Source organism: Pseudomonas sp. FW306-02-D09B, assembly GCF_058782685.1.
In genome coordinates this window covers 113,011-165,664 of the sequence record NZ_JBYSXY010000001.1, presented here as the reverse complement: position 1 = coordinate 165,664, position 52,654 = coordinate 113,011, and the positions used below count along the sequence as shown (strand labels likewise).

Genomic DNA, 52,654 nt, shown 5'->3' with positions numbered 1-52,654 from the left:
CCGCCGCCATACAACGCCGCCAGCGCCGCGTAGTAGACAAAGATGTTGTGGTCTTTGGAGCCGTATCCAACGGTGTAGCCTGGATGCATGTTCAGCGTGCTCAAGCCGAAACGCGACGGCGCAATCATCTTCGCGGTTTCAGTCGCAGCCTCCAGCGGGCACTGGGTCGCGACGACAAAATGCAGGGTCTTGGTCGTCGGGTCGTACCAGCCATTGCCGTTGTCGGGTTCCATTGCAGCCGGTTCAATCGACGGCGTCTTGTAGCGCTCGTCGAAAACCATCCAGCCTTCTGGCGGGGTTTCCAATTGCTGTTTCATGCGATCGGCATAAAACAGACCGCGCTCGGTCAGGTTGCCATGCAGGTTCGGCTGGGCGTTCCACACCGGACGCCGTTCGCGAATCATCGGGAACAGGATCGAGTCCTTCAGGCTGGCGAATTCATCTTCATCCGCCGAGGTCGCCCCACCGACCCGCACGTAACGAAAACTGCCATAAGGATCGCGCGTGTAAAACGGCGCCTTGGCGCCATAGCGGATCGCTTTATCGTTGAACTTGAGCGTGTTCTTGGCCTGGCGGAAACGCTCGAAGTCGTTCCAGATCAGGATCGCTACCGGGTGGCCGATGAACATCGGTACCTTGCCGGCTGGCAGCAGCGGATCGGGCGCATGGTCTTCAGGGAAAACGATGCCGTCCTTGTCCAGGTCTTCAGCAGTGACGATGCGATCCGGCTGCAGTTCGGCCCCCAGCAACGATAGGTCGAAACCGTCATAAATGCGGTCGGCGCGAATGGTTTTGAGCAGCATCGCGTGGCCTTGTTGTTGCGGCCAGCCCGGCATGTCCTTGGCGCGGATGTCGCGGGCAAATACCTTGCTGCCGCAGACCTTGGACAATGAGTCGTTGCGCATGCGTGCCTTGCCGTTGTTGCCGAGCCATTGCTCGGACGGGACGGTCACGCTGTTTTCCATCAAGGCAGCCAATGCCTGGGAGCTGAGCGGGGTCAGCGTCACGCTGACGCCAGCGATCAACCCGCCCTGCAGGAAGGAGCGCCGGGATATATCACGGTTGGACATGGATCATCCTCTGGACGGTTATGAATTCCGCCCATGTCGTTATGGTGTACAGGGAAAACCTCAGGAGCCCTTCCTCGCAATGCGAAGGGCTGAAAAGCCGAAAAGCTGACCTATTGGTTAACTTTATAGAATTTGTCAGGCCTCGGCAAAAGTAATCTATGCAGACTCATTGGAGAGCCTGTCGACGAATGGACAATATTGAGGACGAAAAAAAGCCCGCATGCGGGCGGGCTTGAAGGGGATATCACAAAGGAGTCAGGTCAATTTAGGCCGGTCGGGGTGAAGACTTCGTGAAAGGGTTGTCATGGTTACGGAAATATCACCGCCCCCCACGCAAGCCAGCGCCTTATCAACGCCCCTCACACTCCCTCACTGTGTCTTTTTCGTCTCGCCCCTTTACTCCATTTTTTACTGACCGACTTGCGAATGGGTTCAAGAAGAAAGAACAGTACATAGCCCGAGAGGACGAGCGCGAGATCGATCCATGATTCAGCAATGGGGCCTACGAAGTATTCAATGCAGTATTTAGCAACGAACAGCAACGCAATGCCGCCAAGCACCATCAATATGAGCACTGCAAAATCTGAAAGCCTTTCCTTCAACTGGGTATATCTCCTGACTCTGTGCGGCAACCTCATGTGAGACGCCTGGAAATCTCCATTGCTCCGGGAAATCTGCAATGACGCCGCAGAGCCATACTGGCAGTCCTGAGCAAGCTGTAATGGCGACCCGCACTTATTCAAGGTGAATTCGATGAGACTTCACTTCACTTGCGTAGAGGGCCAGCCGTTCTTCGGCGGTCTCCAACACCTGACACGTCTTCAGCAATGACTGGGCATCGACCTCATTACCGGTCTGTCTCAGCCGCTCGGCAATGGCTTTGAGCTCCACCGCCGACCATCGCAAATCAGACGCAAGGTTCTGGAAGTCGCTGCGCAGTTCGTGCTCGGGTTTGTTGAGTAACATGGCAATTCCCTCCGCGTCACGGCATCTCTCGATGCGACGCTCTGAAAATCGTTTCCACTGCAAAAGACTTGATAACCCTCTTGTGCACTGGATGCAACTCCCAGATTTGGCACCTCGCTTGCGCGGCGAATCAAGCCTGCCGCCAGAGCATTCGGTACAAGTCCAATCGTCGGACTGCGGCTTGACCTGATCGTTGTCTCAGCCTGCGAACGCTCTACGCCCGGCTTTCAACTCAGTACGCAGCTCACCGATAAAATTGGCGATCTCACGGACGCTGGACAGCGTCGATGTCGACACGCCAGTGATCAGCAGTTCAACACGTCCGGATTCGGGATCGACAATCGTGACCCTCAACGATCCGTCGGGATTCACCGTGCAGGTGCACGAGAGTGGATAGAAACCGGACTCCACAATCTGGCAAAGCTGAAGAAGAGGAAACATGGCATTCCGTCCATGGGGAGATAGTGTGCGGGAGTGTTACCTAACCTTTACAGGTTAGCCGACCCCGGCAAAAGCGAACGGATTAAGCTCAAAGTGTTAGGTATTTCGCACTTTGTAATCGTGCGCCCCCCCTGAAACGAGCCCCGGCAAACCATCTAGACTCCAACGCAGAAGTGCTGAAGTTTCCCGCAAGTATTAGCCCTTGATAGCGAGCCACTCCCATCCAAATACCGAGTACACAAATCATGTGTGAATCCTGTGATTCAAGCTCCGCGCCGGAGGCAGACGGACGGCGTCGTTTTCTCCGGCTTGCAGGACTAGGCGCCAGCGCCCTGCTGCTTGCCGGTGTGCTGCCTGACAGCATCGCCCAGGCCGCCGAGAAAAAGGCCTCGCCTCCAAAACCACAAAATGCGATCAGCCCCGACAAGGCCCTTCAACGACTGATCAACGGTAACAAGCGATATATCAACGGCACCTCGAAGACGCACGACTTCAAGGCCGAGCGTGAAGCCTTGGTCACCGGCCAGAACCCGTTCGTAGCAGTATTGAGTTGTGCTGATTCGCGCATTGCCCCCGAGTACGCGTTCGACACGGCCCGTGGCGACCTTTTTGCGGTGCGTGTCGCGGGCAACTTCGTCACGGAGGAAGGCATGGCAAGCCTGGAATATTCGGTCCTGGTACTCGGCGCACCGCTGATTCTGGTACTGGGGCATGAAGACTGCGGCGCACTCAATGCCGGCATCAAGGCCACAAAGGACAATGCGGTTTTCCCCGGTCAAATCCAGAAACTGACTGACGCACTGAGGCCCTCTATCGAGAAGGTACTCAAGGATCCCGGGAATCTTCTCGAGAACGCGACCGTGCAAAACGTCAAAGACACGGTAAACAACCTCAAGAAAGCCTCACCTGTGCTGACTGAAGCGCTGAGCAAGGGCACATTGAAAGTTGTCGGGGGCATCTATCGCCTGGCCAGCGGCAAAGTGGATCTGATTGCCTGATGGCGCACGATGCATCTCACCCGACGGTGAGATGCATCGTTTGTACTCGCTGGCGAGCGCTGCTTAGAGGGGCCTGGCTTTATCGTGCAGTGTTTCCAGCTCGCTCTCGACCGCGCTTTGAACATCCTTCCACTTTTTCGGATTATCTGGCTGGAGCTCGTCGCGGTCCTTCCGAGCTTCACCTGAGCGGCTTGGCTCAGCTGGTTTTTTAATACGTGGTGCTTGCGGATCGGTCCTCATGGCTCACCTCTCGTACGCCCTGCAGTCGATACGTATTAGAAGTTTAGAAACGCCCCATGTTCAAAACCAGTACCAGCCAGCGGCAAATTTCAGGCAAAAAAAAGCCCAAGCAGCTGATGGACGCTTGGGGCTTAAAAATGCGTAAACCGTGGTAGGTGAACACGGGCGCGATAATAGCTCACCACTCGAGATGTAACAAGATATTTACATCTTATTTCCACACAAAAAAATCACCTAAGTCCTTAAATAACCACACTTTTTTAAAGGTCGAAGCTCGTACATCGCTACTTCAGCGAGAGCTTGGCGCTATTGAAATGCCCTCGCTCGCATCACCGTAAATTCGAAAATGCCTGACCTCTCCTGCATCCATGGTCGTTACCACCTCGCGCAAGGAAATGCCTAACGAACACAGGCCGTTACCCTTCAGGTCTTCTCCTGCGCCGACAAAGACTTCCCCGGGCTTGGTGAAAAATCTTGCTCCTTCACCAGGTCCCACTCGCGCAACAAAATCACCGTTCACATAAACACCGATGTAGCAGGCCGAACCCAGCAATCCGCCATCACGCGTCACAAAAATCGTTCCGCTGTTTCCCTCGATGGGTTGCTGAAACGCAAAAACCCGATCACTTGGAACCCGAGCGGCTTTTTCTGCTGGAACTGGAGAAGTCATGCACCCTGAAATGAATAAAAAGGCTGCAACCCCTATCAAAATCCGCATGTTGAGCCCTCGTAAATCCAGGCCAAGGCTTTATCACCAGCGAGTGAACAGGATAGGTCCCGGGATCGGGATCCCATGGCTGAATGCATGACAATGAGTATAGATGTCAGGGATGAGAACCTGATCGACGGCCGTGGCTGGCCAGGGTTATTTCTACGCCGTTTATCGCCCGCTCGGGCTGCTCAGCATCCATTGCATGAACGCCCCGGAAGACAATGGGACAGAGAAGAAATATCCCTGCCCGACCTCATAACCTTGCGCTCTGAGAATGTCACGCTGGGCAGCGTGCTCAATGCCTTCAGCGACAACATGCAAGGAAAGCCCCTTGCCAATACCGATGACAGACTCGCTTAGTGCACGGCAGGAAGCATCATGCTCCAGGTCATCAACAAAACTCTTGTCCAGTTTCAGCTCACTGATCGGCAACCGCCGCAAGTACCCCAGGCTGGAATAACCCGTGCCAAAGTCATCGATCGCCAGACGCACACCCAAGGCATGCAGGTCCTGGATGGTTTGCTCTGAACCAGGACTGTTGCAAAGCAATACGCCTTCCGTCACCTCCACGCACAAATCGGCGGGCTGCAATTTACATCGGCGCAATTGCTCGGCGATCAGCCCCACCAGATTCAGATTGTGAAAGTTGATCGGTGACAGATTGATCGACATGGACGGGACCACGAGTCCTTGCTGGCGCCACTGCGCCAATTGCCCGCAGGCCTCTTGCAATACCCATTGGCTCAACTCATTGATTAACCCGCACTCCTCGGCCAAGGGGATGAATCGCATTGGCGAGATACTGCCCAGTGTTGGGTGTTCCCAGCGTGCCAGCGCCTCTACGCCAACAAGACGCCCGTTCCTCAGATCGACTTGTGGTTGATAAACCAGGTGAAGAGCATTGTCAGCCAGGGTCACACGCAGCGCCGTCTCAAGTATCAAACGTTCCTGAGCGATCTTGTTCATCTCTTCGAGAAAAAAACTGAAGCTGCCACGGCCGGTACGTTTGGCCTGGTACATCGCAATATCGGCGCAATGCAGCAGGCTTTCCATATCCTGCCCGTCAACTGGAAACATGCTTATACCGATACTGGCCGACAGGACCACGGAGGTGCCGGCTATATTGGCCGCAATACTCAGGATCATCTTCAACCGCTCGAGAAAAGTCGTGACCTGCGTGGCATTCATCCTTGGAAGCACCAGAACGAACTCATCGCCGGATAACCGCCCGACAATGTCCGACTCCCGGAGCACACTGCGTAGCCGTTGCGCCACGACTTGCAGCAACTCGTCGCCCGAAGCATGCCCCAGCGCATCGTTGACCTGCTTGAAGCGGTCCAGGTCGACAAACAGTACCGCCAGTTCAGCCTGTTCCTGAGCAACTTCGGCAATGGCGCGGTCCGCTTGTGCCAGCAAAAAACTGCGATTGGGCAAGCCGGTCAACGCATCATAAAACGCCATTTTTCGAATGGATTCACGCGCCTCTTCCCGCTCGAGTGCCAACATGCACAGGTGCGTTCCCGCCGTCACCAGGTGAGCATGCAAGGTATCGGGACCGCGACATTCCCTGAAATAGAGTGCAAAGGTGGCAGCGATCCGCCCTGCTCCGTTGCGTACAGGAATAGACCAGCACGCTCGCAAACCCGACTTTTCGGCCAGAGACTTGTAATCCGCCCAGAGCGGATCGTGGATGATATCCGTCACCAGAACCGGTTCGCCCCTGTAGGCCGCTGTCCCGCAAGACCCGGCAACAGGACCTATCGGTAACCCCTCGATCGCTCTCGAGTAATCGGTCGGCAAACCAGGACTGGCCAGCGGGTGCAGAAATCCTTCCGGGTCCACGCTCAGGATCGAAACGATGACTTCTGGCGCGATGCGTTCGATCTCCTGACACATCAGGGTCAATACGTTTTCCAAAGACTGCTCTTTCAAAAGAGCCCCTATCACCTTGTCCTGTAACACCTCGTGCAGCTTTGACCGGGTGATGTCAGTCAGCACTATGACAATGTTGTCGACCTTCCCTTGAGCATCGAACACGGGGGTCGACGAAATATGCACCCACAACCGTTGACCATTACGCTTGCTGATCAGTGCACTGGCTTCACTGGGCTCACCACGCAGGACTCTTTCCAGCACCGCTTGCGCACGCGTTTCTGCCTGAAGATCGGAGACAAAGAACATCAAAGGCGACCGCCCGATGACCTCCTCACGGGAATACCCGAGCAGTCGAATGAGCCCGTCATTGACATAGATGAGACGCGCATCGGCGTCGACAATACAGGTGGCAGAACTGGTGATATTGACCGACATCGACAGCAATCGGTGTTCGATATCTTTCATGCGCGTCTGCGTCACATCCTTGAGGAAGGCCGCATAAAGGATTCGGCCCTGCAAGGTGATTTTCGAGATCGACATCGCGCCCCAACGCGCCTCACCATCCTTGCGCGTGATATGGATATCCCGGCTAGCGCCCACGATCTTGTTGACCCCGGTCTCCCGGTTTGCGCCGACATAACCGTCATGGTGGGGACGTATGGCGTGAGGAACCAATCTATTGACATTGCTTCCCAGTATTTCTACACGGGAACACCCCCAAAACTGTTCGGCAGCCGCATTGAAAAACACCACGTTGTTCTGGTCATCAATGACCACCACGGCATCGACAGCCTGCTCCAGTGTTTGCACGAAAAAGTCTTCTGCCTCTTCGCCGCTCGCCAGTCTGACTCTCGTGTCCATAATCGCCACTTTGCCAATGCCACCACGGCCCGCCATCCCTGGCTGCGTGTGAGGCGTCATAAGAACCTTCAGACCAGGAAGGGGCCTACCATCGGAGCAACGCGCACTACTGCTTCTAAATCGAAGGGCAGGATTTATTCACTCTAGTCGCACCCATACGTCACTGCGCCCGTGGCTTGAAATCACAGGATAGCCTCGAAGTGACTGACCGACCGATCCAGTCCACCCGTACGACGCCCGAAAACGAGAAAGCCCAGCATCAGGCTGGGCTTTCTCGACTTCAGATCGACTCAATGAAGCTGACGCTGCCTCTGTAGCTCAGTCTTCAGCCAGAGACTTGCAGGTTGTACGCCTGCTGGGCATCGCACTTCATAGAGGCTGCCACTCATGCTGCTTTTAGTGGCCGCCAGATCGATGAAGTCTTCTGTACTGCTGATCATGTTCTTGCCTTCGAGATAGTTCAGCTTTTTCTCCAGATGCGCCCGAGCCTGGGAGCCCGGATATTCGCTTCCGTTACGCACGAACCGACACTCACTGTGTTCGACAAAATCCAGCAGGCTCTTTATCTCTTGAGCGGCTTGCGGTGTGGTTTGAGCCTGGGCATTGGTCATCATTGCAATCAGACCGATACCCGCCGCCATCAGCCATTGGCTGACGGGGCGAACCGTCCTTGCTGTCAGAGTCCGCATGACCTTTCCTCGTCCCGACCAGACCTCAAGCATCAGTCTTCTCTGTTGTCATGATCACGATTGCGGTAACGACCTTCGCCCTGATCATTGTCACGACGCTCGTATCCACGGTCATCATGGCGATCATAACGACGGTGATACTCTCGACCACGGTCGTGATCGCGACCGTACCCGTCTCCATCTTCCCAGTAAGGCCAGCAGCCTCCCAGCAGGAGAGAGCTAGAAATGGCCAGGATCATTATCGCTGTGCGCTTCATATGAACATCCTAAAAGCAAGGGTCAGTGCTACGGAGAAGGAATGTCGCTATCCGCAAGATTAGTCTGGAGAGCGTTCAACCATAGTTACGACCATGAAGCGGATCAATGATTCATTAGTGAGAGACGACACATTCAAAAACCAGATCCGGTGATCATCAAGTCTTATTGATTTCAGGGTCGTTACCGGTGCGCCTCGCGATTTCGATCCCCCAGTCCAGCGCGTCCTCCATGTCCAGCAGATGCGGTTTTGGGTCGTGGTCCTCAAAGAGGACTGTGCCGTCAGGCTGGTAAACACCGATGAACATCTGCAACGAGCCGTCCCTCAGAATCTTGGCCTTGACCTCGATCTTGCGTCCGTTCGAAAGCGTTTCCGAGTGGATCATATGGCGCTCAGTCATTGCTGCATCCCTCTGGTAGTTGATAGTCGAGTAACCCGCACTAAAAAGCCGCCCTGTGCGGTTTTTTTGTTGCTCCTGTGTAAACCCTCGACGACGTGCCATTATCGCAGGTCGAACTTTGGCCTTGCCGCGTCCTCTACAGTTGTAGTGCTCCATCTTGAATGAAGTGACGAGAGCAGCTTGGCGACCGGGAGCAACAACGCACGTTTCAAAATGCTCAATAGTCAAAATAGCAGTCTGAACACAAAAACTACTTATTGAGGTGCACAGCATGCGAATCACACTGCTTACCCTTGCTCTAGGTGCCCTGATCACACAAGGAGCAATGGCCGCTGGAGATGGCACCACAGCCGTTGGCGGAGGCCTTGGCGGCGCACTGGGCAACATAGTCGGTCAGCAAATGGGTGGAAGCACCGGTGCAGCGATCGGCGCGGGTGTAGGAGGAGCTGCAGGCAGCGCTGTCGCTGCGCCGAGGGGCAACAAAACCAACGCAGCGATCGGCGGTGGGCTCGGCTCGGCGGGTGGTTCGGTCATTGGTCATCAGTTGGGTGGCTCAACCGGCTCCACCATTGGCGCAGGCCTCGGCGGTGCCGCGGGCGGCGCACTCGGCAATAACCTGTCCGACGATAATCGCAATCGTGGCTCAGAGGGCAGAGGTTACAACGGTAAACACCATCATAAATACAAGAATAAGTACAAACACGATTAAACGGTTGAGTTGACGTGCACGTTCAAGCCCGATCTCGTGTCGGGCTTTTCCCTTCGATCCCGTCATACCTTTGTCACACCTGGCAAGCATACTGGGACCAGCCAAAAGGATTTGGCCCCATCTCCAGAAAATACGCCAACCTCGTAGAGACTCCTTTCTTTGCCGGGATCGCTCCAGCCGCGGCTATTTGCTATACGACGCCCTCCAGCCGGCAGTCCATGAGACTGCCGGGCTCGACACGAATCTATCCTGGCTCTGCTACTTCGAACTCATGCACGGCGATACTCTTGTGCCTGATGATAGTCACCGTAGTAACGCCCACGATCATGTCCGCGACGGTCATGGTCATGCCAATACGGCCAGCAACCACCCAATAACAACGCCGCTGACACCACAAAAATCAAAGCAGTTGTGCGTTTCATTTGATCTTCTCCGGGCAGGCCCGTGCCTGACGTTATAGTCGTTTGATGTCCTCACATTGAGGAGGTTCAAAACACCCGGTTGCTGAAGACCCCAGCCCACTGAATTGAAACCGGTCACTCATCCGCCTTGAAGTCCCCGAACTCGTGGGGCAGCTCCATCCAGGCATCAAGAGATGCGATCTGCCGCGCTACAGCCGCATCCCATTCCGCACCTATAGCCCTGTTCTCACGCATCATTTTGTGAACGGCGACCGTAGCTTCTTCATATTCATGATGAACCTCTAACGCTTTCGCCAAAAACTCTTCTTGCCGGTTCATAGGGGGGGTGCTCCAAGGACAGGTAAGAAGTATTGACCTGCAACCACTGGTGCGCCAATCGGCAAGGAGTCGTACATCGGATGTGTCTGTCGGCCCCGGCGAGCCGGCGAAAAGTTTTTTTGGGTGAGAGGGTCAAGCGGCCGAAAAGAAGAGGGATCAATGAGCCCAATGCACTAGTGCGCGAGCAGTTGGCCAAAGTCGCAGCTACTTTTCCCTGTATCGGCAATCAGACTCATTGATCATTGCCCAACTCAATGTTGGGCGATTTCCATTTAGCCAAATGGAGATGCATGAGCACGCCGACAGCGTGCTATGCACTATTTTTTTAACAAAGCAGCTTCGGCACGTCTAATAACCTTTTGCCCCGTCCTTATAGGCTCAGGAAATATCCCCACGCCAGCCGGTTGTCACCGAATCTAAAGCTGACTTTTACTTAGGCCCATCCGGACCGGACTCGACACTGCCAGCCACCGGCTCCCGGTACATGGGTTATAAGAACGCAGATGGAAGTCTCAACGCTCATGCGCAGAAGACCATCGACACCCAGGAAGCCCTGGTTTTGATAAGTTCGATACTGGATACGCTGCGACAGAAGCTTTTCAGGTTCGAGCGCCTAAACACGTTACTGCAGCCGATCCGACTCCAGCGTGGAGTGATGGCCGTCTGCGCTTGAAGTTCGACACGTTGCAGCTCTACAAGGACCGAACGCCGAACGTTACTGTTCCGCACGAGTTAGGTGGCACCAGCCCGAATTTGGAGCCCTTCACCAAGGCCTACCCCGAGTACGGTACCGGTGGTTCAAGGCAACTTATTCCAAAACCGGGCGATTCCACTCACATTAAAGTGGATGAAGTCACTATTTTTCCGGAGAAATAAAAGTGCTGACCGACCAGCAGGCCCGCTTATCGCTCAAGGAATTGATTCATAAATACCTGAAAGGCAAAGATCCTGAGCACGATCGCCTGATCGAGATAGTTGAGGATCCTTCGCGCCAAGTGCCCATCAGAGGAGTACTTGAGCACATTAGAAAATTCAACAATGTGCAATTTACGCAACCAGAACTGGACCTGATCGACGAGCTTTTATACGCGTATGGGTAAGTCGATCTGTCATTAATAATCCTCCTGCGCGCACAATTCACATGGCCTCTTTGAGTGTTTTCCACCTCCTAGGGCTCTTCCTGGCCAGTCCCCCGTGGAAAGGGCAAATTCGCGAGCCGAGCGGCAATATGAGGATGTATCAAAACCAACTCGCTTTAGAGTCGGCCCTCATGGAGCTGACGCTTCAATCCGAGGAGCAAAGGCTAAGCGAGATCGGCGAAAATATTCGTGGCCTCGTAAGACGAAGTACCTGGATGACTAATCCAAATCCTGTTTCGCTCGACATTTCGGGTAGGCGCTGCAGCCCCAGAATCGCTCTCCTGCTCTATCGCCTGTCTTACGGATACGAATTTCGAAAGCGCTTCCACACCGCGGGCAACTGCGTTTCGCGAAAGGGTCGTTTCGCTGTTTCAGGCGCTGTACATGCTCGTAGTGGGTAGTGAGCGTACTGTCCCTCTTCCGGCTCTCCAGCGCCTTCACCATTGCACTCACCTGCGCTTCGTTAAACACAGGCCGCTGAAAGGACTTGATATAGCGGATACAGCTGACACCTTGGGTGACATTGTCCGGCATGACGGTCTTGAAGCTACTGCCGCCGACGAAGGCGACTACAGAATGGATGTGCTCGGGCCGAACGCTGAGCAGCGCTTCCAGTGCCTTCAAGTGCTTGTAATTCTGCCGTAGCGGGTTCTGGAACCTGAAGCGATGCCGGAAGATCTGCTGTGTCCACTGGGCCTGGCTCTCACCTCCGAAGATCCAGCCGCCCATGTTTTTAGTCTCCAGCACGAAAATACCAAAAGGTGACAGGAACACATGATCGATCTGGGTAGTGCCATTGGGCGTATCCAGTGTGACGTTGTGCAACCGGCGGTAGACCTGACCATCCAAGCCATAGTGGGCGAATGTCCGCACCAGCCGCTCACCAAACCAGCCCTTGAACCAGGGTGTCTTGATGATAATGACCAGGAGCAACAATGGCAGCAGCCACTTCAGCATGTCGAATAGCGGCTGGAGCATCACAAAAATATTCATCGCGTCCTTTGCGTATCGAAGGTGTGTGAGTACGCCAGATGAGGCTACGCCTTCACCCTTTTGATCCTTTCTAGCTTAGGCGAAGTAACTGACGCTGCTTTCGGCCCTGGCGGTGTAAAAACGTTTTAACGCAGGTTTTGACAATCCGAACTGGAACGAAAATCGCGCTTCTACACAATCTTTTGCGTCTGCTGAATTAACCAAGCGCTGGCAGATTTTACGTAGCGACGCAGACTTCAAAACGGTGCCTGCGTATTTACACAACCAGAGGAAAACGGCCTGTCACGACGGGCGAAAAACGGCCAGAAGTAGCCATTCATAGCCTCCCGACCTATGCAGAGATTCGATTTACCGGGGAGTTCCCGTTAAGCAAACGCCCCCACCTTATCCAAAATCGAATGTCCGGCTTCATTAGACCACTACAGTGCACTAGGATCTGCAGAAACTGCTCCAGGTTAAGACGGTGCGAGTCGTCATTCGGATTGCTACGGTTCAGCAGCGCGGTGTGGCTCATGCCCATCAGATGAGCCAATTTCTTCGGCCCCGCCTCCAGCACTGCCTCATGAATTGCGCGATGTACCTGTTCCATTCGGGAAACCTCTTTGCGGTTGTCGTAGCGGCGCGTCCGAACGATGAGCAACACTTTGCTCATCGAATCAGGCAGCGGATTGCTCGGAACTAACGGATGAGTTATGCAGGTATGCCCAATCGATATCGGGCCTGAGTTCTTCACAGGTCACCGCCCTCTCCGACTCGCGCTCGAGCTTGATGGCGAGAGTTGGGTTGGCACGACGGAAGCCGTGAGCAATCTGTTTGAGTTGGCCCACACTGGTGTCGCAACGCTTAGCCAGAGCATCCAGCAAAACGGCGTCCAGGGAGCGCATGAGTTCAATTAGCTTCATGGTTATCCTCCAAAGAGGTCTGAAATTACTCTTTGCTAAATCTCATCGAAATAGCAACTTGTAACTTACTGTTTGCTAACGCAAGGACACTATTCACCTATGGATATGAAAACTCTTCGAGTCGAAGCGCTGCGGCGCGTCATCGGCTCACTCAGCCAGAAAGACTTCGCCGACCAGCACGATCTGGATGCGTCCTATTTGTCCCAGATCCTCAATGGGTATCGAGGCCTGGGCGAAAAAGCAGCACTCAACCTCGAGCAGAAGATCGGCTTGGCGCCTGGTGTTCTGGTCAACCCGGGCAGCTATGGAGCGAACGTCATTGAGGGCGAGTTCACCCATCACGAGGTCGTGCGTGATCAGTCCCCTGCCTACCAAGCGACGTTAGGGACCGCCTCACCCAAGGCGATTGCCATCATTGAGAAACTGGCCAGAGCCACGGCAAAGGGCAAGCTGAAGGAGTCTGACCTGATACTCTTGGAAGGCATCGCGGGACTGCTTGAGAAGGCCAACGCCGAAAAGCCCTGACCCAAGATAGCAAAAGCCTGGCGCTAGGCCGGGCTCTCTTCACTACCCCTCCAGTAAGTCAGACTCCCTGCTCTGCCACATAGCCTGCAGCTTCGTCAGCCCCTTGCCGGTGATCAGCTTCGATATCAAGAGTTTCTTCGTGAATTTCTTTAAAGTCCTGAACCGTTGGATTTCGTCCCAACTTTTTTGCAACCACGACGTATGCTTCGCGGCCAAGCCTCCAAACGAAAGGAAGCGACTGGCACCCGAGCATGGAAGACGACACGCTCCTACTGCTTGGACGATAGAGGCCGAAACCCCGTACGGCGAGCAGCCCTATAGCCATCGCATCAAAGCCCTTGGACCATGCCAAGGTGCTTAGCTTATGCCTTTCAAATGTGCTATACGTTCAGTTGACACCAGCGCCACCTCAGTGCGGCCTTGATTCGGAGCTAGCCATGTCACGCAAAGTAGACAAACGTCCTATGACGGATGATCAGATCACAGTACAGGAATCTCGGATTCCAGATATTGCCCTGAAAGCGTTTAACAACGCATATAAAATGGCAATCGCTAATGGTGCTTCTGTACTTGTCGCTAAAGATGGCCAACTATTTGAGGTGACGGAAAAAACTTCAGTAGCTCTGCGCTCGATAGGCACTTACGGCAATCTAAAAAGTGGTACACGCCTGCACATCAACAAACAATCAAGCAAGGTCGTTTCTTGAGCACACCAAGAATACGCATATTTGCAGGACCAAATGGATCAGGAAAAAGCACCTTCAATCGGCTAGTTCCCGCCCACTTATTGGGAAACTACATCAATCCCGACGATATAGAGCGTGCAATTAGCGATACCGGATATTTCGACTTTACCTCATACCACATTGAGTCTCACAAAGAGGGGGTTTTTGCTTTTTTTCGTGAGCACGCCCTACTCAAGAAATCCCCTAAATCCTTAGCGAAACTCGACTCTCTTTCAATTGAAGGGGAAAGACTCAGCTTCTCAAGCACTGAAATCGATTCGTATGTTGCATCAGCGCTTTCTGACTTCATACGTAGGTCATTGATCAAAGAAGGTATCAGCTTTACCTTTGAAACAGTCATGTCCTCTCCGGACAAAGTTGAACTACTGACCGAAGCTCGAGATGCGGGATACAGAGTATATGTTTACTACGTAGCTACAGCCGACCCTGAGATCAACGTCGCCCGGGTTGCGTATCGCGTATCTCAGGGTGGACACAATGTCCCACCTGAAAAAATAAGAGAGCGTTACTGGAGATCTCTGGGACTCCTATCTGACGCTATCCTCGTCTCAAATAGAGCATATATCTTCGATAACTCAGACGAAGGTAGCGAGGGGCTGACACAGATAGCTGAAATCACGGATGGAGAACTGATTGAAATTAAATCAGATACACAACCACCTTGGTTTCAAGAGTTTGTGATTGACAAACTAACGTAGACAGTCTTCCCTCCCTCAACACGAGACACACGCTCCCGAGCCGGAAACTTCGGCCTCGCTAACGATGCCCGACTCAAACTGCGACAGCCACTTCTCTAGGCGCTCCATGACCTCAGGAGAATCGGTGCACTTATGACCAGGCCCCGCCTTAATGATCAGCTGAAGATTTTCAGGCAGATCACGGGCCTTACTACCGAAGTACCAGAACGACTTCGCTATCAGGACGTTCTTGCCACTCAAATCACGGTCCATGTGATAGCAATCATGGTGATCGCTTTCGCATTGAAACCAGTCGCCCTCCTCGTCCTTGAAGTAAAGGTTATCACCTTGGCAATCAGCATCATTTCCAGTCTTCGAGGGCCGCTTCGATACGTACTTCGGATTTCGCCCGTAATCCTCAAGCGAAAGCACTTCATCGATCTTGGCTGCGTATATGACCTTCCCCCGTAGACCGAGCACAGCAGATCCTGTGCCCACCAACCAGCTGCCCTTCTCCGCTGTGCGCCGAATCACAGGCTTGCAGGTTGCCAGCGTTAAGACCCCGCCATGAGGATTTGGAGCAAAGCCATGGTCATGAGTGATCACGTATGAATAGATGCGCGACATGCCAATTGCTCCCTGTAGAAAGCAGCAACAAAAGAACACAGCTTAAGCTATCGGGGGTGGACTGTACCGGTTGCTAATGGTGATCCAACCACCTGAAATGGTACGGTCAATCTACTGGCCCTCCGCGGCACCCATCAGTAGAGATGAGAGCATGGCAGCACTCGAAAAGCGCTATCCCCGCGAATCCTTCACCAAGAAGCTGGAACGGATCTGCCAGAGGCTTGATGAAGCCTGTGAACGCAGCATTACCTACAGGCACATCTACAGCGACGAGACGTGTCAGGTCGAGATCACATCAATCTGGGTTGTTGGCTCCTATGCTCGTGGAGCGATAACTTGTGGCGATTTAGACTTGGTGATGGGGTACAACCGCATCAAGGGTGGACTGCCCTCATCACGGGTCTTAGCAAAAGCTTTCTTTGGCTCACTCCCCCTTGTGCGTTATTACCCTGGCAGCCCGGCCGAAAACACCTCAGGAGTAGCCTTTCCCGAAGCCATCCAAATATGGTCCAGGCCTGGGTGCGATTGGAAGGCATCGATCAAATCAATTACACCGAATCCGAATGCAGGAAGAGCCGCGCGCAAGACCGATTCGATCCCTTTACGCGACGAACAACTGCGCACTTATGGCGATGAGTATCAAGATGCTGCCGACCTAGAGCGCGACGGTCTGTGGGGGTGGGAGTTTGTCGAGATTGGCGCCCCAATGCTTGCCCCTTTTCCAACAGAAGAGCTAACCGATGATGAGCAACATCTCTTGCATGGCGCTACCTTTATGGGGCGCAAGTCCCAGCAACTCATTCCAGCGCTCATCAGGCTAATGAGAAAGCTGGAACCATACGGCTCGTGGACTTCGGTAGGTGGAGTCCAATCACGACTACGGTGCGGAGGGACAGAAATTGATCTCGGACGCCCAGGGCTCCCTCTGCGCTTCTTTGATCACAATCCTTGGGTGCACCAACTGGTATTGATCCCTCACATTAGCGCTAGGGGGCCAAACGGTGCTTGGATTATTCGGCGAGGCCCCAATCACCCTGATCTACAGGCAATTGCTGGAAGGTATGCTTACTTCCTCGCTAGCTCAGGCGGCCCAAACAAAATTATCTACTGCGACAAGTCTCAGTACATGGCACCTGCCGCATTAGAACTCCTCCATTCCCGCGAGGAGGCGCAAGTACTAGCCAAGCTTTGGAGTGAAGGTGACGAAACTATAGAAACAGACATCGGTAGAGCCGAAGGGGTCGAGTTGCTCTCACTTTTTGGTCTAGTAGACATCGTAGAGATTGGAGACCACCAGCTTGCAATGACACATTCTGGGTCAAGCTATCTGGAGCGAGATGAAGCAACAATGGACGACATTGTCGCCACCCTTCCCCTGACGACTAAGATCAATTCTGAAGCTTGAGCTTGGCTAGGCCCTGCTTGATATGCCCGGCGTTCTTACCAATTGCCTGTAGAGCTCCGCGGACGTTGTCGCCAGTCCCTACATGGCCCTGGCTCTCAACCAGTAGCGTCAGCTCCATCAGAGCAGCCTCAAAGGCAAGCTGGTTCTCGTACATTCTTTCGAGGATGTCGGTAAGCGTCTGCCGAACCCACCTTCCTGATGCCTACGCTTAGGGCGATGGAGTCCATCTATTGAGATGCCCTCTCCCGTCGGGCAAACTCCGGTTGCTTCATTGACCGATAACAGGAGTTTACGGATGCCATTTCCACTGACGGAACATAATGCCTTGTTGGCCCTGAAGGGCGTAGGGCCAGCTGTTATCGCTCGCCTTGAGCAGATGGGCATTGACTCGCTAGCGGTGCTCAGCAAAGCGAATGCTTGTGACATCCTGGCTCAGGCATCGGCAGCCGTGGGATCGACTTGCTGGAAGAATAGCCCCCAAGCTCGGGCCGCCATTAACGCGGCCATTGAGCTTGCAAAGGACTCTCAGTTGAGCACACCGGGTGCGTAAAGCTGATCGCTTATTTCAATTGGTAAATCTGATTCGTGTCCATCAGCCAATCTCTGCTGAACGACTGGCTAGCCGAGTCGGAGTTTCCGTTCGCTCAATCTATCGATACATCGACGACCTTTCCTTCAGTGGAATCCCAATCTATGGTACCGCTGGCGTGGGGTACGCCTTGGATGCCGATTTTGAGATGCCGCCTTTAACGTTGAACAGGCTCGAACTGGATGCATTGATGCTTGGGATGGAAATGCTTTCAGCTTCTGCCGATAACGATCTAAGTGCTGCTGCAAGGATGTTGTTGAGCAAAATCTCAGCATCCATAGTCCATCACAAGGTTGACCCCGGCTCAGCAAAAATCAGGGCACTTGGAACAACACCGTCCTCGACGCGTGGCCATCTGGCAACCCTTCGAAATGCCATCGAAAATACTCAGGCGCTGAAGATAACTTATACCAGCCTGGACGGTGCGGTTTCGCAACGCGTCATTTCCCCCCTTGGCCTTTTCTACTGGGGAGGGAAGTGGACAGTTGGCAGCTGGTGTAGTGCCAGGGCGGCTTACCGCGATTTTCGGGTCGACCGCATAGCCTCCATCGCTATTGCCCAACAACCCTCGCCCGACAATCCTGCCCTTGATCTCCAAGCGTATATGAAGCATCAGGCAAGCCAGTGGAAGGCGATCACCACTACTGACACTACGCTGTCAGTATGAGCCACTCATAATTGGGACTCCCTAACACACAGAAGGTCATCCCTATGCAGCGCTCATCTCATGTACTCGAATTAGCCATTTTCAAGGTCAAACAGGAATGCGTTGCGCAGGTGCCTGTGCTCCGCGCAGGGCTTCGTGAAACGTTAAAGACCTTTCCTGGTTTGATCGAGTACCGCGCCTACTGCCCTATGAGCGACGACCGAATCTTCGCGGACTTAGCAATGTGGGACAGTCTTGAGAACGCACAAAAAGTGGCAAAGGCGTTCAATGATGGAGATCCGAGATTCTCTGAGTATATGTACGCTATTGAAAACCTGACGTTCATGAGTCACCTCGTTCCAGAGATGAGTTGACCCCGACGGACTGCCAGAGCAGGCAAGAAAGACCGATGCCTTTGCTGTCAGGCATCGGTGTCGTCACTTCCAGTGTAAGTGTCCTCAGATCACCTATTGCTATGTTCCGGGCTACTAGGCGAGCGGACAACCCCATGCACAAAGCTTGGCGCGTGGTGCTGTGATGGGAGCGGGCTGCTCGATCTTTATAGATGTCGTTCTAGGCGGATTTCAGTAAGGCTGAACACTGGGCGTCATGCCGTGCTCTGAACGGTGCAATATTCTTCGGAGTCATTTTTCCCGGGATTTCCTTGGCCAGCTCTACCATTTTTTGCGCGACGTCATCCTGCGCCACTGGAGTGTCTCCAGCGCGTTTCAAAAATACGTAAAAGGCTTTCGAGGACTGTTTTCGGCTCATATCTGGCTGGTCGCCTGCCACTGACAGTATTTCGTAGTAAGCCGCGCAGCGGATATTTTCATCATTTTCACTGCTGGCTTGGGTAGTAAAGGGGGTGGCGCAGAGTAGGGTTAGGAGCAGAGGAGACAAGCGCATGCGAGTGAGTCCATTCATCAAGGGGGAAGCATTTTATCAGCTCGAGGGGCTGATGCAAAAAGCCCCGGCGCTTGGCGTAATGCTGTTCACTTAATTACCCCGCACAATCCTTCCTGCCTTCACCTCATCCGCATGAACCACTAGCAGATCTTCCCGATCAGCGCGGGCGAGGCGACACTGGCGGGCTTGACCAGCGCCCCATATCCGGCGCGTCCATCTCTGCCTGAGTGCAGCCCAAGTGCTTGGCCCTTTCTAGGGTCGACCAGATTTCGCCGCCCGAATCTACTGGTCTGCCCTGCAATTTGAGAACGAACTTTTGGCCTTCGATTACGTTGCTCGTTCCCGCGCACTCCCAAACGCGCTGCTTTTCAGATGTGGGCATGGGCGCATCTAGTCGCGCCTGAGCCCCCTCGGAAAGCTGGGGAGGCTTGCCGGCGCAACCTGCAAGGGCAAGCGCTAGTAGAACTTGGGTGAATCGCATGTAAATTCCTTTTAATTTGTTTGTATGCTTTCGAAGCCGTACAACCTCGGTGTTCGGTAACTCGTTGCTCTGCCTCAGCGCTTTCAATGGCATCCGGTGATCGACGGGCAGCTGATCATTTGGCGGGTTGAGATCTGAGCTGCTTCATCGACCATTGCACCACATCCCTGCCAGCATCGTTACCAGAGGCCCAAACCGAGGCGGTAATGAACTCCATGACCAGCTCGTCGCCGTTAAAGCGCCCGTTAAAGGTCTGAGTGGTCGTGGCTTGAAGAATGCCTTCACTGCTTCTATTGACAGTGCGCCGCTCGCCCTTTAATTGGTCCCTCTGGCGCGTGTAAATGGTCGGATTATCCACCCCAGGATGATCGTGGGTGTAGTACGCCCATCGCTTCATGACAACGTCCTGAGTTTCCTTGGTCCGCCACCAGATGAAGTGACTATCATCCTTAAAGTAAACATAAACGTGATATCGATAGTGATCAGGATCTTCTTTTTCAGCGTACCAAAGCCCATCGGGTACCTGGTAGCTTGGGGCTGTAGCGCAACCTGAAAGAAGCAAGCCCATAACGAGCGAGAAAAGCAGCTTTTTCATAAATTCCATTTCAATTTATAAATCGACGATCAGGTAACTAGAATTCAGCCGCGCGCGCCATAGAACTGGTTCAGCGCTATCAGCTCAAAAATAGCCACCAGCACGCAGAATGCAACAAAACCGCGCGTGAAGGCCCTGCGAGGCTTTTCGTAAGGCTGGAGATTAGCGAGACCACCGAGAAGGTCGGATAAAAATTCGAGTAACCCCATCAGCAATCTGCCTCGCTGTTAATACATCCAGCCTTCAGCTGGGACGTTTACGTTTCAATGAAGAACCCTATCAGTCGCTGCTTTGCTTTCCGTTTGCTTCTTCAGCATTGAGTAACCCTTCTGCAGGGCAATACTTGCTCTGTCTTTCAATTGTTAACGCGAATACATCGCCACTTCCGGTCGGTCCCGTGCTAGAGGCAGGGGTTGAAGAATTCAAGAATGGGTGTTCTGGAGATGATGGGGATGGTAGTGCCGGGAACCGTCCCAGCACCGTAAGCCACACGGTCTGTACCCTTGATGAAACCACCCTCAATGCCGGTGAATGATTTCCGATCGGACGCTACCATCTGATCCAGGATCAGTTTCTTTTTCGCGAAATCGGTTTTTACGTCGGGCCATTGGAGCCAGAATTCGTACGCCTTCTCTCGGGTGAACAGAAGGAAATTCGGCGCTTTTTCTATGCCTTCACTTAAGTGAGCGCACATTACTTCCGTCGGTTTGATACGCATGAGGGGGCGATATTTTTTCCCTGCGTACTCGGTAACCAAGAGGTCAGTTTGTGTTAGCACCACCAAAGCATCCGAGCGGCGGCAAGGCACAGAATCTCCGTAGAGGTGCTCGCACCATGCCATTTCAACGATCGTAACGATATCGCTTGGATTGAGACGAAGGTCGCGCTCAAGGTTGGCTCGGTCTGCTGGTTGTTCGTAAGGGATATGGCCGCAGCCAGTGAGAGCCAAGCAGATCATGGCGATTGTTATTGCGAACCGCATCTGTGCGTCCTTGCCTTAAGAAAAAATTGGTTTCGCGCCCGATCAGCGCGAATACATCACCCGCCAGAACAAGTGCTGGTCTGAGGTTCGGTGAAGTTGTTGCTGCCGTCCGAGCCTAGGACTAGGCACGCCCTGATCGCCCGTACAGCTTGCTAACGGCGCGAAATTTATCACTATTAAATCGCCACTACGAGCAGGAATAAGTGCTACTCGGCGTCCTCACTAGAAATTAGCAAACGGTATTTTGGCAATTTGAACTGACTGAATATTTAGCTTTTGATAATTTTGCACCACTTCTCCTTTACCTCATGGCAAACCCAGAGCCTTCACCATTTTTGCGAAAGCCGACAACGCGGTGGGCCTTTGTTCGCCCTGGAGAAACCACTTTGTTGGCAGCCCTTAGCCGCAGCATCGTGTCGATGATGCAGGAAGACGGCGAGCAAATCGGGCGATTCAAGGTGCGTGCCTGATGCGGGAACTGGCGTTAGTCAGCAAACAACCGGGATCGCATGCCTACAAACGAGCGACAGTCGAGCGACCTGATATTCCGAACATCTTGAATCGAGAGTTTGAAGTGCCGGCACCCAATCAGGTCTGGTGTGGCGATATCACCTACATCTGGGCTCAAGGGAAATGGCATTACCTGGCGGTCGTCCTGGATCTCTACGCGCGCCGAATTGTAGGTTGGGCGCTGTCGAACAAACCGGATACGGATCTGGTGATCAAGGCGCTGGATATGGCTACTGTTGTTATGACTGAAAACTACATCCGTAAACGCATAGGCAAAAAGGTCACGCCAACCAAGTGAATTGCGGAGCGGGTTATTATTTTGCGGAGTGGAATTGATAAGGGCCTGCATGAGGTATCTCACGCAAGCCCTTGATATTCATGGTGCCCGAAGCCGGAATCGAACCGGCACGCCCTTACGAGCGGGGGATTTTAAGTCCCATGCGTCTACCAGTTTCGCCATTCGGGCGGTAGCGCGGTGAAGCCTTCAAGAACAATCGAATGAACGATCAATCTTTTTGGTGCGGTGCAGCAGGGGAAGAAATATATACACCCCTTCCCCTCTAAGCAAGTTCGCTGACGTCAAACTCAAGACAAAATCTTGCTGTCTACTACAAATAAAAAAGCTCCGTAAATCAGTGATCTACGGAGCTATTTATAGTGGAGGCCGAGGTCGGAATCGAACCGGCGTAGGCGGATTTGCAATCCGCTGCATAACCATTTTGCTACTCGGCCCCAAACGTCCGATGCCTTAAAAACAACATCAAACGCATACAAACTGAAGAGGGAAACTGGATTGTTATCTGTTTCCAACCCTTTGATATCTAAAGGGTTTTTCTCGTTCCTGAATCAGGAATGGACGCAATTCTGGACGTGTTCGCCGGGCATGTCAAGGACAGGAAGAAAAAAATTCTATAGCTCCCTACCGGATACACTCCACAGCCGGGCAGACGATATCACGGGGCAATGCGTCCACGAACATAACAACTGGATATTTCGCCATTCGTACCTACGCTAGTTCGCCAGGGATCCAGGTTTCTGGCGGGCCGTGGTTGAGTGAGGTGCGAAATCGATACGGATGATGCCAGCCTCACCACTAGGGCGACCTGAATAAAACGTTTCAACCCATGGAGTAAAAACATGAACCTGTCCAGAAACCTGCTTGTCGGTGTTGCCTTGAGCGGCCTGCTGCTCGGCGGCTGCACCTCAAAAGTTACACAGAAGGAACAATACTCGGGGTTTCTTTCCAACTACAGTAACCTGCAAGAAGTCACAACGCCCAGTGGCGAGAAAGCCATGCGTTGGGTGACGCCTTCCTGGAACCCGAACGCTTACAACACGGTGGCCTTCAAGCGACTGGAACTGTACCCGGCCCCCAAGCCCAATGAGCGAGTCAACCGTCAGACGCTGGATCAGTTGCAAACCTACTTGACGGACACTGCCAAGAGCACACTGAGCCAGAAGTACCGTGTGGTGCCTGATGTTCAGTCGGCCCCTGCCGGTTCGCGAGTCCTGATCGTACGTGCCGCGATCACCGGAGTCACGGCCTCTAACGAGGGCATGAAATGGTATGAAGTGGTTCCGGTCGCGGCCGCGATAGGTGCGACTCAGGCGGCCACCGGTCACCGCGACCAAGACACCGAGTTGTACATCGAAGCCGAGATGATCGATGCGAGCAACGGCCAAACCGTGGCTAAAGTCGCTCGCAAAGTCTTCGGCCAACAGTTGAAGAATACAAGCCAGCAGGTTACCGCCAATGACTTCAAAGTAGCACTCAGGAAAGTGACCAGCGACATGCAGGCATTTCTCAAATAACAACAGGGTGCAGCGCCGACTCAGCCAGCAAGGCTGAGCCGGTGGTGACTACAGATACCAGCGGTATTCGCGCGCGCTGATCTCTTGCAAAAAGGCCAAATGGTCCTGGCGCTTGTTCTCGCAGTACACATCAACAAACTCCGCCCCCAAACCCTCGCGCAGTTGTGGCTGATGCTGCATGGCGCGCACGGCTTCGAGCATTTCCAGCGGGAAATCGATCCCGCTGTTGCGGTCTTCATTGAGCGCTGCGATCGGCTCGCGACCGGCTTCCAGCCCCTGCTCCAGTCCCACCAGAATCGCTGCCAGCACGAGATAAGGGTTGGCGTCCGCGCCCGCCAGGCGATGCTCGATACGCAAATTTTTCGAATCCGAATCGGGAATCCGCACGCACGCATCGCGATCCTCGAAACCCCAGCTGGCACGTGTCGCTGCGTTCACCGTACCGCCCAAACGCCGGAAGGCGTTCTGGTTCGGCGCGAAGATCGGCATGCAATGCGGCAACAGTTCCAGGCAGCCGGCCACCGCATGCCGCAGTGCTTGCTGCTGGTTGGCGGCCAGCAGGTTTTTACCCTCGGCATCATAGAGGCTGACATGCACATGCATGCCGCTGCCCGGATGCTGCAAGTAAGGCTTGGCCATGAAGCTGGCGCGGTAACCGTGCTTGAGCGCGACGCCGCGGGTGCTACGACAAAACAGCGCCGCCCAGTCGGCAGCACGCAGGCCGTCATCAAGGTGGCCGAAGTTGATCTCGAACTGGCCCGGCCCAAGTTCGGCAGTGATCACCGTGGTATCGATGCCTTGCGCCCTCGCCGCTTCGACCATTTCATCGAGCACCGGTGAAAAGCGCGACAGCCGCTCGATGTGCATGTTTGGCTGGTCATCGGCATCGTCCGACAGCTGATCGCGGGGGAACTGCGGCTGCCCGTCGCGCAGCTGTTTATCGAACAGATAGAACTCCAGCTCGAACGCCACCACCGGATGAATACCTTTGCCACGCAACCGCTCCAACACCTGCGCGAGGACCTCGCGGGGCTCGAAGACGATTGGCTTCTCGGTGCCGTCCGAGGTGATCAGCATCTGACCCAGTGGCTTGGATTCCCAGCTCACCGGCTTGAGCGTGCCGGGCACCAGGCGCCGCAGAGCATCCGGGTCGCCGTCGTTAAAACAGTAGTCGCCGATTTTGAACAGCCCACCCTGCACGCCCAGTAACACGCAGTTCTGCGGCAGCTTGAGGGCGCTGCCGGCAGCCACCTTTTCGAGCATCTCTATCGGATAGCGCTTGCCGTAGAAATGCCCGGGAATGTCCAGGGAGATCAGGTCGACATAGCGCACCTCGGGGTAGCGTTGGCGAAAAGCACGAACCTCAGCCAGCAGATCAGAGCAGGCAGCATCCATCGTTGTTGTTCCTTTTATTGTTATCAGGTGTAAACCCAAAGCACTCGCGTGAGCTGGTCAGTGAGGTTGCCGTAGCGACAGCGTGTGTGACTGTCGAGCTGAAAACTATCACCGGCCTGCAAGGTGACCGGCTCGTCGTCATCGCCCAACCACAGCGTCAATGCGCCTTCCAGCACGTAGCCGCCCTGCTCGGAGCTGTCGCTCAAGTGCCGCTCGCCACTGCTGGCGCCGGCCTCCAATTGGCTCTCGAGCATCGAGAACGAGGCCCTGATCTTCGGCGAGACCAGAATGTCGGTAATCCCGTTGGCGTAGTACAACGTGCGGCGCTCATCCGGGCGGGTCACCCATGGCAACACCTTGGGTTTCGGCAAGCTGTAAAAGTAGGTGGTTGGCACGCCGAGGGTTTCGCTGATCGCGGTCAGGTCTGCCACGGTCGGCCGTGACAAGCCACGTTCGACTTGCGAAAGAAAGCCCACGGAACGGTCGATTTTGTCGGCCAAGTCCTTGAGGGTGTATTTCTTGTGCTTGCGCAGATCGTGGATCAGGATCGCCAGCGCGGCGATTTCTTCTTGCTTGTTCATGCCAGTAATTCCGGAAGATGACTCATCAAATGCTGTCGCGCAGTCGGTACCAGGCCTTGCCGATGGCTTCCAATGGCGCTGCCAGGTATTTACCGCCGGGAAAGCTGTCATTACGCAAACCCTGGTACAAGGCCAGCTCGTCCGGCTGACCGAGAATCGCATCGGACACGGCGCGAGCCCCCGCCAATGTTGGAAGCACGCCATGCCCGGAATAACCCTGTAGCCAGTAGAGGTCGCCGCGCCGGCCAATGTCGGGGGTGCGCTTGAGGGTCAGGTCGATATGCCCGCCCCAGGCAAACTCCAGCTCAACACCCTTGAGCTGCGGGAAGACTCGCTCCAGATAGGGTCGTGTCGCGGCGGCGATGTCTTTGGGCATCCCGCCCAGATAGGTGCAGCCGCCACCGAACAACAAACGGTTATCCGGTGTGCGACGGAAATAATCGAGGACAAACTGGTTGTCGGTGACACAGACATTACTCGGCAACAGCGCGCTGGCTTGCTCGGCAGTCAGCGGCGCGGTGGCCACCTGATAAGTACCCACCGGCAGCACGCAACTGGCCAGGTCAGGATCGAGTTGATCAAGGTAGGCATTGCACGCCAGCACCAGGACATTTGCCCGAATGCTCCCGCGCTCGGTAGTCACCAGGTACTGATCGCCTTCCTCGCGATAGCTCAGCGCTTTACTGTGTTCGTAGATGCAGCCACCCGCACGCTCGATGGCTGCGGCCAGGCCAAGCGCCAGCTTCAATGGATTCAGGTGACCGCCTTCGGGGTCATAGAGCCCCGCCTGATAACGCTCGCTGGCGACCCACTGCCGTAACTGTTCACGCGCTATGAATTGCAGATCATCGTGGCCCCACTTATGGCTGGCCTCGCGTTGCCACTCGGTCAGGAGACTGACCCGACGCGGCATGACCGACGTCCACAAGTGGCCGGGTCGATAATCGCAGTCGAAACCATGGCGCGCAGGCAACTCGCGCAGCTCCTGCGCCGCCCAGCGCATGCCGTCCCACAAGCGCCGCGCGCGTTCATGACCCAGCGCAGCCTCCAGGGGCGGCATGTCACACGACCAGCCGAGAATCGCCTGCCCACCATTGCGCCCCGAGGCGGCCCAGGCAACACGACTGGCTTCCAGCAACGTCACGCGCTTGCCCGCCAAGGCCAGGCGCAATGCGGTATGCAGACCGCTGAAACCAGCACCGATGATCAGCACCTCGGCAGTGTGTTCACCTTCCAATGCGGCTCGGTTCAACAGGCGATCAGCGCAACTGTGGGCGTAATAGCTGGCGACATGCTGCGAGGACTGCTGAAACATTCGGGCACCCATGAAATTATGTTTTTATAATTTCATGAAAAACTACAGAATAAATTTCATGAGCGCAACATCCTGCTCATCCCTCGCAGGCTCGACAGCTGCTACGGAGTGCGTGCTGGTCTTACTGTTTTATTCTCGCGCCAGTCGCTCAAACAGCGCCGAATGCTCTGGAAACAGCTCGCTGAGCCCGCGCCGACAGCCCAATTGCATATCCGCAAAATCAAACCCTGGCGAAACGGCTTCACTGATCAGGCCGTAAGCGGCCGGTCCAGCCATGAGCTGCGAAGCCTTCCAGACACCGCCCGGCACATGCAGTTGCAGGCACTGCCCGGCAGTGACGTCATTGCCCATCTCCACGGTTTTCAACGTGCCGTCCGGGTAAATGAGGAAGTATCGAATCGCATCGCCCAGATGGTAGTAGTGAACGATGTCGGATCGGTTCAAATGAAAGTGGCCGACGGGAGACGCAGCCGTCAGCAGGTAATAGATCGAGGTCATCGCATAACGCCGACCACCTGCAGTCTCGACCATGGGCAGCTGATCCGACTGAAAGGTCCGGCGGTAATAACCGCCTTCCACATGGGGTTCCAGGTCGAGTGCAGCGACGATGTCCTGGGCGCTGGGAGTGTGTCTGTCGGGTTTGCTATCCGTCATGTTAAAGGCCATCAGTCAGGTGGAGTCGCGACAGTTTGCATAGCGTGTAACGCAGCGCAAGCGTTCCTTGGAGCGTCGATCGAGGGTGCCGATGGGCAATCGATTTCACTGCTTTACTGTAAGGGTCGAGCTTGCCAGACGGGGCCGCAGTTTCACTGACGCTCCCCCGCCGCTACCGACACCAACGGAAAATTCCCCCCGGAGAGTTGTCATGCCCCTGCACAACGTCGCCCGTTTTACCGACCTTCGTGAAGACCGCGGTACTCGCGTTGAAATCGGCTCACTGAAGATCGTGCTGTTGCGGGCCGGCGAACGGGTCTACGCCTATCAGGGCGAATGTCCGCACGCACAGGCTCCGTTGGACGAAGGCATTGTCTGCAATGGTCGGCTGATTTGCCCATGGCACAAGGCGATGTTCACGGTCGAGGACGGTCAAGTGTGCGAACCGCCAGCCTTGAATGGACTGACCCGTTATCCGGTCAAGATCGTCGATGGCGATATACACGTGGACGACCAACCCCTCGCCTCCATCGAAGTGAATCGTGCCCCTGATTCACGCTGCTTCGTGATCGTCGGTGCAGGCGCTGCGGGCACAGCGGCAACAGCCGCCCTGCGTGAACACGGCTTTGCCGGTCGCCTGGTGTTGATCGATCGCGAAACGGACCCCGGCTATGACCGCACGGTGCTGAGCAAATATGTCCTTGCCGGGGAAATGTCCGTCGAAGAAACGCCACCGCTGCTGGATGAACGCTTTTACAACGAACAGCACATCGAGCGGGTTCAAGGTGAGGTCATCCGTCTCGATGTGGCCGCCAAAAGGGTTTCCCTGGGTGACGGACGCACCTTCGACTACGACGCCGCGCTCCTGGCCAGTGGCGGCGAACCGAGGCCGCTTTCAGTAGACGGTGCGCATCTGCACAACATCCTGGCGCTACGTTCGCGAGCGGACGCCGAGCGCATTCTGCACATCGCAAAACCCGGTACCCGTGTGGTCATCATCGGTGCCAGCTTCATCGGTCTGGAGTCGGCTTCGGCCTTGCGCCACCATGGCCTGGAAGTCAGCGTGGTCGCGCACCATGAAACACCGTTCAGCACGCTGTTCGGTGAGCGCATCGGCATGGCGATTTTGTCCCTGCACGAAGATAACGGCGTGGTCTTTCATGCCAATACCCAGCCGAAGGCGTTCGAGGGCCAGGACAACGTCGAGGCCGTTCTGCTCGAGAATGGTCAACGACTTCCCGCCGACCTGGTGCTGATCGGCATCGGCGTCAATCCGGTCACCGACCTGCTCGAAGGTGTTGAGCTGGACGATGACGGCGGGCTGCCGGTAAACGAAGGCATGCGCGCTGCGCCTGGATTGTGGGCTGCCGGCGACATCGCCTCCTTTGCATGGCAAAGTTTCCCCACACGCATCGAGCACTGGCGCCTGGCGCAGCAGCAGGCGCGGATCGCCGCGCAAAACATGCTGGGCGCTGATACACACTATGTGGATGTGCCGTTCTTCTGGACGTATCACTTCGACAAGACCTTCGAGATGCTCGGTCACGCCGACCAATGGGACCGGATCGTCTTCGAAGGTAACCCCGAGCAATACGCCTTCATCGCCCTGCTGTGCAAGGGTGAACAGGTCGAGGCGGTGGTCGCCTGCGAGTACTCGCGGCAAATGGCGTTGCTGGCCGAACGGATGAAACAGCCGTTACTGCGCGAGGAAGCCCTGCAGATCATTCGGCGAATTGCCGCGCAAGAGCGCTGAATACTCACAATAAAACGATGCGTTTATTGGAACTATCGTACTTAGCCATTCGAAAAATAAACAACTGCACATATTTATTATCAATGGCGATAAGAACTCGCCCAGCTTATGAGGAAAGAACCCAGCACACTTTTCCTCATCGCCAATCCTGATAACAAACGGCCAACTTCCTAACGCGTCGCTATCAATAAAATAATATTAACAATTTATCCGCCGTACTAGCCCATTGCCCATTGCATATTTATCAACGCCTGCTTAACTGCAGAAACTGCTGAAGACAGCAGCATTCGCACAACCACGGAAGGAATCGTTATGAGCAATTCAACTGGCCATAGCATGCCCCCTTATGGGGTGGCCATCCAAAGCGCGATCAAGGCAGGCAACCTGCCGCAAATGAAAACGTTGTTGAAACAACGCGATGCATCCAAGCCAGAACCCAAAGAACTCAGTAGCGCGTACGAGCAGTTGGCTAAGGAAGTCGCACGCCTGGAACGGCACTAACTGCTGTTTCCGCTCCCCTATTGCAATGGAGGCAATAATTATGTCTGGTTCTTCTCAACAGTCTGTCGGTTTATTCCCACTCTGCTATCAAATTGGTACTCAGCAACCGGGTGCACAAAACCTGGCGCTCAATCTGCTGGTGTTTACACCTGAGCAAACGGTAAGCGGTACTGCCGCAATCACTCAGGCAACCAACCCGCCGCTGGATGTGCATTCCGATGTCTGGGGTGAGTACACCTTCATGACGGTGATGAAACCCGGCGTCAGCAAAATCCTCATCACCGTTCAAGGCAACCAAGGTGGCCCGAGCTCTAACTCCATCGTGAATTTCAAGTTGCATCTGGTGGTCGGTAGCGACTGGAAAGCGGGCGTCGCCAACTACGAGTATTTCAATGGTCAGCGCTGGGTCAAGGTCAATGCGCCCGCCCATCTCGTCGAGTCAGTGCCTTCCAGGGCCTATCCACTGCCGCTGGAACCCGGCCCGGTCATCCTGCCGTATCCGCCGATCATGCCGCTGTACGCCGCGCCGATTCAGAGTGCCATCGCCAGCGGTGACCTGGCCCAGATGAAAAATCTGGCGAGCCTTGCCAAACAACAACTGGACCAGCAACCACAGCTGCAAAGTGCGCTTGAGGCCGCCAAGGGTGAAATCAGCAGGCTGGAACGCAGCTGACCGGCAACTGAATGTGCCTGGCTTGTCCTGAATACAATTAAGGGAGTTGCACCATGTCAATTGGACTTTTTCACACGCGCCTCAACGTTTCCAGCTCGCTGATCGGCGCACCGGTTTTAACCCTGGATCTGCTGGTGGATACCGTCAACAAGAAAGTCAGCGGTGTTGCGAGCATTTTTCAAAGCACGTATCCACCCCTCAACTTCCGTGCCCGGGTATGGGGTGAGTATTCCGAGGCCAAACTGACCGCCGATACGGAAAACCACATCATCCTCACTCTGGATGGCAGCCCGAGTGGCCCTTACAGCCAGATCGCCCAGACCTTCGACCTGCGCGGCATTCTAGGCGCCGATTGGGCCAGCGGTTTTGCCGACTACAAGTACTACGATCAGGACCACTGGACGACAGTCAGACATGCGGCTGTCAGCCAGGCCCCGGCTCAGCACCCGGAGCATCCGTCACATGTTGTGCGCCCGCTCTACGCCGTCGCCGTGCAGCAAGCGCAAGCCAGCGGTGACCTGGCGCAGCTGAAAACCGTGGTGAGCCAAGGCGAACAACAACTGGCCAACAGCGGTGCCTTGCGCAGTGCGCTGGAGCAGTTGCAAGCAGAAATCACCCGACTGGAAGCACGCTAACCGGCAATGCCCGGGCTGGGTCAGATCACCACTGACCCAGCCCGGGACTTTTCAACCCCAGAGGTAAATCCACTCGCGCCGTTGATGCTAAGGAAGGCGCGAACACTTCGATGGATTCGTGCCGCGTACGTGTCTGTGCGCAAGGATTTCCCATGTCAGACAATCGCCCCGCCCGCTACCTCAGTGAAACCGACCTCAAACGTTACGTGCCGGTCCATGTGGTCTGGGAAATCACCCTGGCCTGCGATCTCAAATGCCTGCATTGCGGCTCCCGCGCAGGCCATCGACGCCCGGATGAACTGAACACCCGGGAATGCCTGGATGTCATCGATTCCCTGGCGGCACTCGGCACCCGCGAGATCACCTTGATCGGCGGTGAAGCCTATTTGCGCAAGGACTGGACTCAGCTGATCCAGGCGATCCACGATCACGGCATGTATTGCGCGATACAAACTGGTGGCCGCAACCTGACGCCGGCAAAAATGCAGGCCGCGGTGGATGCCGGGCTCAATGGCGTCGGTGTTTCGCTGGATGGACTGGCTCCGCTGCATGACGCCGTGCGCAATGTTCCGGGCTCGTTCGACAAGGCTATCGATACCCTGCGACGCGCCAAACAGTCGGGGCTTGCGGTGAGCGTCAACACCCAGATCGGTGCAGCCACCCTGCCCGATCTGCCCGAACTGATGGACTTGATCATCGAACTCGGCGCCACCCACTGGCAGATCCAGCTGACGGTCGCCATGGGCAATGCCGTCGACCACCCAGAGTTGCTGTTGCAGCCCTATCAACTGCTTGAAGTGATGCCGTTGCTGGCACGCCTTTACCGCGAGGGCGTCGATCGCGGCCTGCTGATGAACGTGGGCAACAATATTGGTTACTACGGCCCTTACGAGCATATGTGGCGTGGTTTTGGCGACGAACGCGTGCACTGGAGCGGCTGCGCGGCCGGGCAAACCGTGCTGGCGCTCGAAGCCGATGGCACCGTCAAAGGCTGCCCTTCATTGGCAACGGTGGGTTTTTCCGGCGGCAACGTGCGCAACATGAGCCTGCACGATATCTGGCACTACAGCGAAGGCATGCACTTCGGCCGTCTGCGCGGTGTCGAGGATCTGTGGGGCTACTGCCGAAGCTGCTACTACAACGATGTCTGCCGTGGCGGCTGTACCTGGACGTCGCACTCCTTGCTCGGCAAACCCGGCAACAACCCCTACTGTCACTACCGCGCACTGGACCTGCAAAAAAAGGGACTGCGCGAACGAATCGTCAAACTCGAGGACGCTGCGAAAACCTCCTTCGCCGTCGGACGCTTTGACCTGATTACTGAACGCATCGACACCGGCGAGAAGGTCAACAGCGTCAGCGACAGTGGCCAGGTGATCAAACTGGCCTGGGCGAACCAGGGCCAGAAATCGCCTGACGAAGGACGTATTCCGCCGCAACTGGCGCTGTGTCGTGGCTGCTTGCAGTATATCCATGCACACGAAGTGACTTGCCCTCACTGCGCTGCCGATGTCGCTGCCGCAGAAGCCGAGCACCAGCTCAACCGCGCCCGGCAACAAACCATCCTCAATACGCTGACCGGCCTGCTGGGGTTGCCGCAAAGCAACTTGATGTAGCGAAGCCTGGATACCAGGGGGCAACTCGCCCCCTGCAATCTTTTTTCCACCGGTAATAACCCTCGCCCACAGCAAACAAAATCATCTAAAAAAACCACACCTGTCAGCCATAATTGCACCCTGCTACTCGATAGCTGAACGTCTTTCCCATGGTTTACCCACGCGGGCACGCTGGAACAAACAGTGCCCTCTCCCTCTGCGTTCCTGGAGCTGACGATGAAAATCAATCCCTACCTGATCTTCAACGGTGATTGCAAAGCAGCCTTCACGTTCTACGCGCAATGCCTGCAAGGCACCCTTGAAATGATGATGACCTTCGGCGAGTCGCCGGCTCGCGATCAAATTCCGGCGAGTAGCCATGACCTGATCATGCATACCCGGCTGGTGGTCGGCGACCAAGTCCTCATGGCGTCCGACACCACACCTGATCGGCCTTACCACGGCATCAGCGGTTGCTCTGTTTCGCTGAATGTCACCAGCATCGCTGAAGCCGAGCGAATTTTTAGCGCGCTGGCGGACAAGGGCACCATTCAAATGCCGCTGGAGGCGACGTTCTGGGCCGCACGCTTCGGCATGCTGGTTGACCGTTTCGGGGTGCCATGGATGGTTAATTGCGAAGCCGACAAGTAAAACGCTATTCGATGAGTGCAGTGCTGTTCACTTAAGCCGGTGTTTCAGGCACAACCGCAGTTGTGGCGAGGGAGCTTGCTCCCGCTGGGGCGCGAAGCGGCCCTGAATTGGGTCTGCTAGGCAGTCCAGCGGGAGCAAGCTCCCTCGCCACAGATACTTCTCAGGCATCGACGCGCTTGCCCTGGAATCTCGCCCGGTAACGCCCCGGACTCTCTCCGGTCCACTTCTTGAATGCCCGATGGAACGCGCTGGGCTCCTGAAAACCGATCTGCTCGGCAATCGCGGTGATGCTCGATTGGCTCTGGCGCAGCTGTTCAAAGGCAACACCGCGGCGTACTTCGTCCTTGATCTCCTGGAATGAACAGCCTTCACGCTCCAGCTTTCGGCGAACGGTGCTGGGGCTCAAATGCTGTTCGAGCGCAAACGCCTCCAGGGTCGGCCATTGGCTGTAATGGCTGTTGCGCAAACGCTGATGAACCTGCGATGCCAGGCCATGCTGGTTACGGAAACGAATCACCAGCCACTGCGGTGCACTGCGCAAAAATGCCTTGAGTGAAGCCAGGTCCTGAACCACCGGCAATTGCAGATAACGGCTGTCGAACTCGATCTCGGTGCGCTCGGCGCCAAAGGTCAAATTCGCGCCCCAGAGCATTGAATCATCATTGAGCGACAACCGCTCATGACGAAAGTCCGCACGATCGATGGGAATGCGCCGCCCGCCGAGCCAACACAGCAGGCTGATCATCAACACCAGAAACGTCTCTTCACCGAAGTGTGCGACGTCGCTGTTTTGCGCCTGAGTCTGCAAGCTGATGACTGCACGCTTGCCACGCACCGTTAACGTGCCGCGAAAGTCGCGCAGGAACAGACCGAAATTGGCCAGGCACTGACGCATGGCTTTTTCCAGCGTCGGCTCCTGAATCAATGCCCGACAGATCAAGGCGAAACTGCCTGGCGGCATGCCGTGGGAGTCCAGCTGAAAGAACTCGTCGTTCAGCTCACGAATCTGCACTAGCCATAACGCCGCAAAAGCAGTGGCCGGCACCCGCGCCGTAGGCTGATCCATCAGTGCCGGATCGATTCCCACCTGCTCGAGTACCGACCGCAGACGCAGCGGATTTTCACGCAGGGCATGGATCATTGGATACATGAAATAGACCGCCACCGAATCCGTATCCCGCATGTGCTCGTCTCTCTCCTCAGCATCTGAAAGTGGCAAAAAACGCCATCACCGTTGAACAGTTCCGGCATAGGCCAGCGGCGTTGCTGATTCTAGACTCGTACCCAACAAAAAAGACCTCTTTCAGGAAAACCACATGAACCCTTCCGATATTTTTGTTGTGAGCGCGGTCCGTTCTGCCATCGGCAGTTTTGGCGGTTCACTCAAGGATGTGCCGCCTATCCAGTTGGCAACCGACGTGTGCCGCGCAGCCATTGAACGTTCAGGCCTGGCGCCCGAACTCATCGGTCATGCGGTGATGGGGCATGTGATCCCGACGGAGGCGCGCGACGCCTACATTTCACGGGCCGTGGCGATGAATGCCGGCCTGCCGAAAGAGACCCCGGCCTTCAACGTCAACCGCCTCTGCGGTTCGGGTCTGCAGGCGATTGTCAGTGCGGCACAAAGTCTGATGCTCGGGGATGCCGGAGCAGCGCTGGCCGGTGGCGTCGAATCCATGAGCCGTGGTGCCTACTTGTTGCCACAGGCGCGCTGGGGTGCACGAATGGGCGACATTCAGGGCATCGACTACATGCTCGGCGTGCTGCAAGACCCGTTTGCAGGCTTCCACATGGGCATCACCGCAGAAAACATCGCCGAGCACTACGGCATCTCCCGTCAGACCCAGGATCAACTGGCGCTGCTCAGCCAGCAGCGTGCTGCCCGGGCGATTGCCGAAGGACGTTTTGCCGGGCAGATCGTGCCGATCGAAGTGGCGAGCCGCAAAGGCACGGTTTCGTTTGCGACGGATGAGCATGTACGGGCAGAGGTCAGCTTCGAGCAATTGAGCGGCATGAAACCCGCATTCAAAAAAGACGGCAGCGTCACCGCCGGCAACGCCTCCGGCCTCAATGATGGCGCTGGCGCGCTGATCATGGCCACCGGGCAAGTTGTCCAGGAACAAGGCCTCAAGCCGATGGCCCGACTGGTGGGGTATGCCCACGCCGGTGTTGAGCCGTCGATGATGGGACTTGGACCGATTCCCGCCACCCGCCTGGTGCTCAAACGCGCCGGGCTGACCGTGGCCGACCTTGATGTGATCGAGTCCAACGAAGCCTTCGCGGCCCAGGCCTGTGCCGTGGCGCAAGAGCTGGGCTTCGATCCCGAGAAGGTCAACCCCAACGGTTCGGGCATCTCGCTGGGCCATCCAGTGGGCGCCACTGGCGCAATCATCGCGACCAAGGCCATTCACGAACTGCATCGGATTCAGGGACGTTATGCCCTGGCGACCATGTGCATTGGCGGCGGCCAAGGCATTGCCGTGTTGTTCGAACGGGTTTGACGGAAAGGACATGACGATGAATCTGCAGAACATTGGCGTCATCGGCGCCGGCACCATGGGCAACGGCATTGCGCAAATCTGCGCATTGGCCGGTTTCAACGTGACCTTGCTGGACATCTCCGAAAGCGCCCTGCAAAAAGCGCTGGCGACCGTGGGCAAGAACCTCGACCGGCAGGTCGCCAAGGCATCGCTGACCGAGGAGCAAAAGCTCGCGGCATTGGACAAGATCAGCACCAGCACCGACTACAGCACCCTGCACAATGTGCAGTTAGTGATCGAGGCCGCGACCGAAAACCTCGAACTGAAACTGCGGGTGTTGCAACAGATCGCCGCTCAGGTCAGCGCCGACTGCGTGATTGCTTCCAACACCTCATCGTTGTCGATCACCGAGCTCGCCGCCAGCGTCAGTTCGCCGGCGCGTTTCATCGGCCTGCACTTCTTCAACCCGGTGCCGGTGATGGGGTTGATCGAAGTGATCCGCGGCCTGCAAACCAGCGACGCCACGCACACCCTGGCCCTGGAACTGGCGCAACGCCTGGGCAAGACCGCGATCACCGCCGGTAACCGTCCGGGCTTTGTGGTGAACCGGATTCTGGTGCCGATGATCAACGAAGCGATCCTGGTGTTTCAGGAAGGCCTGGCCAGCGCCGAAGACATCGATGCAGGCATGCGTCTGGGTTGCAATCAGCCGATAGGCCCGTTGGCGCTGGCCGACCTGATTGGCCTGGATACCTTGCTGGCGATCATGCAGGCCTTCTACGACGGCTTCAACGACAGCAAGTACCGCCCCGCGCCGCTGCTCAAGGAAATGGTCGCGGCCGGTTATCTGGGGCGCAAGAGCGGCCGTGGTTTCCATACCTATGGCTGAGCGTTGCTCACGCTTTGCCGAGAGCCGGGACAAGGCCCTGGAGCTGTTCGCCAGCAAGGGTTTTGGCCAGGTCGGCATGCGCGAGCTGGCAGCGTTCCTGGGGCTTGCCCCAGGCTCGCTGTATCACCATTACCCGAGCAAGCAGCACTTGCTGCTCGACTTGATCGAAGAGTTCTACGAGGAGCTACTGGCAACACTCGGACGTCTCGAGCGACAGCCGCGAGACCTGCGTAGCAGCCTGCACGACGTCATCCATGCACACCTGAGCCTGCATCGGGAAATGCCCTGGCATTTTCGCCTGGTAGAGCGCGACTGCGGTTGCCTGAACGAGGATCAGCAAGTGCATGTTCGGCAGTTGCAGGAGCATTACGAACGGCAATTGCTGATGATCCTCTGTCCCTCGCGCCGATTCAGTGAACAAGGATTACTGGCCGCCGGACACACCATTGCCAGCATGCTCAACAGCGCACCCAGCTGGCTGGCGCTGCACCCGCTGGAGGATCGGGAACGCAACGAACTGCTGGAGAACCTGCTGACCGGGGCCATTGCAGGTTTGCTGGCCCATACCTCCTGCGATCTGCCAGTCCTTCAGACAATAGATCCGCTCGCGGCGCCTCCGCCCTGGGCGCGACTCGGCTAAGCTGAAAGCTCCACCGGAGGATTTTCCAATGTGTGGAAGACTTTCGCAGTACCGAGGCATCCACGACTTCGTCGCGGCGCTGAGCATGCCCAATGCCCTGGTCAATACTGTGGGCGACCAGCCTCTGGGTCTGTACAACGTCGCTCCGTCAACCCAGGTCGCGCTCTTCCACCTCGAAGGCGAAACCCTGCACGCTGACCGGGTACGCTGGGGATGGCGACCGTCCTGGTCGAAAGACAACTCTGTGCCGATCAATACCCGAGTCGAGAAAGTCGCACACGGCTCATTCTTCCGGGCGATCTGGCCGCACCGAGCCATCGTGCCCATCGATAACTGGTTCGAATGGGTTTATGAAGGCGGCCCGAATAAACAGCCTTACCTTATCCGGCGCCGGGATCGCGCTCCCATACTCTGCGCAGCCATTGGTCAGTACCCTGCAGGTGGTCGGGAACCGAAGAAGGACGATGGTTTTGTGATTTTCACCGCCGACAGTGGCGGTGGCCTGGTCGATCTACATGATCGGCGACCGGTGGTGCTGTCACCGGAGTTGGCCCGCGAGTGGCTCAACCTGGCGATGCCCAAGGAGAGCGCCGAGCAGATGGTGCTGCACCAGGGCGAGCCCGCCGAAACCTTCGAGTGGTTCAAGGTGGATATGGCGATCGGCAACGTGAAAAACCAGAGACCGGATCTCATCACGCCGATCGGTAAGATCATCACTGGCGATCACAAAAGCAATGGCTGATCGGGTGGCGACACCGCGGTTTCTCGACTAGGATTTTCGCGGTATGGAAACGTGTCGCGCTGTTAGCGAGCACTTGGTCTGGGAGACGAAAATGAACCCGATTCGAATGGCCGAGCGGACCTATCGCACTTGGTCCAGCCCGATCCTGCTTGAGCTCAAAGAGAGGGAACATCAGCTGCAACCTTCAGACCGCCAGGCACTTGAAAATGTGATGGTGGAGAGAAGACTTCTGAACACCGGTAATCCTGCCGGCAAGGATCGACGCAAACCTGAGTCGACTGATAACGCCTGACGAATGAGCCCGCTATAAGCGGGCTCTTTTTCGTTTGCGCGGCTGGAAGGCAGACCGACACACTCATCCGGATGATCGCCTCACTGTGTATTGGGAACGGCTTTCGTTCTGGATGAACGGGCGGGTAATGACGCGGCGTAGGCCAGCGCTTCTTCTCGACTGCCAAAGGACCCGAGCCGGTCGCTACGGGTACAGACCTTCCAGAGACCGCTGTTGACGCTGACCACTTGATAACCGTTCATCTGCATTTTGCTAAGCATCGGAGCACTCATAGTCACCTCCATTCGAGTACAGACAGTCCGAACCTAACTTACACCCGGTTTAGCGTTCTGTGGGCTCAATAGGTTGAACGGTCGAATGATCCGAGGCGTACATATGAAACATCTTTCACAGTGATTTCGACGCTTGGCGGATATATTCCTCGCCGCTCATTCAAGAAACTTTCAGCCCGCCTTCTCCCGCGGGCTTTTTTTTGCCCGGCGAAAATCCAAGCCTAAACCGCCGCAAAAATATCCTTCATCGCCGCGTACTGCAGCAGCATGATGGTTTTCGCGTCGACGATCTGCCCACTGTAAAACGCCTCGAGTGCCTCATCGAACTTCAGCTCCAGCACCTCAAGGTCCTCCGTTTCAACCTCCAGCCCACCACCCGATCCGACGCGTGAAGCAGCATCATATTCAGCCACAAAAAAATGCAGTTTCTCGGTCACCGACCCGGGGCTCATGTAAGCCTCAAAGACCTTCTGTACGTCATGAACGCGATAGCCGGTTTCCTCCTCCGCTTCAGCGCGAATGCGTTCTTGCGGTGAGGCGCCTTCCAGCAACCCCGCAGCCACTTCAACCAGCAAGCCGTCATGACCGTTGACGAAGACCGGCAACCTGAACTGGCGGGTCAGTACGATGGTTTTTTGCGCGCGATTGAACAGCAGAATGGCGGCACCATTGCCACGGTCGTAGACCTCACGGGTTTGTCGCTGCCAAACGCCATTGTTGCGCAGGTAATCGAAGGTGATTTTCTTGAGCAGGTACCAGTCGTGGGACAGCACCTGGGACTCGATGATGTTGACGCGCTCAGCCGTGTTCGACATGACAATCCATCCTTTTTGTTGTCAGAGGGCGCCATGGTATTCCATCGATGTGGTGGCCGCAGCGACGGCAGATACAAAAAAAGCCCGGCATCGCCGCCGGGCTTTCGGTTCCAATCCTTTGGAACCTGTTGGGTATCACTCTACGAGCGAAGCCTTACTTGAAGTCCACATCGAAGGCTTGATAGAAGGCGTTGCCGGTGTTGGCGACAATCCACAGCAGCACAATGACGTGATGGCCTTTTTTGCCTGCTGGCAACTTCACTTCATGTTCGACTTTGGCTTTGAGTTCGCTGCTGTGCGCGTAATAAGGCACCTGGGTGTAGAAGTCCTCCGCAAACGGTTTGGCCTCGAGTTGCGCACGGCTGATGCGCTGTTTCGGGTCCCAGCCATCCTTGGTGATGAACCAGCTGTAGCCGCGGGTGGTATGAGGCGCGGTGTACTGCCAGGTGACATGAAAGGCCTGGCCCGGGTTCACGTTCAGCAGTGGCCAGGTAAATGGGCGATTGAGCTTTTTGCTCATTTCCTCGTTGGTGAAGTTGATGCAGTCACGAGCATCAGCCTTGCCACCGCTGAGGATAAAACCATCAGCCGGTGGGGCGACGCTGTCGCTGTCCGTCTGATACGGTGCGGGGAAAGCCCCGGCGGTCAGTGACGGGAAGTTCTTGCCGCCTTCCATTTCGTTGACCTGCCACCCTTCCAGGAGCCCGACTTCCATAGCGACAGAGCCGCGGCTGGCAGGGGTAGTGACACGACCATGTTTGAGTTGCGCTTGGGTTTGTGGCTTGTTCATTTTTTCACTCCGTTGATTAAGAACGTTCGTTCCTGAGGAACGCTTTCAACCTAACCGAATGACAGATGAAGTCCATGGCCGCTTTTTTCGCGTTCCAATCGCGCTTTTGAGCCGAACCCAATAAATACTGGCTATCCATACAGTTAAATGTATGAATTCGTACGTAGAGACTGGCAAAAGTACTACAACACAATCCCGCAATCGGAACGATTCCCATCAGGAAGGCTGCGCGTCACTGGTATTCACTTCGTTAACAACACGCGGTAGTCTCGGTATCGGTTGCCCAAAAACCGTTACAAGGACGTCACGAATGAAACTGCGCATCGAGATATCGCAAAACCCGCTACCCGAAGAACGCCAGGCGATTATCAACCCCCTGCGCGCCTACAACATCGCCCATGCCGGCGAAGGTCACTACCAGGAAATCGCCCTGCTGGTTCGAGATGAGCAGAGCGACGAAATCCTCGGCGGGCTCTACGCAAAACTGTTTTATCAGTGGATGTTCATCGACTTGTTGTCAGTGCCCGAACAGGCACGCGGACAGGGCACCGGCTCACGGCTGATGCACATGGCCGAAGAGCTGGCACGGGAGAAGAACTGCATTGGGATCTACCTCGACACCTTCGAATTCCAGGCACCGGAGTTTTACAAGAAGCTGGGGTTTACCGAGATTGGGCAGATTGCCGATTACCCACCGGGCAGCAAGCGCTTCTTTTTTCAGAAACGCCTGACGGCCGCCGAGCCAAACACCTGACGGTCACTGACTCACAGACAGGTTGCCAGTGCTGCCAATCGGCGCTTGGCAACCCAGTTGTCCTGAGTGGCGTAGTACTTCAATGCGCCGCTTTGCACGTCGATGAAGGCCTCGGCCGAACGGGTGTAAACCGTAAAACCGCCGGTTTCGCCGGGTTGCAGGTAACCGCTGGCGTCGACACCGAACACCGCCTCGTCCTGCCAGGCAAACTGCACGCACTGGGCGACGACCAGATCAGGCTTGCTCGAGGCGAGCGTCTTGTAGGGGCTCTGGGAGCGCGCTTCTTTCATCGTCGATCCCGCGCAACCTGCCAGCAACACGCCAGCCAGCGCCACCATCAAAATACGCATTGTGTTTCCTTATTCGCAAAACGCTGACTGTATCACCGCAAGCGGCTACTCCGAAGCGCCAGGCAAGGTTCTTCCTCATGGCGCCGCTCTGCTTTACTTTATATAGATAGCGACAGCCCGCGCCGATTCGCGCACCCTGTCGCGCCATAATTGGCGCGTCGCGCCGAGCAACTTCCTCCGGAAAGCCCATGACCCCCAATGCCGAGTTTTACAAACCTTCCACCGACTACGCCGACAAGCTGATCAGCCAGATCGGTCAGACTCCGTCGTGGATCGCCAAACGCATTGGCGTGACCGACAAGCGCATTCGCTACATCCTCGATGGCGAAAGAACCGTCAAAGGTGAAACCACGCCGATCCAGATGACCTACACCGAGCAGTTTGCACTTGAGTGCCTGGCCGCCGAGGCCAAAGCCAACAAGAAAAAGACCTCCTGACCCGCGTCAAGGCAAACGCCCTCAAGACGCGCATACTTTACCTTTGACAAGGACGGTCCATGGCCCCCATCGACTCGCAGCACGAACTGGCGCTGCAACGATTTCTCAATGCACGACCGGCGTTACGCGAAGAGCTCGATCACCTGAACCCTCTGGCCGCCCAGGCCAAAGGCGAAACCATGACGCAGTATCGCAACGAACGACTGCATGAAGCCTACGAGGCGGAGGCCGAGCGTCTGGGCCTGTTTGCCTGGGAACTGACGTTGCAATTGACCGTGGCCACTGTTGAGGACTACGAAGCCCAACGGCTGGAGGTGCACAAGGAAGTGGCGCAAATGGCCGGCATGGACTGGAAGGAATATCGCAAATTGCATGGTATCGAGAGTTGACGAATGCTGCCGTCTTCACCTAATCGCGCCCACACACCGGGCCTGTTGCACGTGCAGAAATGGCGCGGCCGGATCGGTATGTTGCTGGTAGCGAGCCTGTCAGTGCTGGCTGGCATGACCGACGCTATCGGCTTTATGGCCACTGGCGACTTCGTCTCCTTTATGAGCGGCAACACCACTCGCCTGGCGGTAGCGATCAGCGGCGCAGATCTGGGCATGACCTTGCGGTTGCTGGTGCTCGTCGCCATGTTTGTCGTCGGCAACGCCTTGGGCATTGTAGTCAGCCGATTCAGCGGCCGACGCGCCCTGCCCTTGATGCTGTGCGTCGCTGCGCTGTTGTGCGGCGCCGCTGCATGGCCATTCGAGGCTAAATTACCGGCGTTGCTGGCAGCGATCATCGCCATGGGGATGCTCAACGCCGCCGTCGAACAGGTCAACGGCTTTCCGGTCGGGTTGACCTATGTCACCGGTGCCCTGTCACGCTTTGGGCGCGGTCTGGGACGCTGGTTGCTCGGCGAACGCCGCAATGGCTGGCGGGTGCAACTGATTCCGTGGACCGGCATGTTTGCCGGCGCCGTCCTGGGCGCAGCGCTCGAACACCATCTCGGCCTGCAAGCCCTGTATGCCAGCGGTCTGCTGGCCGGCGTGCTCGGTGCTGTTTCACTGAAGATTCCACGGCGCTGGCAGATGGGCTATATGCCGCGCTGAATCGCCCTTCGCCGCACCGGCGATAAAGCTTTATCATGGCCGCAGATTTGTTGTCAGAGTTCATCATGAAGTTCGCCATTGCGCTGTTTTCCGCCGCACATGCGCCCTCCTCGCGCCGCGCCCTGCTGTTTGCTCAGGCAGCGCTGGCCGGTGGGCATGAGATCGTGCGGCTGTTTTTCTACCAGGACGGCGTTTACAACGCGTCGAGCAACGTCGTTACGCCACAGGACGAGCAGGACCTGGCGCTGCAATGGCGCAACTTCGTCAGCGAGCACCAACTCGACGGCGTAGTGTGTATTGCTGCAGCCTTGCGTCGCGGTGTGCTGGATGAAGCAGAAGCCAGGCGTTATCAGCGCACGGCAATCAATGTCAGCGCACCGTGGGAATTGTCCGGGCTCGGGCAGTTGCACGATGCGGTGCAAGACGCCGATCGCCTGATCTGTTTTGGAGGGCCATGAAACATGCCTAAATCGTTGCTGATTATCAGCCGGCAGGCACCCTGGTCTGGCCCAAGCGCCCGTGAAGCGCTGGATATCGTACTCGCTGGTGGCGCCTTCGATTTGCCGATCGGCCTGCTGTTTCTCGATGACGGCGTGTTCCAGCTCGCCACCGGGCAGGACGCCAAAGCCGTGCAACAAAAAGACCTCAGCGCCAATCTGCAGGCGCTTGGGTTGTTTGGTATAGAAGACCTGTACGTGTGTGGCGAGAGTGCAACCGCACGGGGTCTGGAACCGACTGCCCTGAGCCTCGAACCGTTGCACGTACTGGCCGCTGAACAGATCTCGGCCGTTATTGACCGTTATGACCAAGTGATCACCCTCTGATGTCGACTTTGCATGTGTTGTCTCACTCGCCGTTTACCGATAACCGGCTGACCAGTTGCCTGCGCGTGCTGGGTGCGAGCGATGCCCTGCTGCTCAGTGGCGATGCGGTCTACGCCTTGCAGCCCGGCACCGCGCCACTCAGCGCACTGCAAGCACACAGCGAAACCTGGCGCCTGTTTGTCCTCGACGAAGATGTTCAGGCTCGCGGCCTGCATGTGCCCGACTGGGTCAAAAGCGTCGACTATCCGGCCTTCGTCGAACTGTCGATTCACTACGACAAGGTCAACAGCTGGTTATGAATTCGCTTACCGTAGGCGCTCGTCGCATCGATCTGGACAAGGACGGTTACCTGGTTGATCTGGGTGACTGGTCCGCCGAAGTCGCCACAGCGCTGGCTGCCGCCGAAGAACTTGAGCTGAGCCCCGAACACTGGGAAATCCTTGAGCTGCTGCGCGGCTTCTACCAGGAGTTCCAGCTGTCGCCGGCCACTCGCCCACTGATCAAATACACCGCGTTGAAGCTGGGCCCGGACAAGGGCAACAGCCTGCACCTGAACCGATTGTTCAAAGGCACTCCCGCCAAACTTGCCGCCAAGCTGGCGGGCCTGCCCAAACCGACGAATTGTCTATGACCGATTTCGCCCCACTGATCACTGAAACACCTGCCGAACACCCTTTCGCGCAGTTCGTGCGGATTCTCGGCAAAGGCAAACGCGGCGCCCGCAGCCTGACTCGCGAAGAGGCCCGCGAGGCCATGGGCATGCTGCTCGACGACAAGGTCGAGGACACTCAACTCGGTGCCTTCCTGATGTTGTTGCGGCACAAGGAAGAAAGCCCGGAAGAGCTGGCAGGTTTCACCGAAGCCTTGCGCGAGCGGTTGAACGCGCCAGCGCTGGGTGTCGATCTGGACTGGCCGACCTACGCCGGCAAGAAACGCCACCTGCCGTGGTACCTGCTGGCGGCCAAGTGCCTGGCGCAAAACGGCGTGCGGATCCTGATGCATGGCGGTGGCGCACATACCGCCGGGCGTCTGTACAGCGAGCAACTGCTCGAGCCATTGCAGATCCCGCTGTGCCGTAACTGGCAACAAGTGGGTGAGGCGCTGGAGCAAGGCAACCTGGCGTTTATCCCGCTGGGTGACTGGGCGCCGCAACTGCAACGGATGATTGACCTGCGCAACACCCTCGGCCTGCGTTCGCCAATCCACTCGCTGGCGCGAATTCTCAACCCGTTGGGCGCTCGCTGTGGCTTGCAAAGCATCTTCCACCCCGGCTATCAGGGCGTGCACCGCGACGCCAGCGGCTTGCTGGGCGATAACGCGATCGTGATCAAGGGCGATGGCGGTGAGATCGAGATCAACCCGGATGCCGATAGTCACTTGTACGGCACCACTGGCGGTCAGAGCTGGGACGAGGAATGGCCGCAGCTGTCGGCGCAACGCCACGTCAAACCGGCGAGCCTGGACCCGGAACACTTGAAAGCCGTATGGCGCGGCGACGTGGTCGACAGCTACCCGCAAATGGCGCTGATTTCGACCATGGCCCTGGCCTTGCGCGGTCTCGGTACGCCGCGTGATGAAGCCTTCGTCAAGGCTCAGCAGTTCTGGGATGCTCGCGACAAATCTATTTAATTGATCATTAACGCCCAACCTTTGCGCTTTTTGTTCGAAGGGATCGGAATAGACTCAACTCCAACGTTTAACGACTTTGGAGTTCAAGATGGGTTTGCTGATCGAAGGGCAATGGCGTGATCAGTGGTACGAAAGCAGCAAGGACGGCGCGTTCCAGCGCGAACAAGCGCAGCGCCGTAACTGGCTGACCGCCGACGGCAAACCCGGCCCCAGCGGCGAAGGCGGTTTTCCTGCACAAGCGGGTCGCTATCACCTCTACGTGTCGCTCGCTTGTCCCTGGGCGCATCGCACGCTGATTCTGCGCAAGCTCAAAGGCCTGGAAAGCCTGGTCGATGTGTCGGTGGTCAGCTGGTTGATGCTGGAAAACGGCTGGACCTTCGACAAAGCCTTCGGCTCCACTGGCGACAAGCTCGACCACCTCACGTTCATGCACCAGCGCTACACCGCCGATACCGCCAACTACACCGGTCGCGTAACAGTGCCGGTGTTGTGGGATAACCTGCAAAAACGCATCGTCAGCAACGAATCAGCGGAAATCATCCGCATGTTCAACAGTGCATTCGACGGTCTGACCGGCAACGACCTGGACTTCTACCCGCAACCTTTACGCGCTGAAATCGATGAGCTGAATGCGCGGATTTATCCGGCGGTGAACAACGGCGTGTATCGCGCCGGGTTTGCCACCTCGCAAACGGCCTATGAAGAAGCCTTTGATGAGCTGTTCAGTGAACTCGACTGGCTGGAAAACCGCTTGGGCGAGAAGCGCTACCTGGCCGGCGAATACCTGACCGAGGCAGACATTCGCCTGTTCACCACGCTGATTCGCTTCGACGCGGTGTATTACAGCCACTTCAAGTGCAACCTGCGACGGATCGCCGATTACCCGAACCTGTCGAACTGGCTACGCGAGTTGTATCAGTGGCCGGGGATCAGCGACACCGTGGACTTTACCCACATCAAGGGGCATTACTACGCGAGCCATCGCACGATCAATCCGACCGGCATTGTGCCGAAGGGACCGGCGCAGGATTTCACCGTCGCCCATGATCGGGAGCGGTTGAGCGGGAAAGGGGTTTGGCGCAAGGCCTAGGTGCTGAACTGAAACCCGGCCGTGACAACGATCAATTGTGGCGAGGGGGCTTGCCCCCGCTCGGTTGCGAAGCAGCCGCAAAACCGGAGAGTGCGGTCTATCAGTAAGACCGCGGTCATTGGTTTTAGGGCCGCTACGCGCCCCAGCGGGGGCAAGCCCCCTCGCCACAGTGTTCAGAGTTGCGACTGGGCGCCTTCAAACCACGCGAGTTTCTCGCGAAGTTGCACCACTTCTCCCACGATCACCAAGGTCGGCGCATGCACTTCATGCTCCGCCACCAACTGTGGAAGGTTGGCCAGCGTGCCGGTGAAAACCCGCTGATTAGGCGTCGTGCCCTGCTGGATCAACGCCGCCGGCGTGTCCGCCGAACGACCATGCCTGATCAATTCTTCGCAGATGATCGGCAGCCCCACCAGCCCCATGTAAAACACCAGGGTTTGCGCTGGCGCGACCAGATCGCTCCACGGCAGATCCGAGGTGCCGTCCTTCAGGTGACCGGTGATAAAACGCACCGACTGCGCGTAATCGCGGTGAGTCAGCGGAATCCCGGCGTAGGCTGCGCAACCGCTGGCGGCGGTAATACCCGGTACGACCTGGAACGGAATGCCGTGAGCCGCCAGTTCTTCGATTTCTTCGCCACCACGGCCAAAGATGAACGGATCACCGCCCTTCAACCGCACGACACGCTTACCCTGCTTGGCCAGGTCGACCAATTGCTGGTTGATCTGATCCTGAGGCACCGCGTGATCCGCACGTCGCTTGCCGACATAGATCCGCTCGGCATCACGACGGCACAGCTCAAGAATCGCCGGTGCCACCAGACGGTCATACAGCACCACATCGGCTTGCTGCATCAGCCGCAAGGCGCGGAATGTCAGTAGATCCGGATCACCCGGCCCTGCGCCGACCAGATACACCTCACCTGGAGCGTTGGGGGATTGGCCGTTAATTTTCGCCAGCAACAAACGCTCGGCTTCAGCGCCCTGCCCGGCCAGTTGACGATCCGCGATCGGCCCCTGGAACACCTCTTCCCAGAATGCCCGACGCTGCTGCACATCCGGGAACAGACCTTTGACCTGATGGCGAAACCGCGCTGCCAACCCGGCCAGCTGGCCGTAGGTCGAGGGAATCCAGGTTTCCAGTTTGGCGCGGATCAACCGCGCCAGCACCGGCGCATCGCCGCCGCTGGAAACCGCAATCACCAACGGCGAGCGGTCGACGATCGCCGGGAAGATCACGCTGCACAGGGCTGGCGCGTCCACCACGTTGACCGGCACGCAGCGCCGATGAGCATCTTTGGAAACTTGCGCATTCAGTGGTTCGTCGTCGGTAGCGGCAATGATCAGCCCGCAGCCGTCGAGGTCCGACTCACGATAGCCGCGCAACACCAACTCGCCGCCACTGTTCTGCACCAGCTCACGCAGCTGGGCTTCGATCTCAGGTGCAACGACCCGCAGCAGCGCGCCGGCGTCGGCCAGCAGACGGGATTTGCGCAAGGCAATCTCCCCCCCACCGACGACCAACACACGACTGCCGCGCAGGTTGTGAAACAGCGGCAGAAATTCCATTTAGCCGATGACCTCAAGGCCGCCCATGTACGGCTTGAGCACGGCTGGCACGCGGATCGAACCGTCGGCCTGCTGATAGTTCTCCAGCACCGCCACCAGGGTACGACCGACCGCCAGGCCGGAACCGTTCAGGGTGTGGACCAGCTCGGGCTTGCCGGTTTCCGGGTTACGGAAACGTGCTTGCATGCGCCGGGCCTGGAAATCGCCGCAGTTGGAGCACGACGAAATTTCACGGTATTTGCCCTGGCTCGGGACCCACACTTCCAGGTCGTAGGTCTTGACCGCGCTGAAGCCCATGTCGCCGGTGCACAGCGCCAGGGTACGGTATGGCAGTTCGAGCAATTGCAGGACTTTCTCGGCGTTGGCGGTCAGGCTTTCCAGCGCTTCCATCGAAGTCGATGGCTCAACGATCTGGACCATTTCGACCTTGTCGAACTGGTGCTGACGAATCATGCCGCGGGTGTCACGGCCCGACGCACCGGCTTCGCTACGGAAGCACGGGGTGTGAGCGACGAATTTGATCGGCAGCTGTTTGGCGTCGATGATTTCGCCAGCCACGATGTTGGTCAGCGACACTTCAGCAGTCGGGATCAGGTACAGATCGGCTTCGCCTTCGCGGCTGATCTTGAACAAGTCTTCCTCGAACTTCGGCAGTTGACCGGTGCCCTGCAAGGCCGGCGCCTGAACCAGATAAGGCGTGTAGGCCTCTTCGTAGCCATGCTCGGTGGTGTGCAGGTTGATCATGAACTGTGCCAGTGCGCGGTGCAGGCGGGCAATCGGCCCACGCAGCAGGGAGAAACGGGCACCGGACAGCTTGGCCGCGGTTTCAAAGTCCAGCCAGCCGAACTTCTCGCCCAGCGCGACGTGATCCTTGACCTCGAAGTCGAAGGTGGTCGGCGTGCCCCAACGGCGCACTTCGACGTTGCCGTCTTCGTCGTCACCAATCGGCACCGACTCGTGCGGCAGGTTCGGAATATTCAGCAGGATCGAGTCCAGTTCGGTCTGGATCTCGTCCAGCTCGACTTTGCCGATACCAAGCTCGTTCGCCATGCGCTCGACGTCGGCCATCAACGGCGCGATGTCTTCGCCGCGCTGCTTGGCCTGACCGATGGATTTGGAGCGCGCGTTACGTTCAGCCTGCAGTGCTTCGGTGCGGGTCTGGACGGTCTTGCGCTGTTCTTCCAGCGCTTCGATGCGCGCAACATCCAGGCTGAAGCCGCGGGATGCCAGGCGGTCCGCTACGTCCTGAAGGTTGCTACGTAACAGTTTGGAATCGAGCATGTCGGTCTCTCGTTTATCAAAGTTTGGTCAGGGACAGGCCAGCCCAGGTCGCGAGCAGCCCGCCGAATACGCTGATCGCCGCATAGCCCAGGGCCAGCGGCACTTGCCCGCTTTCGAGCAAGCGCACCGTATCCAGTGAAAAGGATGAAAAAGTCGTCAGGCCGCCAAGGAAGCCCACCATCAACCCGGCACGCACCTCAATCGGCACTTCCGGGCGCAGCATAAACAGACCATACAAAAAGCCGATCAACAGGCAGCCAATGATATTAACGGCCAGCGTCGCGGTATAGAAGTGCCGCGGCCAATTTGCGTTGATCCAGTTGCCGGTCGCAAAACGCAGTAATGTGCCGGCAATACCGCCGACGGAGACCGCAACGATCAAGGGAATCAAGGTTTTCTCCGCTGTTTGGGGCTCAGACGGTCCAGCTGCGCAAGGTGATTGAGCTTCTCGCCGATCTTCAATTCGAGGCCACGGGGTACCGGACGATAGAACGACTGCGGCTCCAGCTCCTCCGGGAAATAATCTTCGCCGGCCGCGTAAGCGTCCGGTTCGTCGTGGGCATAACGGTATTCGTCGCCGTAACCGAGTTGTTTCATCAACTTGGTCGGGGCATTGCGCAAATGCAGCGGGACTTCCAGCGAGCCGTGCTCGGCAGCGCTGCGCATGGCGGCTTTGAAGCCCATATAAACCGCGTTGCTTTTCGGCGCACAGGCCAGATAGGTAATCGCCTGCGCGACCGCCAACTCGCCTTCGGGGCTGCCCAGTCGCTCCTGCACATCCCACGCCGCCAGGCACAGGCTCAAGGCACGCGGGTCAGCATTGCCGATGTCTTCGCTGGCCATGCGCACCACGCGCCGGGCCAGGTACAACGGATCGCAGCCACCGTCGAGCATCCGCGCGAACCAGTACAGCGCGCCGTCCGGGTTGGAGCCGCGCACCGATTTGTGCAGCGCAGAGATCTGGTCGTAAAACGCTTCGCCGCCTTTGTCGAAACGTCGCCGGGTGTCGCCAAGCAGGCTTTGCAGCAGCTCGACGCCGATTTCCGTGCCGTCTTCGGCCAGGTCGGAGGCGTTCTCCAGCAAGTTCAGCAGGCGCCGGCCGTCACCGTCAGCGGCGCTGAGCAGCATCTTGAAGCCGTCATCGCCGAGGCTCAACTGACGCTTGCCCAAGCCCCGCTCTTCGGTCAACGCCCGCTGCACCAGTTTGTGCAGCGCGCTTTCGTCGAGGCTTTTGAGCACGTAGACGCGCGCACGGGACAGCAGTGCGTTGTTCAGTTCAAACGAAGGGTTTTCGGTGGTCGCGCCAATGAAAATCAGCGTGCCGTCTTCGACGTACGGCAGAAAAGCATCTTGTTGCGACTTGTTGAAGCGATGGACTTCGTCGACGAACAGAATGGTTCGGCGGCCATATTGCCCGGCCTGCTGCTTGGCGACTTCCACCGCCTGGCGGATCTCCTTGACCCCGGCCAGCACCGCCGAGACCGTTTCGAAGTGCGCATCCGAGACTTCCGCGAGCAGCCGTGCCAGGGTGGTTTTACCCACGCCCGGCGGCCCCCAGAAAATCATCGAGTGCAAGGCACCCTGCTCCAGCGCCTCGCGCAACGGCTTGCCGCGGGCCAACAGGTGTTCCTGACCGACATACTCGTCCAGGTTGGCCGCACGTAAACGGGCGGCCAACGGCTGAGCTATCGGGGCACTGCGAAACAGGTCCATCACGTAGGGTTAAAACCTCGAATTATTACGTGGTTCTCAAGTCTGGCGAACACCCTGTGGCGAGGGAGCTTGCTCCCGCTGGACTGCGTAGCAGTCCCATTTTCAGGGCCGCTTCGCGCCCCAGCGGGAGCAAGCTCCCTCGCCACAGGTTGTGTGTGTGTGTGTGCTGCACCTTCCCTTGACTGCCCAGCACTGGGTTACTGCTGCTCTTTATTCTTGAATCACATCGGCACCCTTGGGGATGTCGAACTTGAACTTGGAGGCCGGAATCGGCTCGTTGGCCTTGACCCCGGTGAACAGGATATTGGTGCGCTGACCGACGCTGTCGATCATCTGCATGTCATTGACCATACCGTTGCGGAACGACAGGCGCAGGCTGTCGAACAGCGTGTCCTTGGTCTTGGGCTTGAGCGTGAAGTCGATCACGCCGCCGGCTTCCTTGGACGTAATGGCGAAGCTCTGGCTGATTTTCGACACATCACCGGACAGCAACAATGCTGGAGTCTGGGTCAGGCGCTGATCAAGGTTCTTGATGGTGACCTGTTGCAGGTCCGGGTCCCACAAGGAAACCTTCTTGCCATCCGACACCATCAGCTGTTCTTGCGGTGCATCGGTGTGCCAGTAGAACAGGCCCGGACGCTGCAAGGACATTTCGCCAGCGGTTTCCTGCAACTGAGTACCGCTGCCGTCGAGGGTCAGCTGAGAGAAACGTGCGGTCAGGGTCTGCGACTTTTCGAGCAACTGAGTCAGACGCGCCACGTCCTTGTCATCGGCGTGGGCCGAAAGCGTGGTTAAAGCCAGTACCGGCAGCAGCAACATGCGGATAAGACGCATGGGAGTCCTCTTTGATATTCGTTTGAATGGCGTGCCGCGTGATTTCACGCGGCACCGGTCAGTCGCGCATAGGGCCTGGTGCAAGCACTTCGCGCGAGCCGTTGGTATTCATGGAGGTCACGACCCCGGCCATTTCCATGGCTTCGATCATGCGCGCAGCGCGGTTGTAGCCGATCTTCAGCTTGCGCTGAACCGCAGAGATCGAGGCGCGGCGGCTTTCCAGCACGAACTGCACCGCTTCGTCATAGAGCGCGTCGGTTTCCGCATCATCGTCGCCGCCACCGCTGCTGCCTTCAAAGCCACTGCCCGCCTCTTCGACACCGTTGAGGATGTCGTCGTTGTACTCCGGTGCACCGCGCAGTTTCCATGCTTCAACCACCCGGTGAACTTCATCGTCAGAAACGAACGCGCCGTGAACCCGAATTGGCAGACTGGTGCCCGGTGGCATGTAGAGCATGTCACCGTGACCCAGCAACTGCTCGGCACCACCCTGGTCGATGATGGTTCGCGAGTCGATCTTGCTCGATACCTGGAACGCCATACGGGTCGGAATGTTGGCCTTGATCAGACCGGTGATCACATCCACCGATGGACGCTGGGTCGCAAGGATCAAGTGAATACCGGCCGCACGGGCTTTCTGGGCGATCCGGGCGATCAGCTCTTCAACCTTCTTGCCGACGATCATCATCATGTCGGCGAATTCGTCGACCACCACCACGATGGTTGGCAGCTTGGTCAGCAGCGGCGCTTCGTCGTGAATGCTTTCGCGGTTGTACAACGGATCCGTCAGCGGCGTACCGGCTTCCTGCGCCTCCCTGACCTTCTGGTTGAAACCCGACAGGTTACGCACGCCCATCTTCGCCATCAGCTTGTAGCGGCGCTCCATCTCGGCCACGCTCCAGCGCAATGCGT

The 52,654-nt window shown here is 56.8% G+C and carries 67 protein-coding genes, 2 tRNA genes and 1 pseudogene (2 of these 70 running past the window's edge); 34 read left to right on the top strand and 36 right to left on the bottom strand.

The annotated features are described in order from the left end of the window. From AC3WK5_RS00865 to AC3WK5_RS00850, 4 genes are all read right to left on the bottom strand, one after another. Positions 1-1,070, bottom strand: partial view of a xanthine dehydrogenase family protein molybdopterin-binding subunit gene (locus tag AC3WK5_RS00865; protein ID WP_103316397.1) — the beginning only. Its footprint begins 1,762 nt before the window's first position; the window shows 1,070 of its 2,832 coding nt (coding positions 1-1,070); it begins with the start codon at positions 1,068-1,070; the stop codon falls past the left edge of the window. Positions 1,071-1,429: 359 nt separating this feature from the next. Further along, a complete protein-coding gene (locus AC3WK5_RS00860) occupies positions 1,430-1,708 on the bottom strand; it encodes a hypothetical protein (protein ID WP_256585184.1) in 279 nt (92 codons plus the stop codon). 97 nt (positions 1,709-1,805) lie between these two features. Then, positions 1,806-2,036: a hypothetical protein gene (locus tag AC3WK5_RS00855; protein ID WP_054597742.1), complete on the bottom strand. Its 231-nt coding sequence runs from the start codon at positions 2,034-2,036 to the stop codon at positions 1,806-1,808. A 198-nt stretch (positions 2,037-2,234) separates the two neighbouring features. Further along, positions 2,235-2,477, bottom strand: a complete 243-nt coding sequence (locus tag AC3WK5_RS00850; protein ID WP_103316398.1) for a DUF1652 domain-containing protein — start codon at positions 2,475-2,477, stop codon at positions 2,235-2,237. A 245-nt stretch (positions 2,478-2,722) separates the two neighbouring features. Here AC3WK5_RS00850 and AC3WK5_RS00845 point away from each other — a divergent pair, with 245 nt between their 5' ends. Further along, complete coding sequence (locus tag AC3WK5_RS00845; RefSeq protein WP_103316399.1) at positions 2,723-3,475, top strand: carbonic anhydrase; 753 nt, start codon at positions 2,723-2,725, stop codon at positions 3,473-3,475. A gap of 529 nt (positions 3,476-4,004) precedes the next feature. On the opposite strand, the gene AC3WK5_RS00840 is transcribed toward AC3WK5_RS00845, so the two are convergent. The 4 genes from AC3WK5_RS00840 to AC3WK5_RS00825 form a co-directional block, all read right to left on the bottom strand. Further along, a complete protein-coding gene (locus AC3WK5_RS00840) occupies positions 4,005-4,433 on the bottom strand; it encodes a hypothetical protein (RefSeq protein ID WP_146039816.1) in 429 nt (142 codons plus the stop codon). Positions 4,434-4,595: 162 nt separating this feature from the next. Beyond that, positions 4,596-7,223: an EAL domain-containing protein gene (locus tag AC3WK5_RS00835; RefSeq protein WP_371919128.1), complete on the bottom strand. Its 2,628-nt coding sequence runs from the start codon at positions 7,221-7,223 to the stop codon at positions 4,596-4,598. A 230-nt stretch (positions 7,224-7,453) separates the two neighbouring features. Continuing rightward, positions 7,454-7,852: a YfeK family protein gene (locus AC3WK5_RS00830; protein ID WP_103316460.1), complete on the bottom strand. Its 399-nt coding sequence runs from the start codon at positions 7,850-7,852 to the stop codon at positions 7,454-7,456. A 413-nt stretch (positions 7,853-8,265) separates the two neighbouring features. Next, entirely contained in the window at positions 8,266-8,508 is a 243-nt protein-coding gene (locus tag AC3WK5_RS00825) for a hypothetical protein (protein WP_103316402.1), read from the bottom strand. Positions 8,509-8,779: 271 nt separating this feature from the next. Between AC3WK5_RS00825 and AC3WK5_RS00820 the strand changes: the two genes are divergently transcribed. Beyond that, positions 8,780-9,217: a glycine zipper domain-containing protein gene (locus AC3WK5_RS00820; RefSeq protein ID WP_054597748.1), complete on the top strand. Its 438-nt coding sequence runs from the start codon at positions 8,780-8,782 to the stop codon at positions 9,215-9,217. A gap of 269 nt (positions 9,218-9,486) precedes the next feature. On the opposite strand, the gene AC3WK5_RS00815 is transcribed toward AC3WK5_RS00820, so the two are convergent. Together AC3WK5_RS00815 and AC3WK5_RS00810 are read right to left on the bottom strand one after the other, a co-directional pair. Then, the gene (locus AC3WK5_RS00815) at positions 9,487-9,639 is read right to left on the bottom strand and encodes a hypothetical protein (RefSeq protein WP_158246536.1); all 153 of its coding nucleotides are present in this window, start codon (positions 9,637-9,639) and stop codon (positions 9,487-9,489) included. Between the two features lie 114 nt (positions 9,640-9,753). Further along, entirely contained in the window at positions 9,754-9,957 is a 204-nt protein-coding gene (locus AC3WK5_RS00810; protein ID WP_054597749.1) for a hypothetical protein, read from the bottom strand. A 669-nt stretch (positions 9,958-10,626) separates the two neighbouring features. Here AC3WK5_RS00810 and AC3WK5_RS00805 point away from each other — a divergent pair. Together AC3WK5_RS00805 and AC3WK5_RS00800 are read left to right on the top strand one after the other, a co-directional pair. Next, positions 10,627-10,833, top strand: a complete 207-nt coding sequence (locus AC3WK5_RS00805) for a hypothetical protein (RefSeq protein WP_103316404.1) — start codon at positions 10,627-10,629, stop codon at positions 10,831-10,833. Between the two features lie 2 nt (positions 10,834-10,835). Next, positions 10,836-11,057, top strand: coding sequence for a hypothetical protein (locus tag AC3WK5_RS00800; RefSeq protein ID WP_103316405.1), 222 nt, complete (start codon positions 10,836-10,838; stop codon positions 11,055-11,057). Between the two features lie 258 nt (positions 11,058-11,315). Here AC3WK5_RS00800 and AC3WK5_RS00795 read toward each other — a convergent pair whose 3' ends face one another. From AC3WK5_RS00795 to AC3WK5_RS00785, 3 genes are all read right to left on the bottom strand, one after another. Next, on the bottom strand, positions 11,316-12,089 hold the full coding sequence (locus tag AC3WK5_RS00795; protein ID WP_103316406.1) for a nuclease-related domain-containing protein: 774 nt from the start codon (positions 12,087-12,089) through the stop codon (positions 11,316-11,318). A gap of 331 nt (positions 12,090-12,420) precedes the next feature. Then, positions 12,421-12,678 carry a phage regulatory CII family protein gene (locus AC3WK5_RS00790; RefSeq protein ID WP_350318950.1) on the bottom strand — a complete coding sequence of 86 codons (258 nt, stop codon included), beginning with the start codon at positions 12,676-12,678 and terminating at the stop codon, positions 12,421-12,423. A gap of 67 nt (positions 12,679-12,745) precedes the next feature. Next, positions 12,746-12,991, bottom strand: a complete 246-nt coding sequence (locus tag AC3WK5_RS00785) for a transcriptional regulator (protein WP_103316407.1) — start codon at positions 12,989-12,991, stop codon at positions 12,746-12,748. A 99-nt stretch (positions 12,992-13,090) separates the two neighbouring features. Here AC3WK5_RS00785 and AC3WK5_RS00780 point away from each other — a divergent pair, with 99 nt between their 5' ends. After that, positions 13,091-13,516, top strand: a complete 426-nt coding sequence (locus AC3WK5_RS00780; RefSeq protein ID WP_103316408.1) for a hypothetical protein — start codon at positions 13,091-13,093, stop codon at positions 13,514-13,516. A gap of 58 nt (positions 13,517-13,574) precedes the next feature. Here AC3WK5_RS00780 and AC3WK5_RS00775 read toward each other — a convergent pair whose 3' ends face one another. Next, positions 13,575-13,781: a hypothetical protein gene (locus AC3WK5_RS00775; RefSeq protein ID WP_158248918.1), complete on the bottom strand. Its 207-nt coding sequence runs from the start codon at positions 13,779-13,781 to the stop codon at positions 13,575-13,577. Positions 13,782-13,953: 172 nt separating this feature from the next. Here AC3WK5_RS00775 and AC3WK5_RS00770 point away from each other — a divergent pair, with 172 nt between their 5' ends. Continuing rightward, the gene (locus AC3WK5_RS00770) at positions 13,954-14,223 is read left to right on the top strand and encodes a hypothetical protein (RefSeq protein WP_103316409.1); all 270 of its coding nucleotides are present in this window, start codon (positions 13,954-13,956) and stop codon (positions 14,221-14,223) included. After that, the gene (locus tag AC3WK5_RS00765; RefSeq protein WP_103316410.1) at positions 14,220-14,960 is read left to right on the top strand and encodes an ATPase; all 741 of its coding nucleotides are present in this window, start codon (positions 14,220-14,222) and stop codon (positions 14,958-14,960) included. The genes AC3WK5_RS00770 and AC3WK5_RS00765 overlap by 4 nt, the downstream gene beginning before the upstream one ends. Positions 14,961-14,975: 15 nt before the next feature. Here AC3WK5_RS00765 and AC3WK5_RS00760 read toward each other — a convergent pair whose 3' ends face one another. Beyond that, positions 14,976-15,566: an Nmad2 family putative nucleotide modification protein gene (locus AC3WK5_RS00760; protein WP_103316411.1), complete on the bottom strand. Its 591-nt coding sequence runs from the start codon at positions 15,564-15,566 to the stop codon at positions 14,976-14,978. A 151-nt stretch (positions 15,567-15,717) separates the two neighbouring features. Here AC3WK5_RS00760 and AC3WK5_RS00755 point away from each other — a divergent pair, with 151 nt between their 5' ends. From AC3WK5_RS00755 to AC3WK5_RS00740, 4 genes are all read left to right on the top strand, one after another. After that, positions 15,718-16,971, top strand: coding sequence for a hypothetical protein (locus AC3WK5_RS00755; RefSeq protein ID WP_103316412.1), 1,254 nt, complete (start codon positions 15,718-15,720; stop codon positions 16,969-16,971). Positions 16,972-17,266: 295 nt separating this feature from the next. Next, a complete protein-coding gene (locus AC3WK5_RS00750) occupies positions 17,267-17,521 on the top strand; it encodes a hypothetical protein (protein WP_026331705.1) in 255 nt (84 codons plus the stop codon). After that, complete coding sequence (locus AC3WK5_RS00745) at positions 17,514-18,227, top strand: helix-turn-helix transcriptional regulator (RefSeq protein WP_103316413.1); 714 nt, start codon at positions 17,514-17,516, stop codon at positions 18,225-18,227. Before AC3WK5_RS00750 ends, AC3WK5_RS00745 begins: the two co-directional genes overlap by 8 nt. Before the next feature lie 44 nt (positions 18,228-18,271). After that, entirely contained in the window at positions 18,272-18,580 is a 309-nt protein-coding gene (locus tag AC3WK5_RS00740) for a hypothetical protein (RefSeq protein ID WP_103316414.1), read from the top strand. 199 nt (positions 18,581-18,779) lie between these two features. Here AC3WK5_RS00740 and AC3WK5_RS00735 read toward each other — a convergent pair whose 3' ends face one another. The 4 genes from AC3WK5_RS00735 to AC3WK5_RS00720 all read right to left on the bottom strand — a co-directional run bounded on the left by AC3WK5_RS00735 (position 18,780) and on the right by AC3WK5_RS00720 (position 21,170). Then, on the bottom strand, positions 18,780-19,112 hold the full coding sequence (locus AC3WK5_RS00735; protein WP_103316415.1) for a hypothetical protein: 333 nt from the start codon (positions 19,110-19,112) through the stop codon (positions 18,780-18,782). A 596-nt stretch (positions 19,113-19,708) separates the two neighbouring features. After that, positions 19,709-20,188 carry a hypothetical protein gene (locus AC3WK5_RS00730; RefSeq protein ID WP_103316417.1) on the bottom strand — a complete coding sequence of 160 codons (480 nt, stop codon included), beginning with the start codon at positions 20,186-20,188 and terminating at the stop codon, positions 19,709-19,711. A gap of 44 nt (positions 20,189-20,232) precedes the next feature. Next, the gene (locus AC3WK5_RS00725; RefSeq protein ID WP_177474819.1) at positions 20,233-20,397 is read right to left on the bottom strand and encodes a hypothetical protein; all 165 of its coding nucleotides are present in this window, start codon (positions 20,395-20,397) and stop codon (positions 20,233-20,235) included. A 191-nt stretch (positions 20,398-20,588) separates the two neighbouring features. Next, the gene (locus AC3WK5_RS00720; protein ID WP_103316418.1) at positions 20,589-21,170 is read right to left on the bottom strand and encodes a hypothetical protein; all 582 of its coding nucleotides are present in this window, start codon (positions 21,168-21,170) and stop codon (positions 20,589-20,591) included. A gap of 392 nt (positions 21,171-21,562) precedes the next feature. Here AC3WK5_RS00720 and AC3WK5_RS00715 point away from each other — a divergent pair. Then, positions 21,563-21,978, top strand: a pseudogene (locus AC3WK5_RS00715) (DDE-type integrase/transposase/recombinase); the annotation flags it as partial. 81 nt (positions 21,979-22,059) lie between these two features. On the opposite strand, the gene AC3WK5_RS00710 reads toward AC3WK5_RS00715, so the two are convergent. Then, positions 22,060-22,146, bottom strand: a tRNA-Leu gene (locus AC3WK5_RS00710). 192 nt (positions 22,147-22,338) lie between these two features. Then, positions 22,339-22,412 (bottom strand) — tRNA-Cys (locus AC3WK5_RS00705). Positions 22,413-22,817: 405 nt separating this feature from the next. Here AC3WK5_RS00705 and AC3WK5_RS00700 point away from each other — a divergent pair. Then, positions 22,818-23,492, top strand: coding sequence for a DUF3313 domain-containing protein (locus AC3WK5_RS00700; RefSeq protein ID WP_103316419.1), 675 nt, complete (start codon positions 22,818-22,820; stop codon positions 23,490-23,492). A 48-nt stretch (positions 23,493-23,540) separates the two neighbouring features. On the opposite strand, the gene AC3WK5_RS00695 is transcribed toward AC3WK5_RS00700, so the two are convergent. The 4 genes from AC3WK5_RS00695 to AC3WK5_RS00680 all read right to left on the bottom strand — a co-directional run bounded on the left by AC3WK5_RS00695 (position 23,541) and on the right by AC3WK5_RS00680 (position 27,437). Next, positions 23,541-24,887 (bottom strand): glutamine synthetase family protein, encoded by a 1,347-nt coding sequence (locus tag AC3WK5_RS00695; RefSeq protein ID WP_103316420.1) that lies wholly within the window; start codon positions 24,885-24,887, stop codon positions 23,541-23,543. Positions 24,888-24,910: 23 nt separating this feature from the next. Further along, positions 24,911-25,468 carry a helix-turn-helix domain-containing protein gene (locus tag AC3WK5_RS00690; RefSeq protein ID WP_103316421.1) on the bottom strand — a complete coding sequence of 186 codons (558 nt, stop codon included), beginning with the start codon at positions 25,466-25,468 and terminating at the stop codon, positions 24,911-24,913. 25 nt (positions 25,469-25,493) lie between these two features. Further along, positions 25,494-26,783, bottom strand: a complete 1,290-nt coding sequence (locus AC3WK5_RS00685; RefSeq protein ID WP_103316422.1) for an NAD(P)/FAD-dependent oxidoreductase — start codon at positions 26,781-26,783, stop codon at positions 25,494-25,496. Positions 26,784-26,912: 129 nt separating this feature from the next. Continuing rightward, positions 26,913-27,437 carry a cupin domain-containing protein gene (locus AC3WK5_RS00680; protein ID WP_103316423.1) on the bottom strand — a complete coding sequence of 175 codons (525 nt, stop codon included), beginning with the start codon at positions 27,435-27,437 and terminating at the stop codon, positions 26,913-26,915. Positions 27,438-27,648: 211 nt separating this feature from the next. On the opposite strand from AC3WK5_RS00680, the gene AC3WK5_RS00675 reads away from it, so the two are divergent. The 6 genes from AC3WK5_RS00675 (at position 27,649) to AC3WK5_RS00650 (ending at position 33,245) form a co-directional block, all read left to right on the top strand. Then, positions 27,649-29,190 (top strand): FAD-dependent oxidoreductase, encoded by a 1,542-nt coding sequence (locus AC3WK5_RS00675; RefSeq protein WP_103316424.1) that lies wholly within the window; start codon positions 27,649-27,651, stop codon positions 29,188-29,190. Between the two features lie 312 nt (positions 29,191-29,502). Beyond that, positions 29,503-29,691 (top strand): DUF1843 domain-containing protein, encoded by a 189-nt coding sequence (locus AC3WK5_RS00670; protein ID WP_103316425.1) that lies wholly within the window; start codon positions 29,503-29,505, stop codon positions 29,689-29,691. Between the two features lie 40 nt (positions 29,692-29,731). Continuing rightward, positions 29,732-30,364, top strand: a complete 633-nt coding sequence (locus tag AC3WK5_RS00665; protein WP_103316426.1) for a DUF1842 domain-containing protein — start codon at positions 29,732-29,734, stop codon at positions 30,362-30,364. Positions 30,365-30,417: 53 nt separating this feature from the next. After that, the gene (locus AC3WK5_RS00660) at positions 30,418-30,999 is read left to right on the top strand and encodes a DUF1842 domain-containing protein (protein WP_103316427.1); all 582 of its coding nucleotides are present in this window, start codon (positions 30,418-30,420) and stop codon (positions 30,997-30,999) included. Between the two features lie 152 nt (positions 31,000-31,151). Beyond that, the gene (locus AC3WK5_RS00655; protein ID WP_103316428.1) at positions 31,152-32,615 is read left to right on the top strand and encodes a GDL motif peptide-associated radical SAM/SPASM maturase; all 1,464 of its coding nucleotides are present in this window, start codon (positions 31,152-31,154) and stop codon (positions 32,613-32,615) included. 216 nt (positions 32,616-32,831) lie between these two features. Further along, on the top strand, positions 32,832-33,245 hold the full coding sequence (locus AC3WK5_RS00650) for a VOC family protein (RefSeq protein ID WP_103316429.1): 414 nt from the start codon (positions 32,832-32,834) through the stop codon (positions 33,243-33,245). Between the two features lie 160 nt (positions 33,246-33,405). Here AC3WK5_RS00650 and AC3WK5_RS00645 read toward each other — a convergent pair whose 3' ends face one another. Further along, on the bottom strand, positions 33,406-34,428 hold the full coding sequence (locus AC3WK5_RS00645) for an AraC family transcriptional regulator (protein ID WP_103316430.1): 1,023 nt from the start codon (positions 34,426-34,428) through the stop codon (positions 33,406-33,408). Between the two features lie 133 nt (positions 34,429-34,561). On the opposite strand from AC3WK5_RS00645, the gene AC3WK5_RS00640 reads away from it, so the two are divergent. The 5 genes from AC3WK5_RS00640 to AC3WK5_RS00620 all read left to right on the top strand — a co-directional run bounded on the left by AC3WK5_RS00640 (position 34,562) and on the right by AC3WK5_RS00620 (position 38,288). After that, positions 34,562-35,746, top strand: a complete 1,185-nt coding sequence (locus AC3WK5_RS00640; RefSeq protein WP_103316431.1) for an acetyl-CoA C-acyltransferase family protein — start codon at positions 34,562-34,564, stop codon at positions 35,744-35,746. Between the two features lie 16 nt (positions 35,747-35,762). After that, positions 35,763-36,614 (top strand): 3-hydroxybutyryl-CoA dehydrogenase, encoded by an 852-nt coding sequence (locus AC3WK5_RS00635; RefSeq protein ID WP_103316432.1) that lies wholly within the window; start codon positions 35,763-35,765, stop codon positions 36,612-36,614. Further along, positions 36,601-37,254 (top strand): TetR/AcrR family transcriptional regulator, encoded by a 654-nt coding sequence (locus AC3WK5_RS00630; RefSeq protein WP_256585185.1) that lies wholly within the window; start codon positions 36,601-36,603, stop codon positions 37,252-37,254. Before AC3WK5_RS00635 ends, AC3WK5_RS00630 begins: the two co-directional genes overlap by 14 nt. A 28-nt stretch (positions 37,255-37,282) precedes the next feature. Further along, entirely contained in the window at positions 37,283-37,996 is a 714-nt protein-coding gene (locus AC3WK5_RS00625) for an SOS response-associated peptidase family protein (protein WP_103316434.1), read from the top strand. A 91-nt stretch (positions 37,997-38,087) separates the two neighbouring features. Next, the gene (locus AC3WK5_RS00620; RefSeq protein ID WP_054598363.1) at positions 38,088-38,288 is read left to right on the top strand and encodes a hypothetical protein; all 201 of its coding nucleotides are present in this window, start codon (positions 38,088-38,090) and stop codon (positions 38,286-38,288) included. Between the two features lie 80 nt (positions 38,289-38,368). On the opposite strand, the gene AC3WK5_RS00615 is transcribed toward AC3WK5_RS00620, so the two are convergent. From AC3WK5_RS00615 to AC3WK5_RS00605, 3 genes are all read right to left on the bottom strand, one after another. Continuing rightward, complete coding sequence (locus tag AC3WK5_RS00615; RefSeq protein WP_054597825.1) at positions 38,369-38,560, bottom strand: hypothetical protein; 192 nt, start codon at positions 38,558-38,560, stop codon at positions 38,369-38,371. A 221-nt stretch (positions 38,561-38,781) separates the two neighbouring features. Beyond that, positions 38,782-39,375 carry an NUDIX domain-containing protein gene (locus AC3WK5_RS00610; RefSeq protein WP_054597826.1) on the bottom strand — a complete coding sequence of 198 codons (594 nt, stop codon included), beginning with the start codon at positions 39,373-39,375 and terminating at the stop codon, positions 38,782-38,784. A 154-nt stretch (positions 39,376-39,529) separates the two neighbouring features. Then, on the bottom strand, positions 39,530-40,165 hold the full coding sequence (locus AC3WK5_RS00605) for a lytic polysaccharide monooxygenase auxiliary activity family 9 protein (protein ID WP_103316435.1): 636 nt from the start codon (positions 40,163-40,165) through the stop codon (positions 39,530-39,532). A gap of 310 nt (positions 40,166-40,475) precedes the next feature. Here AC3WK5_RS00605 and AC3WK5_RS00600 point away from each other — a divergent pair, with 310 nt between their 5' ends. Further along, a complete protein-coding gene (locus AC3WK5_RS00600) occupies positions 40,476-40,919 on the top strand; it encodes a GNAT family N-acetyltransferase (RefSeq protein ID WP_054597828.1) in 444 nt (147 codons plus the stop codon). Positions 40,920-40,930: 11 nt separating this feature from the next. Here AC3WK5_RS00600 and AC3WK5_RS00595 read toward each other — a convergent pair whose 3' ends face one another. Next, entirely contained in the window at positions 40,931-41,269 is a 339-nt protein-coding gene (locus AC3WK5_RS00595; protein WP_054597829.1) for a hypothetical protein, read from the bottom strand. A gap of 188 nt (positions 41,270-41,457) precedes the next feature. Between AC3WK5_RS00595 and AC3WK5_RS00590 the strand changes: the two genes are divergently transcribed. The 9 genes from AC3WK5_RS00590 (at position 41,458) to AC3WK5_RS00550 (ending at position 46,346) form a co-directional block, all read left to right on the top strand. Continuing rightward, positions 41,458-41,706 carry a hypothetical protein gene (locus AC3WK5_RS00590; protein ID WP_019689854.1) on the top strand — a complete coding sequence of 83 codons (249 nt, stop codon included), beginning with the start codon at positions 41,458-41,460 and terminating at the stop codon, positions 41,704-41,706. A gap of 59 nt (positions 41,707-41,765) precedes the next feature. After that, entirely contained in the window at positions 41,766-42,095 is a 330-nt protein-coding gene (locus tag AC3WK5_RS00585; RefSeq protein ID WP_103316436.1) for a DUF6388 family protein, read from the top strand. A 3-nt stretch (positions 42,096-42,098) separates the two neighbouring features. Continuing rightward, positions 42,099-42,803: a YoaK family protein gene (locus AC3WK5_RS00580; protein WP_054597831.1), complete on the top strand. Its 705-nt coding sequence runs from the start codon at positions 42,099-42,101 to the stop codon at positions 42,801-42,803. 65 nt (positions 42,804-42,868) lie between these two features. After that, on the top strand, positions 42,869-43,261 hold the full coding sequence (gene tusD, locus AC3WK5_RS00575; RefSeq protein WP_024264676.1) for a sulfurtransferase complex subunit TusD: 393 nt from the start codon (positions 42,869-42,871) through the stop codon (positions 43,259-43,261). Positions 43,262-43,264: 3 nt separating this feature from the next. Further along, on the top strand, positions 43,265-43,627 hold the full coding sequence (tusC, locus tag AC3WK5_RS00570) for a sulfurtransferase complex subunit TusC (RefSeq protein ID WP_103316437.1): 363 nt from the start codon (positions 43,265-43,267) through the stop codon (positions 43,625-43,627). Then, on the top strand, positions 43,627-43,926 hold the full coding sequence (gene tusB, locus AC3WK5_RS00565) for a sulfurtransferase complex subunit TusB (RefSeq protein WP_103316438.1): 300 nt from the start codon (positions 43,627-43,629) through the stop codon (positions 43,924-43,926). The genes tusC and tusB overlap by 1 nt, the downstream gene beginning before the upstream one ends. After that, positions 43,923-44,258, top strand: coding sequence for a TusE/DsrC/DsvC family sulfur relay protein (locus AC3WK5_RS00560; protein WP_054597834.1), 336 nt, complete (start codon positions 43,923-43,925; stop codon positions 44,256-44,258). Before tusB ends, AC3WK5_RS00560 begins: the two co-directional genes overlap by 4 nt. Beyond that, positions 44,255-45,256: a glycosyl transferase family protein gene (locus AC3WK5_RS00555; RefSeq protein ID WP_054597835.1), complete on the top strand. Its 1,002-nt coding sequence runs from the start codon at positions 44,255-44,257 to the stop codon at positions 45,254-45,256. The genes AC3WK5_RS00560 and AC3WK5_RS00555 overlap by 4 nt, the downstream gene beginning before the upstream one ends. 88 nt (positions 45,257-45,344) lie before the next feature. Further along, positions 45,345-46,346 carry a glutathione S-transferase family protein gene (locus tag AC3WK5_RS00550; protein ID WP_103316439.1) on the top strand — a complete coding sequence of 334 codons (1,002 nt, stop codon included), beginning with the start codon at positions 45,345-45,347 and terminating at the stop codon, positions 46,344-46,346. Between the two features lie 173 nt (positions 46,347-46,519). Here AC3WK5_RS00550 and cysG read toward each other — a convergent pair whose 3' ends face one another. The 6 genes from cysG to ftsK all read right to left on the bottom strand — a co-directional run. Beyond that, positions 46,520-47,914: a siroheme synthase CysG gene (gene cysG / locus AC3WK5_RS00545; protein WP_103316440.1), complete on the bottom strand. Its 1,395-nt coding sequence runs from the start codon at positions 47,912-47,914 to the stop codon at positions 46,520-46,522. Further along, complete coding sequence (serS, locus tag AC3WK5_RS00540) at positions 47,915-49,195, bottom strand: serine--tRNA ligase (RefSeq protein WP_103316441.1); 1,281 nt, start codon at positions 49,193-49,195, stop codon at positions 47,915-47,917. It abuts the gene before it with no gap. Between the two features lie 16 nt (positions 49,196-49,211). Beyond that, positions 49,212-49,586, bottom strand: a complete 375-nt coding sequence (gene crcB / locus AC3WK5_RS00535) for a fluoride efflux transporter CrcB (RefSeq protein WP_054597839.1) — start codon at positions 49,584-49,586, stop codon at positions 49,212-49,214. Next, entirely contained in the window at positions 49,583-50,908 is a 1,326-nt protein-coding gene (locus tag AC3WK5_RS00530; protein ID WP_103316442.1) for a replication-associated recombination protein A, read from the bottom strand. Before AC3WK5_RS00530 ends, crcB begins: the two co-directional genes overlap by 4 nt. Before the next feature lie 210 nt (positions 50,909-51,118). Further along, positions 51,119-51,742: an outer membrane lipoprotein periplasmic chaperone LolA gene (lolA, locus tag AC3WK5_RS00525; protein WP_019689841.1), complete on the bottom strand. Its 624-nt coding sequence runs from the start codon at positions 51,740-51,742 to the stop codon at positions 51,119-51,121. A 58-nt stretch (positions 51,743-51,800) separates the two neighbouring features. After that, a protein-coding gene (gene ftsK / locus AC3WK5_RS00520; protein WP_103316443.1) for a DNA translocase FtsK crosses the window boundary here: on the bottom strand, positions 51,801-52,654 show its end. It continues 1,552 nt past the right edge of the window; only the last 854 of its 2,406 coding nucleotides appear in the window; the start codon falls outside the window, past its right edge; its stop codon occupies positions 51,801-51,803.

Coding starts and splice junctions, on each gene's coding strand:
- AC3WK5_RS00640 (WP_103316431.1), top strand. CDS start 34,562: ATGAACCCTTCCGATATTTTTGTTGTGAGCGCGGTCCGTTCTGCCATC.
- AC3WK5_RS00780 (WP_103316408.1), top strand. CDS start 13,091: ATGGATATGAAAACTCTTCGAGTCGAAGCGCTGCGGCGCGTCATCGGC.
- AC3WK5_RS00695 (WP_103316420.1), bottom strand. CDS start 24,887: ATGGATGCTGCCTGCTCTGATCTGCTGGCTGAGGTTCGTGCTTTTCGC.
- AC3WK5_RS00760 (WP_103316411.1), bottom strand. CDS start 15,566: ATGTCGCGCATCTATTCATACGTGATCACTCATGACCATGGCTTTGCT.
- AC3WK5_RS00850 (WP_103316398.1), bottom strand. CDS start 2,477: ATGTTTCCTCTTCTTCAGCTTTGCCAGATTGTGGAGTCCGGTTTCTAT.
- AC3WK5_RS00815 (WP_158246536.1), bottom strand. CDS start 9,639: ATGAAACGCACAACTGCTTTGATTTTTGTGGTGTCAGCGGCGTTGTTA.
- tusC (WP_103316437.1), top strand. CDS start 43,265: ATGCCTAAATCGTTGCTGATTATCAGCCGGCAGGCACCCTGGTCTGGC.
- AC3WK5_RS00645 (WP_103316430.1), bottom strand. CDS start 34,428: ATGCGGGATACGGATTCGGTGGCGGTCTATTTCATGTATCCAATGATC.
- AC3WK5_RS00840 (WP_146039816.1), bottom strand. CDS start 4,433: ATGCGGATTTTGATAGGGGTTGCAGCCTTTTTATTCATTTCAGGGTGC.
- AC3WK5_RS00810 (WP_054597749.1), bottom strand. CDS start 9,957: ATGAACCGGCAAGAAGAGTTTTTGGCGAAAGCGTTAGAGGTTCATCAT.
- tusB (WP_103316438.1), top strand. CDS start 43,627: ATGTCGACTTTGCATGTGTTGTCTCACTCGCCGTTTACCGATAACCGG.
- AC3WK5_RS00600 (WP_054597828.1), top strand. CDS start 40,476: ATGAAACTGCGCATCGAGATATCGCAAAACCCGCTACCCGAAGAACGC.
- AC3WK5_RS00675 (WP_103316424.1), top strand. CDS start 27,649: ATGCCCCTGCACAACGTCGCCCGTTTTACCGACCTTCGTGAAGACCGC.
- AC3WK5_RS00685 (WP_103316422.1), bottom strand. CDS start 26,783: ATGTTTCAGCAGTCCTCGCAGCATGTCGCCAGCTATTACGCCCACAGT.
- AC3WK5_RS00700 (WP_103316419.1), top strand. CDS start 22,818: ATGAACCTGTCCAGAAACCTGCTTGTCGGTGTTGCCTTGAGCGGCCTG.
- AC3WK5_RS00550 (WP_103316439.1), top strand. CDS start 45,345: ATGGGTTTGCTGATCGAAGGGCAATGGCGTGATCAGTGGTACGAAAGC.
- AC3WK5_RS00830 (WP_103316460.1), bottom strand. CDS start 7,852: ATGCGGACTCTGACAGCAAGGACGGTTCGCCCCGTCAGCCAATGGCTG.
- AC3WK5_RS00655 (WP_103316428.1), top strand. CDS start 31,152: ATGTCAGACAATCGCCCCGCCCGCTACCTCAGTGAAACCGACCTCAAA.
- AC3WK5_RS00625 (WP_103316434.1), top strand. CDS start 37,283: ATGTGTGGAAGACTTTCGCAGTACCGAGGCATCCACGACTTCGTCGCG.
- AC3WK5_RS00845 (WP_103316399.1), top strand. CDS start 2,723: ATGTGTGAATCCTGTGATTCAAGCTCCGCGCCGGAGGCAGACGGACGG.
- AC3WK5_RS00615 (WP_054597825.1), bottom strand. CDS start 38,560: ATGAGTGCTCCGATGCTTAGCAAAATGCAGATGAACGGTTATCAAGTG.
- AC3WK5_RS00635 (WP_103316432.1), top strand. CDS start 35,763: ATGAATCTGCAGAACATTGGCGTCATCGGCGCCGGCACCATGGGCAAC.
- AC3WK5_RS00555 (WP_054597835.1), top strand. CDS start 44,255: ATGACCGATTTCGCCCCACTGATCACTGAAACACCTGCCGAACACCCT.
- AC3WK5_RS00680 (WP_103316423.1), bottom strand. CDS start 27,437: ATGACGGATAGCAAACCCGACAGACACACTCCCAGCGCCCAGGACATC.
- AC3WK5_RS00690 (WP_103316421.1), bottom strand. CDS start 25,468: ATGAACAAGCAAGAAGAAATCGCCGCGCTGGCGATCCTGATCCACGAT.
- AC3WK5_RS00605 (WP_103316435.1), bottom strand. CDS start 40,165: ATGAACAAGCCACAAACCCAAGCGCAACTCAAACATGGTCGTGTCACT.
- AC3WK5_RS00790 (WP_350318950.1), bottom strand. CDS start 12,678: ATGGAACAGGTACATCGCGCAATTCATGAGGCAGTGCTGGAGGCGGGG.
- AC3WK5_RS00560 (WP_054597834.1), top strand. CDS start 43,923: ATGAATTCGCTTACCGTAGGCGCTCGTCGCATCGATCTGGACAAGGAC.
- AC3WK5_RS00725 (WP_177474819.1), bottom strand. CDS start 20,397: ATGGGGTTACTCGAATTTTTATCCGACCTTCTCGGTGGTCTCGCTAAT.
- AC3WK5_RS00750 (WP_026331705.1), top strand. CDS start 17,267: ATGCCATTTCCACTGACGGAACATAATGCCTTGTTGGCCCTGAAGGGC.
- AC3WK5_RS00735 (WP_103316415.1), bottom strand. CDS start 19,112: ATGCGCTTGTCTCCTCTGCTCCTAACCCTACTCTGCGCCACCCCCTTT.
- AC3WK5_RS00825 (WP_103316402.1), bottom strand. CDS start 8,508: ATGACTGAGCGCCATATGATCCACTCGGAAACGCTTTCGAACGGACGC.
- AC3WK5_RS00670 (WP_103316425.1), top strand. CDS start 29,503: ATGAGCAATTCAACTGGCCATAGCATGCCCCCTTATGGGGTGGCCATC.
- AC3WK5_RS00650 (WP_103316429.1), top strand. CDS start 32,832: ATGAAAATCAATCCCTACCTGATCTTCAACGGTGATTGCAAAGCAGCC.
- AC3WK5_RS00795 (WP_103316406.1), bottom strand. CDS start 12,089: ATGAATATTTTTGTGATGCTCCAGCCGCTATTCGACATGCTGAAGTGG.
- AC3WK5_RS00595 (WP_054597829.1), bottom strand. CDS start 41,269: ATGCGTATTTTGATGGTGGCGCTGGCTGGCGTGTTGCTGGCAGGTTGC.
- AC3WK5_RS00855 (WP_054597742.1), bottom strand. CDS start 2,036: ATGTTACTCAACAAACCCGAGCACGAACTGCGCAGCGACTTCCAGAAC.
- AC3WK5_RS00785 (WP_103316407.1), bottom strand. CDS start 12,991: ATGAAGCTAATTGAACTCATGCGCTCCCTGGACGCCGTTTTGCTGGAT.
- AC3WK5_RS00720 (WP_103316418.1), bottom strand. CDS start 21,170: ATGCGGTTCGCAATAACAATCGCCATGATCTGCTTGGCTCTCACTGGC.
- serS (WP_103316441.1), bottom strand. CDS start 49,195: ATGCTCGATTCCAAACTGTTACGTAGCAACCTTCAGGACGTAGCGGAC.
- AC3WK5_RS00585 (WP_103316436.1), top strand. CDS start 41,766: ATGGCCCCCATCGACTCGCAGCACGAACTGGCGCTGCAACGATTTCTC.
- AC3WK5_RS00755 (WP_103316412.1), top strand. CDS start 15,718: ATGGCAGCACTCGAAAAGCGCTATCCCCGCGAATCCTTCACCAAGAAG.
- AC3WK5_RS00740 (WP_103316414.1), top strand. CDS start 18,272: ATGCAGCGCTCATCTCATGTACTCGAATTAGCCATTTTCAAGGTCAAA.
- AC3WK5_RS00610 (WP_054597826.1), bottom strand. CDS start 39,375: ATGTCGAACACGGCTGAGCGCGTCAACATCATCGAGTCCCAGGTGCTG.
- tusD (WP_024264676.1), top strand. CDS start 42,869: ATGAAGTTCGCCATTGCGCTGTTTTCCGCCGCACATGCGCCCTCCTCG.
- AC3WK5_RS00820 (WP_054597748.1), top strand. CDS start 8,780: ATGCGAATCACACTGCTTACCCTTGCTCTAGGTGCCCTGATCACACAA.
- AC3WK5_RS00770 (WP_103316409.1), top strand. CDS start 13,954: ATGTCACGCAAAGTAGACAAACGTCCTATGACGGATGATCAGATCACA.
- AC3WK5_RS00590 (WP_019689854.1), top strand. CDS start 41,458: ATGACCCCCAATGCCGAGTTTTACAAACCTTCCACCGACTACGCCGAC.
- AC3WK5_RS00860 (WP_256585184.1), bottom strand. CDS start 1,708: ATGAGGTTGCCGCACAGAGTCAGGAGATATACCCAGTTGAAGGAAAGG.
- AC3WK5_RS00730 (WP_103316417.1), bottom strand. CDS start 20,188: ATGAAAAAGCTGCTTTTCTCGCTCGTTATGGGCTTGCTTCTTTCAGGT.
- AC3WK5_RS00530 (WP_103316442.1), bottom strand. CDS start 50,908: ATGGACCTGTTTCGCAGTGCCCCGATAGCTCAGCCGTTGGCCGCCCGT.
- AC3WK5_RS00620 (WP_054598363.1), top strand. CDS start 38,088: ATGAACCCGATTCGAATGGCCGAGCGGACCTATCGCACTTGGTCCAGC.
- AC3WK5_RS00665 (WP_103316426.1), top strand. CDS start 29,732: ATGTCTGGTTCTTCTCAACAGTCTGTCGGTTTATTCCCACTCTGCTAT.
- AC3WK5_RS00835 (WP_371919128.1), bottom strand. CDS start 7,223: ATGACGCCTCACACGCAGCCAGGGATGGCGGGCCGTGGTGGCATTGGC.
- AC3WK5_RS00580 (WP_054597831.1), top strand. CDS start 42,099: ATGCTGCCGTCTTCACCTAATCGCGCCCACACACCGGGCCTGTTGCAC.
- lolA (WP_019689841.1), bottom strand. CDS start 51,742: ATGCGTCTTATCCGCATGTTGCTGCTGCCGGTACTGGCTTTAACCACG.
- AC3WK5_RS00660 (WP_103316427.1), top strand. CDS start 30,418: ATGTCAATTGGACTTTTTCACACGCGCCTCAACGTTTCCAGCTCGCTG.
- cysG (WP_103316440.1), bottom strand. CDS start 47,914: ATGGAATTTCTGCCGCTGTTTCACAACCTGCGCGGCAGTCGTGTGTTG.